Here is a 56,204-nt window from a genome sequence, read left to right on the forward strand (position 1 = left end):
CGAAGACAAGATGGTGCGTTTCGTGCGCGCCTCGATGAAGGGCTGGAAATATGCCATCGACAACAATGACGAGGCCGCAGGCATCGTCATGGACGGTGGCGGCCAGGACGAGAACCACCAGAAGCGGATGATGAGCGAAGTCGCCAAGCTGATCGACAATGCCGACGGCAAGCTCGATCCGGCGACCTACGAGCGCACCGCCAAGGCGCTGCTCGACCAGAAGATCATCACCAAGGAGCCGAAAGGCGCCTACACCACCGCCATCACCGACAAGGCGGTCAAGTAAGCCTAGCCGGCAATATCTTGATATTGACGAACGGCGCCTCTGTCAGAGGCGCCGTTCCTTTATGGTGTTCATGACGAAGCTGGTCTCGATCGAGGCGACGCATTTCAGCCGCGCGATCTTTTCCTTGATGAAGCGCTCGTACTGTTCGAGGCTGCCCGTCACCACCTTCAGCACATAGTCGCGCGAACCGGTGACGAGGTGGCATTCCAGCACCTCTTCCCAGCCGCGGATCGCGTCCTCGAACATGACGATCTCGTCCTCGTTCTGACGGCTGAGCCGGACGGTGGCGATGGCGACCATGCTCCAGCCGAAGGCGGCCGGATCGACCAGCGTGGTGTAGCCTCTGATGACGCCGGTCTCCTCCAGCCGCCGCACCCGCCTCAGACAGGGCGACGGCGACAAGCCTATCCGTTCGGCAAGCTCGTTGTTGGTAATGCGGCCGTCGGCCTGCAATTCTTGCAGAATCCTGCGGTCGAAATCATCGGCTATCTTTTGCTGCACTTTCGGCCTCTCCAGGCAATTTGTTGCGAGGATGCAGCCATGTGCGCCCAAAAATAGCAAGGACTGCGCGATAGGGATCGCATAAATTGCCGTGCGACACTCCTCGAAGAAGCAGGAAAAAGCCATGCCCGCGCCACGCCCGTCGAAAACCCATATCGGCAACCACAAGCTCCATCCGGAGACGCTGATGCTGAGCTATGGCTTCGATCCGCAGCTTTCGGAGGGCGCGGTCAAGCCACCGGTGTTCCTGACCTCCACATTCGTGTTCAAGTCGGCGGAAGAGGGACGCGACTTCTTCGACTACACGTCCGGCCGCAAGGAGCCGCCGAGCGGCACGGCGTCCGGTCTGGTCTATTCGCGCTTCAACCATCCCAACAGTGAGATCGTCGAGGACCGGCTCGCGATCTATGAGGGGACGGATGCCTGCATCCTGTTTTCGTCAGGCATGTCGGCGATCGCGACGACACTTCTCGCCTATGCTCGTCCGGGCGACGTCATCCTGCATTCGCAGCCGCTTTATGGCGGCACCGAGACGCTCTTGACGCGCACGCTTTCCGGCTTCGGTATCGGTGCTGTCGGCTTCGCGGACGGCGTCGACGTGACGGCGGTGCGCGCGGCTGCCGAAGCTGCAGTCAAAAAAGGCCGTGTCTCGGTCATCCTGATCGAGACGCCGTCAAATCCGACCAACAGCCTCGTCGACATCGCGCTGATGCGGAAAATCGCCGACGAGATCGGAGCAAGCCAGGGATCGGCGCCGATCATCGTCTGCGACAACACGCTGCTTGGTCCGGTCTTCCAGAGGCCCATCGAACACGGCGCCGATGTGTCTGTCTATTCGCTGACCAAATATGTCGGCGGCCATTCCGACCTGATCGCGGGCGCCGCCATGGGCAGCAAGGCCGTCACCAAACCGATCAAGGCGCTGCGCGGCGCGATCGGCACGCAGCTCGACCCGCATTCCTGCTGGATGCTTGGCCGTTCGCTGGAGACGCTGTCGATCCGCATGGAGCGGGCGAACGACAATGCGCGCATGGTCGCTGAATTCCTGCGCGATCATGCCAAGGTCGAGAAGGTGCATTACCTGCCTTTCCTGGGCGAGGATACGCCGGCCGGCCGCGCCTATAAGGCACAGTGCAGCGGCGCCGGCTCGACCTTCTCCTTCGACATACGCGGCGGACAGAAGGCGGCTTTCGCCTTTCTCAACGGCCTGCAGATTTTCAAGCTGGCTGTAAGCCTCGGCGGAACGGAATCGCTGGCCAGCCACCCAGCGGCCATGACCCATTCGGGGATACCCTTCGACGTGCGCCAACGTATCGGCGTGCTGGAGACCACGGTCAGGCTGTCGATCGGTGTAGAGCACCCGGACGATTTGATCGCCGACCTGACGCAGGCGCTGGCAGCGGTCTGACCGTCTCCGAGGCGCGCCTCGGCAACGAGGCTGAGGCGCCGTCGCGGCTTTGAGTTGGATAATCGCGGGAGGGGCGGGCAACCGCCTGTCTTTTCATCGGTCATCACATATGCGTGCGCCCAGGATACTTTTGGCCGGTAGATCGTTGTGTTGCTGTATCCATGCGCTGGGGGGCCGCAGGGTGTTGCATCCAACGGAGGTTTCTAAAATGCGCATGCAGTCCATTTCGCCGATCGTTTCGGCACTTGCCGTCTCTGTTTCTATCTTCCTTGTCTCGCCGGCCTTGGCCGACACGGAAAAGTTCACTGCGACGCTCGATGGCGGCCAGCAGAGCCCGCCCGTCACCACGAAGGGCAAAGGCACGGCCACTCTCACGTTCGACACGGCCAAGAAGAAACTCAGCTGGAACGTCAAATATTCCGGTCTCAGCGGCCCGGCGACGGCCGCGCACATTCACGGCCCGGCGGCGATGGGTGAAAACGCTGGACCCGTCATCCCGTTCAAAAAGCTCAAGAGCCCGATCAAGGGATCGGAGACGTTGACCGATGCGCAGGCCGCTGACCTCGAGGCCGGCAAATACTACGTCAACGTCCACACCGCCGCCAACAAGGACGGCGAGATCCGCGGCCAGATCGAAAAGGCGAAGTAGGATAACGTCGCCCCGGGGGACTGGGGACTGAAATACCTCGAAGTTAAGGAACAGCGTCCCCTCCGTCCGGTAGGATGGAGGGGACGTGACGCTTTTCGACCAACGTTGGTGCTCAGGCCTTGTCGCGGATCTGGGTCATCGTCCGGCTTGGCGTTATCGCCTCGGGGTCGAGCCTGATCTCGACGATCGCCGGCTTGCCGCTGGCGCGGGCACGCTCGAAGGCGGAAGCGAAATCCGCGGTCTTCTCGACAGTCTCGCCATGGCCGCCATAGGCGCGGGCCAAGGCCGCAAAGTCGGGGTTCTTGAGATCCGTGGCAACGACGCGGCCGGGATATTCGCGCTCCTGATGCATGCGGATGGTGCCGTAGATGCCATTGTTGACGACGACGACGATGATCGGCAGGTCATACTGGACGGCGGTGGCGAACTCCTGCCCGTTCATCAGGAAGCAGCCGTCGCCGGCAAAGGCAACCACCATGCGATCCGGGAACAGCCCTTTGGCGGCGACCGCGGCAGGGGTGCCATAGCCCATCGAGCCTGACGTCGGGGCTGCCTGCGTGGCGAAGCGGCGCGAGCGGTGGAAGCGATGCACCCAGGTGGCGTAATTGCCGGCGCCGTTGGTGAGGATGGCGTCATCGGGCAACACCTTTTCGAGGTAGTTCATGATCGGCCCCATCTGGACCGGGCCGGGACCGCTCTCCGGCGGCGTCGACCAGTCGAGATAGGCCGCATGCAGCTTTGGCGTCTCGGCTGCCCAGACGGGTACGGCGGCCGGCCTGCGCTTGGCGAAGGCTTGAACGAAGGCCGAAGGCGAGGCGTTGATTGCCAGTGTCGGCCGGTAGACGCGGCCGAGTTCGCCGGCATCGGCATGGACATGGACCAGCGTCTGGTCGGGGTAGGGGCTTTTCAGCAGCGTGTAGTCGGACGACGGCATTTCGCCCATGCGGCCGCCGATCAGCAGCACGAGATCGGCCTGCTTGATCGCGGTGGCCAGCTTCGGATTGATGCCGATGCCGACATCGCCGGCATAGTTCGGATGCAGATGGTCGAACAGCATCTGGCGGCGGAAGGAACAGCCGACCGGCAGCGACCACGCTTCGGCGATCGTGCGCATCTGCGCCACGGCCTCGGCATCCCAGCGGGTGCCGCCGAGGATGACGAATGGCCGCTTGGCCTTGGCCAGCAATGCCTCCAGCGCGTCGAGTTCGGCTTCGCCAGGCCGGGTTTCGACCGATGTGTGCGGCAAGGCGATGGGCGCTTCGACGACACTGGTCAGCATGTCTTCGGGAAGCGAGATGACCACCGGGCCGGGGCGGCCCGATGTCGCCACCGCGAAGGCGCGGGTGACGAATTCCGGGATGCGCGAAGCGTCATCGATCTCGACCACCCATTTGGCGATGTCGCCGAAGAAACTCTTGTAGTCGACTTCCTGGAAGGCCTCGCGCTCCTTGGCGTGGCTCGCGACCTGGCCGATGAACAGGATGACGGGAACCGAATCCTGCATGGCGATGTGGATGCCGGCGGACGCATTGGTAGCGCCGGGCCCGCGGGTGACGAAGCAGATACCGGGCTTGCCAGTCAGGCGGCCATGGCAATCGGCCATCATGGCGGCGCCGCCTTCCTGGCGGCAGACGATGGTGCGGATCGCTGAATCGTGCAGCGCGTCGAGCACCGCCAGGTACGATTCGCCAGGCACGCAATAGATGCGGTCGGTGCCGTTGGCTTCGAGTGCGTCGACGATCAGTTGTCCGCCAGTCTTCATTGTCCAGACTTCTCCAGTTCGGCAAGGATTTCTTGCGTGTGCTCGCCAAGGCGCGGCGAGGGACGCTCATAGACGAGCGCCGTGCCGGACATCACCATCGGCGCGCGCACCGATGGCAGAAGATTGCCATGGCCGTCGTCAAGGTCGAGCCGCATGCCGCGCGCGATCGTCTGCGGGTCGGCAAACATCTGGCCGATCGTGTTGATCGGGCTCGCCGGCACGCTGGCCGCCTCCAGCTTTGCCAGAAGCGGGTCGCGATCAAAGATCTTCAGCGCCTCGATCATGTGCTCGCGCAGCTTGACCCGGTTGGTGACGCGGGCAGGGTTGGTGGCGAAGTCGGGATTTGCGGGCAAATCGTCGAGCCCGACGGCGGCACAGAATTTAACGAACTGGCCGTCATTGCCGACCGCCAGGATGATGTGACCATCCCTGACCGGGACCACCTCGTAAGGCGCGATGTTCATATGCGCATTGCCCATCTGCACCGGCGACTTGCCGGAAACGAGATAGTTGAGGTTCTGGTTGCCGAGCGCCGAGATTTGGGTGTCGAAGAGCGCCATGTCGATGTGCTGGCCGTCGCCAGTCTGTTCGGCATGGCGAAGCGCCGCTTGAATGGCGATGACCGAATAAAGGCCGGTGAAGATATCGGAGATGGCGACGCCGGCCTTTTGCGGCTCGCGGCCGACCTCGCCGGTGATCGACATCATGCCGGCCATTGCCTGGATGATGAAATCATAGCCGGCGCGCGGCGCGTAGGGACCATCCTGGCCGAAGCCGGTGATCGAGCAGTAGACGAGGCGAGGGTTGATCGTCTTCAGGCTGTCGTAATCGAGGCCATATTTCTTGAGGCCGCCGAGCTTGAAGTTCTCGATCAGCACGTCCGACGTCGCGACCAGTCGGCGCACCGTCTCGGCACCCTCGGGCGTCGAGAAGTCGATGGCGATGGAGCGCTTGCCGCGATTGCAGGAGTGGTAATAGGCGGCCGACAGGTTCTCGCCGTCCTTGCCCATGACGAAGGGCGGGCCCCATTTGCGGGTATCGTCGCCGCCGTCGGGGCTCTCGACCTTAATGACATCGGCGCCGAGATCGGCAAGCAATTGCCCGGCCCAAGGTCCGGCAAGGATGCGGGCGAGTTCGACGACGCGGACGCCTTTCAGCGGGGGTTCGGCCATAAATCACCGTGGTTGCTGCAATCACTTTGATTGCTGCGAAAGCAGAGCCTCTATCAAGCCCGGCGGTGGCTGTCACGGCCCTTGCAATGGGCCAAGGTGCCAGTTCGACGCGGATTCGCACCGCTTTGGCCGCGTTATTGTTCTAGCAAGCCGTTGGCCCAGGTCGCGAAATCGTCCATGATGATGTCGCGGTTGACCTCGTTCAGGCTTTCGTGGCGGGTGTCGGCGTAAACCTTTGAAACTAGATTCGAAAACCCCATCATTCGCATGCGATTGGCAAGATGGGTGATCCCTTTGCCGTAGTCCGAGGCGGGATCCTTCTCGCCACCGACGACGCTGACTGGGAGATCGCGCCTGATGCCGGCAAAGCAGGCGTCCCTGCCACCATTCAGCGCCATGCCGACGACGTCGCGCCACATCGACACCGACGCGTCCCAACCGCAGAGCGGATCGGCGATGTACTTCGCCACCTCAGCCTCGTCGCGCGACAGCCAGTCGAACAGCGTGCGGTGATTGGGCACGGCCTTGCCCCAGGCCCGAAAGGTGAGTTTCGGCAGCAGGCGCGATGGGACATCTGAGCCCAGCCGCATGCGTTCCCAGCCAAGAATACCCAAGGCCAGCTGGCCGAGCAGGCGTTGCGAGAAGTTGCCGTTCCAGATCGCGGCCGCATGAACGCGTGGCGAGTGGTGCAACAGGAAGTTCAGCGCCACGGACGCACCCATCGAATGGCCAAAGAGGATGACCGGCAGGTTTGGCTGTTCGCGGGCGATGAGATCATGGACGGCGCCGACATCGGCGATCACCTTGGCGGGGCCATCCTGGTCGGCGAATTTGCCGAGTGGCGCATCGAGCGCCTTGGTCGCGCCATGGCCGCGATGGTCGTGGACATAGACGTGGTATCCGCGCGGGCCAAGAAAATCGGCGAAGCGGGCATAGCGCGCGGCGTGCTCTGCCAGCCCGTGATTGATCTGCACGACGGCACGTGGCCTGCCATCGGCCTGCCTGACGAAGAGATTGAGGTCGGCACCCGTCGGCGAGCGAACCACGCGCTGCTGGCTGAATGACATGCCGCTCGGTCTCCTGGTTCTGACCGCCATCGTGGCGCCGGCTTTGTTTGCGCCGGCACCGGTTTTGCGTCAATCCGCCCTGCCTGACTTTCCGCGACGATGTTTCTTGCGTTTGGCCAGCAAAATATCGCAATTCTGACATGGAGACAGCTTCAGTCTGTCGCCCACTTCTTCAGCCGGGGATTCCTATGCGCATTGGTGTTGTTTTCGGATTGGCCATGCTGGCGGCCTCGCTGGCCGGTGCGGCGCGTGCCGACGTCAAGATGAGGGGCACCTTCGTCGCCGATGCGGCCTGTCCGGCAACGCAAGCCATCAAGAATGGCAAGAATCCGGGCAACGTCTCGACCGATGCTGGACAGAGCTACCAGCTGCTTGCCGGTAACAAGGATGCGCCTACGCATTATCTCATCCTGGTGCCGGGCGCCGATCCGGAGCGCCGCTGGGTGAAGGTCAGCTGCGGCCACGTGTCCGGCAGTAGCGCCGCGACGGTGCCGGCAGCACCTGGCGGGCAAGGCAAGCCGGCGGCGTCGGGAAAGCCTGAATATGTCTTCGCGCTGAGCTGGCAGCCGGCTTTCTGCGAGACCAAGTCGAGCAAGACCGAATGCAAGGCGCAGAGCGCCGGCGATTTCGACGCCACGCATTTCACCTTGCACGGGCTGTGGCCGCAGCCGAACGGCAATTTCTATTGCCAGGCGACAGCGAGCGACAAGGCCAATGACAATCCGGCCCACTGGAAGGACCTGCCACCGGTCAATCTGGATGCCAGCACCCGCACGGAACTCGACCAGGTGATGCCGGGTACCGCTTCCCATCTCGAGCGGCATGAATGGATCAAGCACGGCACCTGCTACGGCAAGAGCCAGCAGGACTATTTCTCCGACGCGCTCAATTTGATGCGCGCGGTGAACAGCTCGCCGGTGCGCGATCTCTTTGCCAAGAACATCGGCGGCAAGCTGACGGCGGACCAGATCCGTGGCGCCTTCGACAGCGCCTTTGGCGCTGGGGCAGGGGACCGGGTGCGCGTCTCCTGCGTCATCGATCCGTCCAGCGGCAGGCGGCTGATCGGCGAACTGACGCTCGGCCTTGCCGGCCCGATCGGCCCAGACAGCTCGCTCAAGGATCTGCTGCTAGCTTCGGTGCCGACCAACAAGGCCGGGTGCCCGACCGGCACCGTGGACGCGATCGGGTTCCAGTAAGCACTGGCTGAACGCCGACGCCGGACTGTCGCCTTGCCTCGTCGTGGTGCTATGCTGCGCCGAGCATCATTCGGGCGGGGGTCTCAATGGATGGCATTACGAGCAGCGCGCTGGCGCGGCTGGCCTTCTGGGCCAAGGGCATGGTCGCGATAAACGATGCCCGCATGGAATGGCCTGGTTTTTCCTATACAGACTCGGAATGGGCGCGCATGCAGACGCTCTCCGAACCGATCAGCGCCGGCAGCTACCAGCTGTTCACGATCGTCAACGCGGTGATCTTCATCACCATTGCTGCGCTCGGCATTTTCGGCGTCTTCCTGCCGCTGGCGACAGTGCTGTTTCCCGTACCGGCCGAGACCAGCGCGCTGAAGTTTTCGCTGCTGCTGGCGGCCTGCGCTTTCCTCATCATCGGTCTTGGCCTGCCGATTTCGATGCGCCTCTCGGCAGTGCTGGCGGCCAGCAGGGCGGTGCGTGCGGCGCTTGTCGCTGCGCCCGGCGACGAGGCGCTAGCCTCAAGAGTGTCCTGGCAGATCAACCGCATCATGCTGATCATGTGCGGCCTGCTGGTGCCAGGCATACTGCTGTTCATAGCCTATGACATCGAAGCCGGACCGGTCATCACCGCACTGAAATGGCTGGCGATCGCCCTGATGGCGGTCTCCACTTTGGCCGGCGTTCGGCGGCAGAAAAAGTCGTCGTAAGCTTCACGGGACCGTGCTCTAGATCTGAGCGGATTTGGTCCATGCAACGGCGGCATCGGCCTCGTAGCCGTCCGGCTCGCCAACGACGCGATCGCGTCCGGTCGACTTGGCCTTGTAGAGACGCTGGTCGGCAAGCGCGAACAGATCGGCAAGGCAGCGCGTCGTTTCGCCGACGCTGGAGACGCCGGCGCTGACGGTCAGGTCGAAGCGGCTGGTGTTGGCGGAGGCCTTGACCGCATAGCGGATGCTCTCGCCGAACAGCCTGGCGACCGAGTGCGGACGCGAACTGAGGATGGCGAATTCCTCGCCGCCGATCCGGAACACCTGGTCTTCCGCGCTTGCCGCCTCGCCAAGCAGGGTCGCAACGGCTTTCAGCACCTTGTCACCTTCGGCATGGCCGAAACGGTCATTGATCGACTTGAAATGGTCGACATCGATGATCAGCAGGCTGAGCGGCTTCGCCGTGCGCAGGCTGACCTGGACGGCGGCTTCGCCATCTCTGTCGAAGCGGCCCCTATGCAGCAGGCCTGTCAGGCCGTCACGGCCGACATGTTCGACCAGCGCTTCGTAGCGCTCGCGATAGGTCAGCGTGTCGAAGATGTCGGTCAGTCCACGCGGTAGCGCGATCTGGCGTTCTTCGAACCATCTGAGATAGGCCACGAGCATGGTGCTATAGGTCAGCGCGGCGACCATCTTGGCAAACCAACCGCCGAAAAACACCGCGATCGGCGCGCCGGCGACGAAATGCAGCGCAGTGAAGAACCCCGCCTGGTCGAAAGTGAGCACGCAGGCGACCGAAATCAGGATGCGCGCGAACTGTGCCTTGCGCAGGTATCGCCCGAGCTTTTCATAAAGCAGGATGATCAGGATGGCGTCGACGAACAGCAGCGTCGTGCCCCACACCATCAGCCAGCCCATCTCGTCGATGAAACCGATGTCAGGGAGCCTGCCATCGGACAGCGGGGCGATGGCGTGCAGGCGCAACAGCAGCACCAGCCCGATCATCAGCGCATTGCCAAGCAGCAGACCATAGATCGGCTGACGGACGGTGGCGGCGTCCTCCTTCATGTAGAGCAGCAAAAGCATGACCAGCTTGCCGGAAAACAGCACCGCCGAGCCCGGCGAGACCATGCCGAACGGCAAGGCGACGTAAAAGACGCTGGCGAGGTAGGTCTCGAGGAAGTGCATGACGCCAAGCGCGCAGACGAAGACGCCGAGGCCGATGCGCTTCCTGAAGTGGAAAAGCGTCACCATGACGCTGAAGTAGACGACCGCTTCGGCAAGGAGCAGGAAACTGTTCAGCAATGCCGTCGATCCGATCTTTCTCCTGAATCGCGACAAGCCGGCGATTCCACTCGATCCTGTTTTGACGCCGAAGGGTTAACCGGAGCTTTCATCGCGCCCGGCCGCCGGCGGAAAACTTCAGGGTTGGCAGACACTTCCGCGTGTGACCGGCCAGAAGCGGCAAAAGCGATTGCCGTTCGCCGCCGCATCGCCTACATAGCGGCCAACCTCCATTCAATTTGACAAATCCAGTCAGTTTCTCTGGGCCAGTCAGTTTTTTCAGGGAAAGCGCGCGTGGCACGCCAGTTCATCTATCACATGGCCGGCCTCAACAAGGCCTATGGCACCAAGAAGGTGCTCGAGAACATCCATCTGTCCTTCTATCCAGATGCCAAGATCGGCATTCTCGGCCCTAACGGCGCCGGCAAGTCGACGATCCTCAAGATCATGGCCGGGCTCGACAAGGAGTGGAACGGCGAGGCGTGGCTCGCCGAAGGCGCCACCGTCGGCTATTTGGCGCAGGAGCCGGCGCTCGATCCGAAGAAGACCGTGTTCGAGAACATCATGGAAGGCGTCGCCGCCAAGACCGCCATCATCGAACGCTACAACGAACTGATGATGAACTATTCCGACGAGACGGCCGACGAGTCGGCCAAGCTCCAGGATGAGATGGACCGGCTGAACCTGTGGGACCTCGAACAGCAGGTCGAGATGGCGATGGAAGCGCTGGGCTGCCCTCCCAAGGACGCCGACGTCACCAAGCTGTCGGGCGGCGAACGCCGCCGCGTCGCGCTCTGCCAGCTCTTGCTGCGCCAGCCCGACCTGCTGCTGCTCGACGAACCGACCAACCATCTCGACGCCGAGACCACGGCGTGGCTGGAAAAGCACCTGCGCGCCTATCCGGGCGCGGTGATGATCATCACCCACGATCGCTACTTCCTCGACAATGTCACCGGCTGGATCCTCGAACTCGACCGTGGCCGCGGCATTCCCTATGAGGGCAATTACACCAAGTATCTCGAAGCCAAGGCCAAGCGCCTCAAGCAGGAAGGCCGCGAAGATGATGCCCGCCAGCGCGCCATCGGCCGCGAGCGCGAGTGGATCCAGTCGAGCCCGAAAGCTCGCCAGACCAAGTCCAAGGCGCGTATCCAGGCCTTCCAGGATCTCCTTGATGCAGCTGACAAGCGGCGGCCGACGGACACTCAGATCGTCATCCCGCATGGCGAGCGGCTCGGCAATGTGGTGATCGAGGTCGACAGCCTGTCGAAGGGCTTTGGCGACACGCTGCTGATCGACGGCCTGGAATTCAAGCTGCCGCCCGGCGGCATCGTCGGCGTCATCGGCCCGAACGGCGCCGGCAAAACGACGCTGTTCCGCATGATCACCGGCCAGGAAAAGCCGGATGCCGGCACCGTCCGCGTCGGCGAGACGGTCAAGCTCGGCTATGTCGACCAGAGCCGCGATGCGCTCGATCCGTCAAAGACGGTTTGGGAAGAGATTTCCGGCGGCGCCGAAGTGGTCAAGCTCGGCAAGTTCGAAGCCAATACGCGCGCCTATTGCGCGTCGTTCAACTTCCGTGGCGGCGACCAGCAGCAGAAGGTCGGCAATCTCTCCGGCGGCCAGCGCAACCGCGTGCATCTGGCCAAGATGCTGAAGACCGGCGGCAACGTGCTGCTGCTCGACGAACCGACCAACGACCTCGATACGGAAACGCTGGCGGCGCTTGAAGACGCGCTGGAGAATTTTGGCGGCTGCGCGGTCATCATCTCGCACGATCGTATGTTCCTCGACCGCCTGGCGACGCACATCCTCGCCTTCGAGGGCGACAGCCATGTCGAATGGTTCGAGGGTAATTTCGAGGATTACGAGCAGGACAAGATCCGCCGCCTCGGGCCGGATGCCGTCAACCCGCACCGCATGACCTACAAGAGGCTGACGCGATAAGGTTTTTTGGGCGGCGAATTCTCAAGCGACATGAGGAGCTCATATGGCTGATTGGTCCGCCGCCCAGTATCTGAAATTCGAGGACGAGCGCACGCGTCCGGCGCGCGATCTCGCAGCACAGGTGCCGGTGGATTTCCCGCGCCGGGTCGTCGACATCGGATGCGGTCCTGGCAACTCGACCGAGTTGCTTGTCGAGCGCTGGCCGGATGCGCAGGTGAGCGGCTTCGACACGTCGCCCGACATGATCGAGAAGGCGAGGGCGCGCCTGCCTGATGTCACCTTTGATCTGGCAGATGCCTCCAACTGGCAGCCGGGGGTGCCGGTCGATGTGATCTTCGCCAATGCGGTCTTCCAGTGGCTGCCGCAACATCCGGCTGTCTTCCAGCGGCTGATGGGTTTTTTGGCCCCGGGCGGCGCGCTGGCCATTCAGATGCCCGACAATATGGGCGAGGACTCGCACCGCTTGATGCGGGAGACCGCGGCCGAAATGCCGTTTGCTGACAAGATCAAGGGTGCGGCGCGCGCTCCGCTGCCGTCGGTTTCGTTCTATTATGATCTGTTGTCGCCGCTCAGCGATCGGCTGGACATCTGGCACACCATCTACAACCATCCGCTTGCCGACGCAGAGGCGATCGTTGAATGGGTGGAATCGACCGGGTTGAAACCGTTCCTCGATCCGCTCGAGGCGGACGAGCGCAAAATGTTCCTCGACAGCTACACGGCGAAGATCGCCGAGGCCTATCCGCAGACGGCGAACGGCAAGGTGCTTTTGCGCTTTCCGCGCATCTTCATCGTCGCCAAGCGGGCCTGATTGTCGCGCCAGTTGCGGCCGCTTGACCCGGTTTCGCCGCCGTGCGCATTTCATCGCGTTGGGGTCACGATGGGCCGTGGCAGGGGTGGGTGATGACACTGAAAAAGATGCTTTTTTTCGGCGGCGTGTGCGCGGCAGTGCTTCTGGCGTTCTCGATCTCGGCGGAGGCCAAGCGGGCGCGTTGCTATACCAGCGATGACGGCTATTTCTCATGCAGCTACAGGGCGATCGACGACGCGGGCAGCTTCCGCATCTCGGCGCCGGGCTACCCGACCTATGTCCTGGAGATCGACGGGCCGGGCTTTGCCTATGGCTATGTCAATCTCGGCCGCCGCAATGTTCCGCTGCCGGGACAGTTCGTGCGCAGTCGCGACGACGGCGCCTGCTGGAACAACCCGCAGACCAACACCAAGCTGTGCGCCTGGTGAAGTCAGATTTAAGCCGGCGTAAACCGCCTCGGTGAGAAAAGTGTTGCGCCCGAGCGTTTCGGCGCCCACATGAAGCCCGCAACGCCTGCGGATGGGACGGACTGGACACATGCATCGCGTCATCATCAGCGGCATTGGCGTTGAAATCCCCGAACCCAAGATCACCAATGAAGAACTGGTCGCCAGCTTCAATGCCTGGGTCGACATGGAGAACGCGCGCCGCCAGGGCACCGACGAGGCGCCGCTGGCGAAATCGGACAGCGACTTCATCGTCCACGCCTCGGGCGTACGCACACGCCACGTGATCGAGCGCGAAGGCATTCTCGACCCGACCCGCATGGCGCCGCGCATTCCGGCACGGGCCGATGACGCGCTGTCGCTTCAGGCCGAGTTCGGCATTGCCTCGGCGCGAAAGGCTCTCGACCATGCCGGGCTGAAGCCGTCCGATATCGACCTGGTGATCTGCTCGGCCTCGCATCACCAGCGGCCCTATCCGGCGATCGCCATCGAAATGCAGGCGGCGCTTGGCACCAAGGGCGCCGGATTCGACATGGGGCTCGGCTGCTCTTCAGCCGCAGCCGCTTTGCACATCGCCGTCAACCTGGTGCGGTCTGGCGCGCACAAGCGCATTCTGGTGACGACGCCCGAGATCATCACCGGCCATCTCAATTTTCGCGACCGGCAGACGCATTTCATCTTCGGTGACGCCTCGGTGTCGATGGTGGTCGAAGGGCTGGCGCAGGGCGAAAAGCGGCCGGGCCGCTTCGAGGTGCTGGAAACGCGCACCTGGACGCAGATGTCGAACAACATCCGCACCAATCTGGGCTACCACACCCGCACCGCTCAGGATGATCCCTACATGATCAATCTGGAGGGAAACCTGATCAAGCAGGTCGGCAACAAGGTGTTCAAGGAAGTCACCGTCGCCGGGCACAAGTTCATCGTCGAATTCCTCGCCGAGCATGGGCTGACGCCGCAGGCAGTCCGGCGCTTCTGGCTGCATCAGGCCAATGCGCGCATGAACGCCATGATCCTCAAACTGTCGTTCGGCCATGAGGTCGACCACGATCGCGCGCCGATGGTGCTGGAGCGGCTGGGCAACACGGCGGGCGCCGGCGCCATCGTGGCGCTGTCGGAGAACCATGCCGATATGAAGCCCGGCGATTTCGGCCTGATCTGCGCGTTTGGCGCAGGATATTCAATAGGTGGTGCGCTTCTCAGAATGCTCTAGACTCGGGCATTCGATATTCACCCGGCCTGCGCATTCGGTGCTCCCGCACCCCAAAGCGCGCGCCGTTGCGGTTCCCGGAATCCACCATTCCAGTAGCTTAGCGCCGATCTTCTATTCCCCTTAGCCTGACCTCGATCTCAACAGCTCCCGGCGTTCGGGAGTGTCTCGGTTTGAAATCAACGCTTCTGAAAAAGGAGGTTTTGCAATGAGTGATGCCCGCTGCAGTTGCGGTGCTCTGACGCTCATGCTTCCAGGACCATCAAAACTGGTCGTCGCCTGTCATTGTCTTGACTGCCAACGCAGGACTGGCGCGCCATTTGGCGTCGGCGCCTTTTATCCGGTCGACGCCGTTGCCATCTCCGGAACCGCGAAAGAGTTCACTCGCGACGCAGCAAGCGGCGGCAAAGTCCACACCTACTTCTGTCCAGACTGCGGATCGACGATCTATTGGAAGGCCGACAAGCTGCCGTCTTTCATCGGCGTTGCGGTCGGCGCGCTGGCAGACCCGAACTACCCGCCCCCCGTCAGGTCGGTTTTTGAGCAGTCGAAACATGATTGGGTTAAAATCGATGGCGCTGTCGAACACTTCCAGCAAAGCAGTGCGGCAAGAAAATCAGGCTGAGACGGCGCTCACCTGCCGTATCGGGCTGGCGCGAACGGCACCAGCATCGGCACCTGCCTGGCATAGTTGTCATAGGCGCTGCCCAGTTCGCCGCGCATGAAGTGTTCCTCGAGTTTTGCCTTCGTCACGATGCCGATGATGAGCAAAGCGGTTCCGACAATGCCCCAAACCGTACCTTTTGCCGCCATTGTGGCCAGGATCGCCACCAGCAGTCCGGTGTAGATCGGATGCCGGACCAGCCTATAGGGGCCGGTGTCGACGACGTGGTGCCCGGCCTTGGCGGTAATGGTGCCTGACCATAGCCTGCCGAGATGCAGGCGCGCCCACCAGGCAAAGGCGATGCCGATGGGTGCCCGGCCTTGGCGGTAATGGTGCCTGACCATAGCCTGCCGAGATGCAGGCGCGCCCACCAGGCAAAGGCGATGCCGATGGCGATCAGAACGACACAGATCCATGCCTCGGCGATGGTAGGCATCCACAACCTGAGGCGGCCTTCATAGCCATGCGCCGGAATGAACAGCAACGCCGCGCCGACCAGCCAGAGAACCCGATAGCGAACCTCCACCCTGAACCCGGCGCGTTTCTGGGTAGGGTCGGCCCAGAGCGCGGCGGCGGCCCAGGTCACCACCCAGATCAGCCAAAGCAGCGCGATTGCTGTCCCGGGACGCATGAGAACCTCCGCAGACTTGGTCTGGCGTCACCATGAAGCCGGCACGGCGCGGCAGCAATGCGGCGTTGCGTGGGCTGGTTCCAATTCAGGTAAGAAGATCGTGATCCGCGCCGGACCTCATTCATTGGGACAGCTGAACATCCATTGCACGCCAAAGGCGTCGACCAGCATGCCGAAGCTGGTTCCCCAATATTGCCGCGCCAGGGGGACGGTGATCCGGCCGCCCGCGGCCATGCGGGCGAAAAGCTCCCGCATCGCCGACAGGCTGTCGAATTCCAGGCAAAGGGCGGAGCCTTTCATCGGCTCGGCATCGTCATTGTCCGAGGCATGAAACAGCACGCCCGGACCTTCGAATCGCGCATGCAACACCTTTCCGCGCATAGCTTCGGTCCGCACCGGCATGGTGTTGTTGCCCCAGCGCAGCAGGATCGTCGCGCGGCCAAGACCGCACTGTTCGTAGAAGGCCAGTGCCGGGTCGCAATTGGTGGTGAAGAACAGCGAAGGGGAGAGCCGCATCGGTTCGCTCCTGTTCGTCGCGGCCGAAATCACTGCGCGGCGGCCGTTGCGGCAGCGACAAGTGCTTCGCCTGAGTATTGCCGGCTGCCGATACCCCAGCCGCCGTCGGGCGCATTGACGATGTTGATCCAGGTGTTTTCAGGCCGGTGGCCGGGCACGCAGAGCTCGGCGACAATCCCGGCGGCCGCATTGATAAACGCATTTCGGGCTTCGATCGAACCAAGGCCGATGTTCGGCAGCTTCAGTTCGACCATGACCACCGGTCGATTGGCGCCACCGGCATAAATGCGATGCAGGGGCAGGATATTGACTGTGCCTCCGACAATCGCGGTGAAGAACGCATTGCCGGTAGCGCCGGAGGCTTCGATGAGGGCAGCGCTGAGGCGCGGCAGGATCTCGCGCTCTCCCGCCGGGGTCAGTACGCCTTCGGGCGCGGTCACGGTGATTGGCATTTGGCTCTCCTTTTTCGCTGGTTTCCATGGCAAGCCGGCAGACATGTCTTCCCGGCTTGCCATGTTTCGTATCAATTGTTACGTTATACGAAGAACGTGAGTCAACAGGTTTCGTATCGATCACTATGGATGATTTGGAAAAGCCTCGAGGTGGCCGGCCACGCGCGTTCGACCTCGACCGGGCGCTAGATGCGGCGATGCATCTGTTTTGGGAGCATGGCTATGAGGCGACGTCGCTGGCCATGCTGCGCGAGGCGATGGGGCTGACGCCGCCGCAGATCTACAACGCCTTCACCGACAAGGAGACTTTGTTCCGCAAGGCGCTGACGCGCTACCACCAGACCGAGATCGGCTTTGCGTTGGAGGCGCTCAGCGCGCCGGTGCCGACGGGGGAGGCGATCCGGCGGTTGCTGCTCGGCGCGGCGGAGGCCTATTCCAGGCCCGGCAAGCCGGGTGGCTGCCTGTTCGTCAGTGGTGCGCTCGCCGCCTCGCCGCAGGCGCAAGCTATTGCCGATGAACTCAAGGCCTATCGCAAGGCAAGTGAAGCGGGGATCGCCGAGCGGCTGGCCCAGGGCCGGGCAATCGGTGACCTGCCGGAAGGCCTCGCCGTCGAGGGCTTCGCCAAATTCCTGGCCGGCGTCATGAACGGCATGTCGATCCAGGCGCGCGACGGCGCTTCGGTCGAAGAGTTGCGCACTTTGGCCCAAACCGCTCTTGCGGCGTTCGCAATCGAAGGGCAAAAACAGGCGCATCATCCAAGGAATGAAGCCGATGCTGGATCTCTTCCCCGAGGCTGAAAAGCCGGTCGAAATCGTCCCGGCGCGTAAGCTGGTCGCCAAGGTGGCAGCGCTTTACATGGCGCCATCGGATCATTTCGAGACGCGCCCGGTCGACGCGTTGCGGCTGGGCTTCGATGGCATATCAGGTGATTTCCACGCCGGCGCGACACGGCGCTCCGGCGGGCGCGAGCCCTGGTATCCGCGCGGCACCGAAATGCGCAACGAGCGGCAATTGTCCGTCGTAGCGGCGGACGAACTGGCCATCGTTGCCGAACGGATGGGCCTGGCCGAGATCAAGCCGGAGTGGATCGGCGCCAATCTTTTGATCGTCGGTGTGCCGCATCTGTCGATGCTGCCGGCCGGCACGCTGCTGTTCTTCAAGGACGGCGTGACCATCAAGGTCGACGCGCAGAACGGACCTTGCCGCATCGCCGGCCGATCGATCGCCGAACATGCCGGGATGGCCGACATCGAGGCCGGCGCGCTGCTGTTCCCGAAATCGGCGAAGCGGCTGCGCGGCCTCGTCGCCTGGGTCGAGAAGCCGGGAACGATCAAGGCCGGCGAAGAGATATCGGTGCGGGTGCCCGAGCAGTGGATCTATCTGAGCTAGACTCTCGCCTGCATTGGAATGCCGCATTGGGTAGGGGCTACGCCGCCGAGGCGGCGTAGCGGTATCTCCGAACTGGCCTCAGGCTTTGCGGTTCTTCTTCGCCCCCTGCGCCATGATGGAAACGTCGTCCCATTTTTCCCAGGTGGCGATGCGGTTGGCGTATTCCTGCTTGATCATCGGCAGGCCGCCATCGCCGAAGAACACGCGCAGTGGCGGTTCGGCGGCATCGACAATGGCCAGCATCGCCGGTCCGGTGGCCTCGGGATCGCCGGCGACCGAATTGGCGCGGCGCTCGGCCATCTTGGCGCGGGCGGGCGCATAGGCCTCGATCGGCTTGGAGACCTTGGCCGACGGACCGGCCCAGTCGGTTGAGAATCCGCCCGGTTCGACCAGCGTCACATGGATGCCGAATTCCGCGACCTCGATGCCGAGCGACTGGCTGAAGGCCTCGAGCGCCCATTTCGAGGCATGATAAAGGCCGAGCGAGGCAAAGGCATTGACGCCGCCGATCGACGAGATCTGGATGATGTGGCCGGAGCGCTGCGCCCGCATGATCGGCAGCGCGGCCTGGGTGACCCACAGGGCGCCGAACACATTGGTTTCGATCTGGTCGCGGGCTTCCTGTTCGCTGACTTCCTCGATGGCGCCGAAATGGCCATAGCCGGCATTGTTGATGACGATATCGAGCCGGCCAAAGCGCTTGTGCGCCTCGGCTATCGCGGCGTCGACGGCTTTCTTGTCGGTGACGTCAAGCTTTATCGCGGCAATATTGTCGCCGTACTTCTCGACGAGATCGGCGAGCGTGCCGGCATCGCGGGCGGTCGCCGCGACGCGATCGCCACGGGCGAGTGCGGCCTCGGCCCAGACGCGGCCAAAGCCCTTCGACGATCCGGTGATGAACCAAACCTTGTTTGTCATGATGTGGAGTCCTTGCCCCTGCGGGCGTGATTTCGGGTGAAAGCGGAGGCTTCTCCGCTTTTGGGCATATACGGACAATCCGGCGCTTTTCCAGAGGCGAAGGAAATCTTTTTGAACAGACCGCCTTGTTGATCAGGGGTATTGCACCGGGCTCGACCATGCCGGGTCGTCGTGCTTTTGCCAATAGAGCGCCATCAGGCGGTTGGTGATCGGCCCGACCTTGCCGCCCGCGATCCGGTCGCCGTCGATCTCCGTCACCGGCATGATGCCGCCGGCGGTCGAGGTGATGAAGACCTCGTCAGCTTCGCGCAAAGCGGCGACACTGACATCGGTGGCAACGGCGGCGAGACCTTGTTCGGCGCAGAGATCGAAGACGGTGCGACGGGTGATGCCGGGCAGCACGCCAATGGCCGGCGTCGACAGTTTGCCGTCCTTGACGCAGAAGACGTTGAAGCCCGGGCCTTCCGCGACATTGCCGTTGAAATCGAGAATCAGCGCGGTCTCGGCACCGCGGTCATAGGCGTCGTAGAGGCCGCGCACCAGATCGAGCCAGTGGTAGTTCTTGATCGCGGGGTCGATCGAGGCCGGCGGGATGCGCACCTTGTCGCTGATGGCGACACGGAGGCCGCGCTGCAACTGCTCGGCATTGGCGACCGAGCCGAACGGCACCGCGAACGCCATGAAGCGGTTGACCGCCTGGCGCGGGTCGCGGCTGAAGGTCGGCGAGGCGCCGCGCGTGCACAGCATTTCGACATAGGCGCTGCGATGTCCCGACAACGCCACGCAATTGTGCAGGATCTCGGTCACGCCTTCACGGTCGAAGGGGATCGTCATGCGCAGCTTTTCCAGCCCGCTGAAGAAACGGTCGAGATGCAGGTCGAGGCGGAAGAAGCGGCCGTTCCAGACATGCACAGTATCGTAGGTAGCGTCGGAATGCAGAAAACCCCAGTCCAGCACCGAGACCTTGGCTTGCGACATCGGCAGGTACTGGCCGTCGAGGAAGGCGATGCCGTCGGGATAGGAATGCGGGTCTACGTGGCGGTCGCTGACCGTTGGCAGTGGCTTTGCATCCTGTCTTGCCATCGTCTGGCTCATCTGGGCGTCCTCTCGCGCAAGGCGGGATCAGCAGGCTATCGGCGCCACGCGGAAGGCATAGAGCCAGCCGACAGGCGCCGTTCGTCCTCGATGGCTATCCGGCCGATACATTGGACTGGAATTGCCCTATGTTGCGGGCTCTGACCGGGAGGGGACATGCGCAGGTTCGGGACCGTCATCGCAGCCATGATGATTTTCGCCGCCACGGGCCGAGCCAGTGCCCAATGCGCGCGCGAGGGCGAGGAACTGTGCCAGAGCGGTCAGATCTATCGCTGCGAGAAAACCGGCAGCGAATTGACGCCGATCTTCCAGAACGTGCCTTGCGCGACGAATGCGCCGACGTTGAGCGGCATTTGGGTCGGCAGCGGCCACCAGAGCCCGGCCGGGGCCACCGGCGCGGACTGGTCGATCGCCATGACGATCAATGATGGCGGTGCATCGATCGACTATCCGTCACTTGGCTGCGGCGGATCCCTGTCCCAGACGTCCAGGGACGAGACATCAGCGCAATACCATGAGAGCATCACTTACGGTCAGGACAAGTGCATCGACGGCGGCAACATCACCGTCAGGTTTTTCAAGGGAAATCTGTCCTGGACATGGACAGGCCAGGCGGAGGGCCAGCCTTACAATGCGGTCGCCGTGCTGACGCGGCAATAACAGGCCTCTGCCTCATTCCTCCTCGTCGTCGGCGTCAAGCAGGCGCGTGGCGCGCCAGCGGGTGAGCATCATGTTGGTCTGCTCGATGACGAAGAAACGCGCCGAGTCACGGTCATAGCCTTCGCCCATCAATTTTTCGTAGTCGGTGTGCACGTGGCGGATGTGGGCAATGGTCGCCAGCCACACGGCGATGGTCGGCGGCAACGTCTTCATGTGAACCGAACCGGCATCCGCACGGATCTTCTCCATGTCGGCATAGGGCGCCAGCGGCAGCAGTGCTGTCAGCGCCTTGGCGATGGCGCGGCGGCGTCCCGTCGGCGCTGCTTTCATCGCCGAATCCGATTGGGCTCGTCGCGCCCTTCGATTGTCGCCTCGACGAAGGCATCGGTCGAGGCGAAGTAGGGTTTTATGTCGATGACCGGCGTGCCGTCGAGCACGTCGATGGCGTCGAGATCGAGGCGGCCCGTGCTGATGTCGAGCCCGACCAGCCTGGCCACATGCAGGCCGACCGGGTTCGGCCGGGCAGGGGAGCGCAGGCCGAATACGCCTTTTGCTTCAGCCGCATGGCGAGGTTTCTGCACAATCAGAGTCCGCGGCGCATGGTGGAGCCAGGACAGGATGATGATGTGGCTGGCGCGCTCCAGCCCCTGCAGGCCGCTGCGATAGGGCGCGTCGATGGTCACCACGGCCGGCTGCCCGGTCTCGCGCGCGGCGCGCATGTTCTTAGGGCAGGTCTCCCGTGTCGTCCATGGCGAGGTGATGCGGCCGATGAAGACGATGCCGCCGTCGGCCGGCATCAGTGCCGGATCGTTTTCCAGCTTCTGCTCGCCGTCGCGCGCCTCGAACATCTCACGTGGTCCGGTCATTGCGCCCTCATCTTTGGACGTGCATGTCGTTGCCCCAAAACCGCTACACACTTTTGGGCGACATGCACCAAGGGATCACGCAAGCGGCATTTTCTTGTCCGGAAGCGACATAGCGCTTGCAAGGATGCGAAAATCGACATAAACATATGTTTATATCTTTTTCAAAGAGAATACTCTGATGCATGTCTCGCTCGACACCATGGTGGACACATTGAAGGCGGCGGCCGAATCCAGCCGCCTGCGCATATTGGCACTGTTGTCGCGCGGCGACCTCACCGTTTCCGATCTTACCGAAATTCTCGGTCAATCGCAGCCGCGCGTTTCGCGGCACCTCAAGCTGCTGCTGGAGGCCGGGCTAATCGGCCGCTACCAGGAAGGGTCGTGGGCCTTCTTTCGCCTGTCTGATGCGGATTCCGCGCGCGGCTTCGTCATGGGGCTGGTTTCCAGCATTCGCGGCGCCGACCCGCAGGTCGAGCGCGATCTCGAGCGGCTAGGCTCGGTCAAACGCAAGCGGCAGGACCGGGCAGCCGAGTATTTTTCGGTGAATGCGGCAAGCTGGGACCATATCCGCTCGCTACATGTGCCGGACCGCGCCGTCGAAGCCGCGATGCTGAAGCTGGTCGGCAAGCGGCCGTTCCAGTCCATGCTCGACCTCGGCACCGGCACCGGGCGCCTGCTCGAAATCTTCTCGCCCCTGTACCGGCGCGGTGTCGGCATCGACATGTCGCGCGAGATGCTGACTGTTGCGCGTGCCAATCTCGATAAGGCAGGTGTTTCGAATGCTCAGGTGCGGCAGGGTGACATCTTCGCGCCGCCGGTCGAGCGCGACGCCTTCGATCTCGTAACCATCCACCAGGTGCTGCACTATCTCGACGATCCCGCGCGCGCCATCCACGAGGCGGCGCGGCTTTTGCGGCCCGCCGGACGGCTGGTCATCGTCGACTTCGCGCCGCACACGCTGGAATTCCTGCGCGACGAACACGCGCATATGCGGCTCGGCTTTTCCGACCGGCAGATCGCCGACTGGTTTGCGGAAGCCGGCCTCGATCTCGAGGACAGCCAGGAGTTCGAGCCACGCGGCGGCAACGAAGCCAGGCTCACTGTAAAACTCTGGCTTGGGCGCGACCGTCGCCTGCTGATCGCCGACCCTTCCAACGACACAAGGCAGATAAGGGAAATTGCCTGATGAACCAGTTCCGCTTTTCCCGCCGCCCCGACATTGGCGACAAGGTCAGGGTTTCCTTCGAGTTCTTCCCGCCAAAGACCGACGAGATGGAGGCGAGGCTGTGGGACACGGTCACCCGGCTGGAGCCGCTGAAGCCGAAATTCGTCTCGGTTACCTATGGCGCCGGTGGTTCGACGCGTGAGCGTACCGCCCGCACGGTAAAGCGCATCCTGACGGAAACCGGTATTCCGGCCGCGGCGCATCTGACCTGCGTCGGTGCAACGCGCGACGAGGTCGACGCGGTCATCCAGGACTATAAGTCGATCGGCATCAACCGGTTCGTGGCGCTGCGCGGCGATCCGGCCTCAGGTGTCGGCGAACCCTATCGCCCGCATCCCGGTGGCTACGAGAATGGTGCGGAACTGGTCGCCGGACTCAAGAAGATCGCGGATTTCGACATCTCGGTCGCGGCCTATCCGGAAAAGCATCCGCAAAGCCCCGATTTCGCCACCGACATCGAGATGCTGAAACGCAAGGTCGACAATGGTGCGACGCGCGCCATCACCCAGTTCTTCTTCGACAATGATCTCTACGAGCGCTATGTCGAGCGCGTCCGCCGCGCCGGCATCTACATCCCCATCGTGCCGGGCATCCAGCCGGTTCACAGTTTCAAGCAGGTCGCAAACTTTTCCGCCAGGGCGGGCGCGCATGTGCCCGGCTGGCTGGCGGAGCGGTTCGAGGGCCTTGACAGGGACCCGCAGACGCACGCGCTGGTGGCGTCGGCGGTGGCGGCCGAACAGGTCATGGACCTGGTCGAGCGCGGGGTCGGGGATTTCCATTTCTACACGATGAACCGAGCCGATCTGGTATTTGCCATCTGCCACATGATCGGCATCCGCTCACACGAAGCCGAGGCGACGGGTTCGGCTGCGGCTTAGAGCGTTTCCTGTTCTGAGCTTCCGAAATGCAAAAAGGCCGGGTAAAAACCCGGCCTTTTTCGATGGTTTTGACTATGTGGTGCTGGTCTTCCCCGTCTTGGCGGGTCAGGGAAGAAAGCCCATAATGAGGGCTCCGATGAAGGCGAACGCAGCACAGATCATCAATGCGTTGATAGGCCTCGTAAGTCCCATGACATAGCCTCCTCTTAAAGAGCTATGTCCGAGAGTCTAGGTTCATTTGTGCCACAGGCAAGCGAAAAATGTGCTGCATTGCGACGTGATTGCCAGATTTGCGACCCGCCTTTTGCCGTTAGGCATTGAAACTCTTCGGCAAAAACCCGCTTCAGACCTGTGAACAAAATGTGGCAGCGATGTGTCACTATCGTGTCATGGCAGCGCTACCGCGGCGCTCTAACGCCTTCCGAACAGCCGCCCGTCGATGGTGACGAGGCCAAGTGCGATCAGCACCACGCCGCCGATTTCGAACAGTTCGAGCCGTTCGCCGAGGAACAGGAAGCCGAGCAGCATGGCGCTTGCCGGCACGATGAGCGTGACCAGCGAGGCATTGGTGGCGCCGGCCGAGGCGACGAGGTTGAAATAGAGGATGTAGGCGAAGGCGGTGGACAAAAGCGCCAGCGCCAGCACCGCCGCCCAGACCGGAGGCGAGGCGGAGAACAGACCGGCCGGGCCATAAGTAAAGAGCACGATCGGGATCATGATGATGGTCGAGGCGGTCAATTGTCCGGTGGCGATGACCGGCGATGGCACGCCTTTGAAGCGGCGGGCGACCATCAGCGCCACGCCATAGGACAGCGAAGCGCCGATCAGCGCGAACTTGGCCCAGACCGGGCCGCCGAGCCCGGCAAGCAGGCCGGGGCCGATCATCACCGCCGTGCCGGCGACGCCGAGCGCAATGCCGGCTAGCTTGTTCCAGGAGAGCTTTTCGTCTGATGTCAGCGCGTTTGCGAGTATCAACGTCCAGAACGGCGTCGTTGCGTTGAGCACCGCGGCGACGCCGGCGCCAAGCTGGGTCTGGCCGGCGAAGATCAGCGAGAAGGGGATGACATTGTTGGTGAATGCCAGCAGGAAGAACAGGCCGGCATGGGGAAGCGCGAGGCGGAAGGACGGTCCGCGAATGGCGAGATAGAGCTGCAGCGCGATCGCCGCGATGGCGACGCGAAACAGCACCAGCACCAGCGGATGAAGTTCCGCCACCGCGATGCGGGCAAAGAAGAACGAGCCGCCCCAGATCGCACCGAGCAGCAGGAGCTGTCCCCACTCCTTGAGCACCATCGGCCCGCGTGGCGCTGATGTCGCGGCCATTGCCATGTCAATCGTCCTCCCCAGACGGCCTGAATGCCAGCCGGTCAGCCAGAACGCATATCGGGTCTGGCGAAAAGGGCCACCCGAAACCTGACTGATGGCAAACACTGCCACTTGGAACTAGCGCAGCTGCGTCAGTGCCACGAGACACAGAATTGTTTTCATTAGCCGCTAGCTTGGATTAATTGTGCGCAGCCGACATGAGGATTCGTCCATGCAGCGATTCGAGAATGCCCGCGAGGCGGCACTGGCGCTTCGCCCGGACGATCCAGTCTATTGCTTCCGCCCGCAGGTGCTGATGGCGGATGCCAGGCAGTTCATGGGCATGTTCCCCGGCAAGACCGCCTATGCGGTCAAGACCAATGGCGAGCCGATCGTACTCAAGGCGCTGGTCGAGGCCGGCGTCACTGCTTTCGACGTTGCCTCGCCAGGCGAGTTCGCCGCCGTGCGCGCGGTCTCACCCGATGCCGAGATGCTCTACATGCACCCGGTCAAGGCTCAGTCTGATATCAAGCTGGCACTGGAGAAGTACGCCATCCGTGTCATTTCGCTCGACCATGAGGACGAGATCACCAAGCTGACACGAGTGGTGCGGGCGCTCGATATCGATCCGGGCGCGATAGCCGTGTTCGTGCGGGTGCAGACCAAGGGGCTTGCCGCCTACGAACTGTCGAAGAAGTTCGGCGCCGGGCCGGCCTATGCGGTCGAGCTGGCGGAGCGGCTGAACCGCACTGGCTACAAGGTCGGCCTGTGTTTCCATGTCGGCAGCCAGATCGAGGATCCCGATACCTATGAGCGGGCGCTGGCCTCGGCCGACTGGGTGCGCAACCGCCTGACCTTCGACATTGCCGGGCTCGATGTCGGCGGCGGCTTTCCGGCCGAGTATGGCCACGACCCGAACCGCAAGCACATCGAGATGCCGTCGCTCGGCCAGATCATGTCGCGGCTTTCCGGCGACCTCAAGGAGTACCAGTTCGACCAGATACCGCTGGTGGCCGAGCCCGGCAGGGTGATCGTGGCGCGCTGCCTGTCGCTGATCGTGCGGGTGCTCTTGCGCAAGGGCAAGCGGCTCTACATCAATGACGGCATCTGGGCATCGCTGTCGGACTCATGGACCGGCAAGATCACGCTGCCGGCGCGTTTCATCCCCGATCCGGCGATCCGCTCGCGCAATGGGGAGGAAAAGAACATCGTGCCGTTCAAGGTCTGCGGCGCGACCTGCGATTCCGTCGACATCCTGTCGCGGCCATTCTGGCTGCCTGAAACGGTCGACACCGGCGACTGGATCGAGATCGGCCATATCGGCGCCTATTCGCTGTCGCTTAGGACCCGCTTCAACGGCTTTTACCCCGACACCTTCGTCGAGGTAACGACGCCGTTCGACGAAGGCGACGCGCCGCAAGGCTTTGCGAGTTTGGAGACGATGGCGAATTAGTGAGGTGGTGAGTAGAAGCGGCCCTTCTATTCACTACTTACTATTTGCACTCACTAGAGCCTCGCCAAAAGCTCCGGCGTCGGCCAGCCATCCACCGGCAGGCCGAGGCGGATCTGCTCCTTGCGGATGGCTTCGCGGGTGTTGGTGCCGAGGATGCCGTCGACCGTGCCGACATCGTAGCCCCTGGCTTCCAGCCTGGTCTGCAGCGCCTTCAGTTGCTCGTTGTTGAGGCCGGTCTCGGGATTGCGCGGATCGAACTGTGGCGCGCCCGCCAGCCTGGCGGCGAGGTTGGCAGCGGTCAGCGCGTAGGTGAAGGACTGGTTCCATTCAAGATAGACGTCGAAATTGTCGTAGGTGAGGAAGGCTGGCCCTCTACGGCCCATCGGCAGCGCGAGGCCCGCCTTCAGGCTATTGTCGACCAACGGCGCGCCGCTGGGGTAGGTGACGCCCCATTGTGCCCATTGCGTCAGCGGCAGCTTGTTTGTGCGCCCGGTCTGGTCCCACGGCATGTCGTCGGGCACGCGGACTTCCTGGATCCAGGGCTCGTCACGTTTCCAGCCACGCGACAGAACCTTGTTGGCGGTGGTCATGATCACATCCGGTACGCTGCCGCGCAGGTCGACCTTGCCGTCGCCATCGCCGTCGACGCCGCGCGCCAGATAGTCGGAAGGCAGGATCTGGGTTTGGCCGATCTCACCGGCCCAGGCGCCCCTGACATCGGCCGGCACGACGCCGCGATCGATCAATTCCAGAAGTGGCACGAGCTGAGGCCGGAACAGTTGCGGGCGACGGCAATCATGGGAAAGCGTCACCAGGGCGCTCAGCGTGTGGAAATCGCCCTGCACGGCACCGAAATCGGTCTCCAGCGCCCAGAAGGCGGCGATGATCGGTGCCTGGACGCCGAATTGCTGGTCGGCACGGGCGAAGACATCGGCGTATTTCTTCATGTTCGCCGCGCCCTGCTTCAGCCGGTAGGCCGAGATCATGCGATTGGAAAATTCGGTGAAGGTCTGGGTGAAGACGCCCTGGGCGCGGTCGCGCGCCAGGACCTTGTCGTCGATGGTGGCATCCTCCAGCGCGTCCAGACCCACTGCACCGACACCAGCCGCCTTGGCTTCCGCCGCTACGCCCTGCTTCCAGGCTTCGAAGTCGCCGCCACATTCCTGCGCCATCGCCGGCAAGGCCGTGGCGCACAAGAAGAGCGCCGCGAGGGCTTGGGAATGCAGTCGCATCAGCTTCCTTTCGTACGAATGAGGGCATTTGTCGTGCCCCCCTCGGAAGCCCCAACGCCCTTGATTACCGCCGGTTGCACTCTTTGCCGCCGGCTGTGTCGAAAAGCAAGCGGCAGGCCCGGTGTCAACGGTGTTCTGCCGAAGCCCCTTATTCCGCTCTGCTTCGCTGCGGTTAAACCTAGGTCAACGGGTGTTCTGCCACAGCCCCCTTTTTCCAGGCGACTTCGTTGCCGTTGAACCGGGGTCAACGGGTGTTCTGCCGCAACCACTTGTTCCACGCAGCTTCGCTGCCGTTGAAGACGTTGATGTCGGACTTGCCGGTCATGCCCGGAACGATGCCGGTTCCGGTGTATTGCCAGAAGGTGAAGGGGTGACTGCCGTATTTTTCGCGCGGATGGCCGGCGACGGATCGCAGCCAGTATTGATAGCCGCGGAAGGTCGATAGCTGGTTGTCGTCGAAGAAGTCGACCGAGGTGTAGATGATCGGCTTCTTGCCGTAGTGCCGTTCGACGATTTCGAGGAAGGTGGTCATCTCCGCGCGCACCGTGGCGGCATCGGGACGCAACCTGCAGGTTGGCGACTTCGGGTTCCACTCCATGTCGAGGACCGGCGGCATCGCCGAGCGATCGACCGGGACGTTCTGGATGAACCAGCGCGCCTGCTGGGCGGCGGGCGTGCAGAAGTAGTAGAAGTGGTAGGCCGCGCGCGGAACGCCGGCGGCTTTCGTGCGGGCCCAGTGTTCGTTGAAATATTCATCGAAGCGGTCACCGCCCTCGGTCGCCTTGATGAAGGCGAAGGAGATGCCGCTGGCCTTGGCAGCCGGCCAGTCGACCGATGTCTGGTATTTGGACACATCGGTGCCGTGGACGGCATAGTTCCACGGCGCGCCGCTGTCCCATTCATGCGGCTTGGAATCGGCGAAGCGCGGCGCGCGCACGGCAACCGTCGTCGGGCTGCTGGACGCAGACGGCGACAGCGGCGAGAGATCGTCCACCGTCGAGCAGGCGCTAAGCAGTGTAAGCATGATGAGGCCCGCAAGACGGCGCATCGCAACTCCCGAGCCGGATTCAGCCGGTCGCTGATGGGTCTGTGCACTGATGGCCGGCGCTTGGTCTGGCCCCCGACGAGCGATGGCCCCACAGCATCGCCCGGTATCTTCGCTTTCGTGCATGTCGTTGTCCCAAAACCGCTGCGCAGTTTTGGGCGACATGCATTGATCGCCGAACATGGTTGATATCAGGTTGACGGCGCTCGACAAGCACTGCGATTTGCGGAAGCAATGGCGGCAAATCGATGACATAAGCGTCAGGCAGGGGCCTGGGAGGAAACAAATGCGGACCGTCGCCAAGATCGTCAGATGGCTGCTTGGCCTGGTCGTGCTGGCGATCGCCGCGCTCTTCGCCTGGCTCTACATCGCACCGCCGGAATTGATCCGTGTCGGTTCGGGCTATTCGGCCAAGATTGTCTGCTCGAACGTCTTCATCGCCGGTCGCGACGCCAATGAGGTGCTCGCGGTCGACGTGCAGGCGCCTGGGCACCCGCTGCTGCGGCTGATGCGGGTCTCGGTGGACAAGAACAGGGGAACGGTCTCGGCGGGCCTGCTTGGCTTCCTTGGCAAGAGCCTCGCTGTCGCCCGTGATGGGCTGGGCTGCGCCTCGGTTCCCGATGGCGATGTCGGCAAGGCGCGACGGACGGCGGTCTATGCCGAACCGTCGGCGGTCAGCCAGGACGCGCTGTGGCCGGAGGGCGAGCGGGTCGAGCCATCACAGGACCCGGTGATTGCCAAGCTGCTCGACGATGCGGCGCTGACCGGCACCGGCATGCGTGCGGTGGTGGTGGTCAAGAATGGCCGCGTCGTCGCCGAGCGCTATGGCGCGGGATTCTCGGCAAAGACGCCGATGCTCGGCTGGTCGATGACCAAGACGGTGAACGCCGCGATCGTCGGCGCGCTGGTCAAGGACGGCAAGATGGCGGTCGACAACAAAGGCCTGTTCGCGCCATGGAAGGCGGACGGCCGCGCCGCGATCAGCCTTGCCGACATGATGGCGATGTCGAGCGGACTGGAGTTCAACGAGGACTATGGCGACGTTGCCGACGTCACGCGCATGCTCTACCTCGAACCCGACATGGCAGGCTTCGCCGAAGCCAAGCCGCTGGTGGCCGAGGTCGGCAAAGTGTTTACCTATTCGAGCGGCACGGCGGTGATGCTGTCGCGCCTCTGGCAGGACGCGATCGGCGACAAGGGCAAGGCGCTGACGTGGCCACGAACGGCGCTGTTCGAGCCGCTCGGCATGCACAGCGCGGTGCTCGAGACCGATGAACAGGGCACCTTCGTCGGCTCGTCCTATCTCTATGCGACTGCGCATGACTGGGCCCGCTTCGGCCAGTTCCTGCTGCAAGGGGGCGTGTGGAACGGCAACCAGGTGCTGCCGGCCGGCTTCGTCGACTGGATGCGGGAGCCGGCGCCGGCCTCGAAAGTCTACGGCAAGGGCCAGTTGTGGATCGAGGCACCGGGCGACGAGAAAAAGCCCGGCGCTGGCGTGGCGGCGGGCCTGCCCAAGGACACCTACTGGATGGAAGGCCATGACGGGCAGACGGTGACCATCATTCCCTCGGAGCAACTGGTGGTGGTGCGGCTCGGGCTGACGCCGGCCAAGCTCGGCTACCGCCCTCAGGCGATGGTCGGGGCTCTGGTGGCCGCGCTACATTAGCTTCTACGGACGCGGCCCGATCACGGCCAGCCACGCATAGCCGCGATAAAGCGTGCGGAAACGGAAGCTTGCGCCGGTTCGACGAGATTTCGATTCCAGAACCTCGCGCAGGGTCGAGCGCGGCGCGACATGGAACTTCTTGAGCCAGCCGCGCAGCAATGCCCGGAACCAGCCCGGCAGGCCTTCTTGCTGGCCGAAATCGACGACGTGCAGCGAACCATTCGGTGACAGCGCTGCAAGTGCCGCCGACACCGTCTTTTCCCAGCCAGGGATCATCGACAGCGAATAGGAGACGAAGATGCGGTCGAACCGTTCGACACCATAAAGCGCGCCCGCATCGAAATCGGTGGCGTCGCCCCTCGCCAGCGTGACGCGGCCCGACAAGCCTTCGCGGGCAATGGCAGTGCCGGCCGTCTCCAGCATTTCGGCCGAAATGTCGAGGCCGAAGAAGCGGGCGTCGGGATAGCGGCGGGCGGCGAGGATGATGTTGCGGCCGGTGCCGCAGCCGAGTTCAAGCACGGTGCCGCCGGCCGGTACGTCGAGCCCAGAGATCATCAGGTCGCGGCCGAGCAAATAGTATTTGCGGGTCAGGTCGTAGATGTGGCGCTGCCAGCGATAGACGCCGTCCATCAGTTCGGCATGGCTGGCCGGCAGCTCGGTGGTGCTCATGCTGCGTGCTTCTCATAGAGATGGAAGCCGCCATAGATGGCCGAACGGTCACGGGCCGAGAATTCGCGCGACGCCTCGTCCTGATAATTCCACTGGTCGAGCAGCGAGCTGGAAACCCGGCCGGGCAACAGGCTGGGCTCGGCGGCGGTACGGAAGATGACGCGGGCGCCGGCCGACGCGGTGCGGGTGATTTCGGACCATAGCGCATTGAGCTGGTCGTCGGTCATCCAGTCCTGAGCATCGAGCAGGATGAAGCGGTCGACCGCGCCTGCATCCTTGCCGGCAAGGAACTCGATCAGATTGGCATGGTGGATGGCGACGCGGTCGACATTGCCGCGGATGGCTTCGTAATTCTGCTTTTCGAGATAGGCGGGCAGGGCGGCCTCGCCGGGATTCGGATAGCGGCGGGCGAAGGCCTGCCAGGCGAAGTAGTTGTTCTCCAGCGGAAAATCGCAAGCGAGCTTTTCCAGCCGGCCCTTGAGCACGCTGGCCATGGTGCCGTCGCCCGAAGTGATCAGCGAATCATACTGCGCTGGCGGAATGCCGAGACCGAACAGCGAGGCCTTGCGGGATGTCGCCCATTTCAGCAGCGGCTTGTCGAAGACCGGCGCCAGTTCCTCGTTGAAGAAGCGGCGCTGCTCGCCGAGATTGCGGGCCTGCATGATGCCGGCAGGATCGACGCCGAAGAACTTTGCCGTGCGGTGGCCCATGGCGATGAACAGGCCGAGCAGGCCGGTCTGGTAGAAATTGCGGTCGAAGACGGCGATGCGCCGGCGGCCGCGCCAGTTGCGGCGCTCCCAGTAGTGACGGCTGACCGGGTCGAGATGCGGCGCGATGAAACGGTCGTAGGCTTGCGAATTGTGGCTGGTGTCGGCGGCGCCGAAGAAGCGGAACAGATCGCCCTGCGCAGGCAGGTGGCGCACGGCCTCCAGCTTCATGCGGTTCAACGCGATATGCGCTGCATTGAGGTCGACGGCGTCAATTTGTGCCGGCGAACGGGTCAGGTAGGCAAGGATGTTGCAGCCGCCCGAGGCGATGGTGACGACGCGATGGCCCTGGCCAAGCTGCATCGCCTCCATGTCGACATCGGGGTCCTCCCAGATCTGCGGGTAGACGAGGCCGGAAAACAGGAAGGCGAACAGCCGCTCTGAGATGCCGGCTTTCGACAGCGGGCGGTTCTGGTAGACGGCCTTTCCAACTTCCTTGCCGCGGCGAAAAACCAGATCTGCGGAAACGTCCGTCATGGCAAGGTGATTCCCCATTTGCTTTGGCGCAAGCGGGTAGCGCAGGGTCATGACAGGCCAGTGACAGCCTGTTAACGTAGCTTCAGGCCTTGCCAAACCCGCCCGGCGTCGGCGTCGTCAGGATGACGGCGTCGCCGGCCTGAAGCACGGTCTGGTCGCAGGCTTTCAACAGGTCGATCGCACCGTCCTTCCGACGGACCTTGGTCGAGCCGACTTCGCCGTCGCCGCCACCGTCCAAGCCTTGCGGCGGGCGGTTGCGATGCGAGGACAGGATCGCGCATTCCATCTTCTCGAGGAAACGGATGGTGCGCTTGGTGCCGTCGCCGGCGCTCCATCTGCCCTTGCCGCCGGAACCTTCCCGAATGTGGAAATCCTCGAGCAGCACGGGAAAGCGCAGTTCCAGCACTTCCGGGTCGGTGAGGCGCGAATTGGTCATGTGGGTGTGGACGCCGGAAGTGCCGGCAAAGCCGCGGCCGGAGTTCATTTGGCCGGCGGGCGAGCCGGAACAAATCGTCTCGTAATATTGGTACTGCTTGTTGCCGAAGGTCAGGTTGTTCATGGTGCCTTGCGCGTTGGCCATGGCGCCCATGGCGCCGAACAGCGCATTGGTGACGTGCTGCGAGGTCTCGACATTGCCGGCCACGACGGCGGCAGGGTAGGCGGGTTTGAGCATGCAGCCGTCGGGAATGATGATGTTGATTGGCCGCAAACAACCGGCATTCATCGGGATCATGTCTTCGACCATGACGCGGAAGGCATAAAGGACCGCCGCGCGGGCAACCGGCTCGGGCGCATTGAAATTGTTCTTCATGACCGGCGACGTGCCGGTGAAGTCGACAGTCGCCTCGCGCCGTTGCCGATCCACCGTGATCTTCACCTTGATGAGCTGGCCGGTATCGGTCGGATATTCATAGTCGGAAGCGTCCGGCAGCCGCTCCAGCACACGACGCACGCTCTCGGCGGCATTGTCCTGGACATGGCTCATATAGGCTTCGACGACATCGAGGCCGAAATGCGCGACCATCTTGCGCAGTTCCGCGACGCCTTTCTCGTTGGCGGCGATTTGCGCCTTGAGGTCGGCGATGTTCTGATGCGGATTTCGGGCCGGCCAGCGGTGGTCGGTAAGCAGCGTTTCCAGTTCCTTCTCGCGGAAGCGGCCGCGATCGACAATGCGGAAATTGTCGAACAGCACGCCTTCCTCGTCGACCGTGGTAGCGAGGGGGGTCATCGAGCCGGGCGCCGTGCCGCCGATGTCGGCGTGGTGGCCACGCGAGGCGGCCCAAAACAGGATTTTCTGCTGAGCGTCGTCGAAAACCGGCGTCACCACGGTGATATCGGGCAGATGGGTGCCGCCATTGTAGGGGGCGTTGAGGGCAAAGACGTCGCCGGGGTGGATGTCGCCGGAATTCAGCCGGATGATGGTTTCGACCGAACGATCCATGGAGCCCAGATGCACCGGCATGTGCGGCGCATTGGCGACCAGCGCGCCGTTGTGGTCGAAGACGGCGCAGGAGAAATCCAGCCGCTCCTTGATGTTGACGGAATAGGCGGTGTTCTGCAGCGTCACGCCCATCTGCTCGGCGATCGACATGAACAGATTGTTGAAGACTTCCAGCATCACCGGATCGGCCTCGGTGCCGAGCGCTGCCTGCCGCTGCTTCTCCTCGACGCGGCGTAACAGCACATGGTTCTTGGCGGTGATCTCGGCCTGCCAGCCCGGCTCGACGACGATGGTCTGGTTCGGCTCGATGATCAGCGCAGGGCCGGCAATTCTATGCCCGGGCTTGAGCCCTTCGCGGCGAATGATGCCGGCGTCGCGCCAGATGCCGTCGGAGAAGATTTTTCGTACTTCCAAAGGACTTGCGGCGATGTCTTCGAGTGCGGAATCGCTTTCGTCGCGTCCCGTGCCACCGGTATCGGTCCCCTCGACGCCGACGGTCTCGACGATCATCGGCTTGTTGTCATAGACGAAACCGAACTGCGCCTTGTGGGCAATTTCGAAATCGCGCTTGGCCTTGAAGATCGAGTCTTCCTCGAAATTCACCGGCAGTGTCGTGTCGGTGCCGTCATATCGAATGTGAAGCACCGGCTTAGCGGCAACCATGTCTTCGGCGATGCCCTGCACTGCGAATTCGGCGAAGACGGCTTTTCTCAAGGCGGCAATCAGGTTGCCGATCTCGGTTCTGGACTCTTCCGCCAGCGGCTTCAGCAGCGCCTGCTGGCGCGAGGCAAAAACCGAGGACAGGCCAATGCCATAGGCCGACAGCAGGCCGGAAAAGGGATGGATCAGCACTGCTTCCATGCCGAGCGCGTCGGCAACCAGGCAAGCATGCTGGCCGCCGGCGCCGCCGAAGCAATTGAGCAGATATTCGGTGACGTCGTAGCCGCGCTGGACGGAAATCTTCTTGATGGCATTGGCCATGTTTTCCACGGCGATGGTGACGAACCCTTCGGCGACAGCCTCGGGCGTGCGGCCGTCGCCGATTTCGGCGGCCAGTGCGGTGAATTTTTCGCGCACCGTTTCGACGTCGAGCGGCTGGTCCTGGGCGGGACCAAAGATCTTCGGAAAGAAATCGGGCTGCAGCTTTCCCAGCATGACATTGGCATCGGTGACGGCCAGAGGCCCGCCGCGGCGATAGGCGGCCGGGCCGGGATTGGCGCCGGCGGAATCGGGTCCGGCGCGGAAACGGCCGGCCTCGTAGTGGAGGACCGAGCCGCCGCCGGCGGCGACGGTGTGGATGCGCATCATCGGCGCGCGGATCCGCACGCCGGCGACCTCGGTGTCGAAGGCACGCTCATACTCGCCGTCATAGTGGGCGACATCGGTGGAGGTGCCGCCCATGTCGAAACCGATGACCTTGCCGAAGCCGGCAAGCTTCGCCGTCTCGACCATGCCGACAACGCCGCCCGCTGGCCCGGATAGCAACGCGTCCTTGCCCTGGAACATGTCGGCGGCGGTCAGGCCGCCAGAGGACATCATGAACATGAGGTGAGGAGATTGGCCGGGCGCCGCGCCCAATTCCCCAGCCACCTTCTGCACATATCTCGACAGGATCGGCGACAGATAGGCGTCGACCACGGCGGTGTCGCCCCGGCCGACCAGCTTGATCAGCGGCGACACCTCATGGCTGACGGAAACCTGGCCGAAGCCGAGCTTTCGGCAGACCTTTGCCACCGCCTTCTCGTGGTCGGGGTATTTCCAGGCATGCATGAAGACGATGGCCACGGCGTCAATGCCATCGGCTTTCGCCTGCTCGATCGCCGGCCGGCAAGCGGCGATGTCGAGCAGCCGTTCGATGCTGCCATCGGCGCGCACGCGCTCATCGATCTCGATGACGCGCTCATAGAGCTGTTCGGGAAGGATGATCTCCTTGGCGAAGATGTCCGGCCGCGCCTGATAGGCGATCTTCAGCGCGTCGCGAAACCCCTTGGTGATGAGCAGAAGCACCCGGTCGCCCTTGCGCTCCAGAAGGGCGTTGGTGGCGACGGTGGTGCCCATCTTGATGTCGCCGATCAGGCCCGGCGGGATTGCGCCGCCGGAGGACAGGCCGAGAAGGTCGCGAATGCCCTGGATAGCGGCATCGGCATAGGCTTCGGGATTTTCGGAGAGAAGCTTGCGCGGATGCAGCCCGCCTTGCGGGTCGCGGCCGATGACGTCGGTGAAGGTGCCGCCGCGATCGATCCAGAAATCCCACGTCGCGGTCATGGCAGCTCCCGGCAGTTTCAGTTCGATTTGTTCAACACATCCTGTTAGTTCGCCGTTGTCTGACGGGCAATCGCAAACGGGCCAGATGATATTACATACGGAAACGCAACGTTACGAAACTCATGGCCATCTGATGCATTTCCCCTTCGACCGTTCACCGCAACGTGAACGTGTAGTGAAGGAGAGATGTTATGAAAAAGCTCATTCTTGCGTCCGTTTCCGCTTTGGCGTTGCTCGGCGTTGCTGCCTGCAGCGACAGCGGCACGGACAACACCACCACCCAGAGCACCAATCCGCCAGCTGCCGAGCAGCCGATGAAGCCGGCGACGCCGGAAGCCACGCCGCCGGCGACCGATAACTCGACCACGAAGAGCATCACACCCGAGAAGCCTGCCGAGCCGGCTCCGGCAACACCAGCTCCTGCGCCCGCGCAGTAGTCAACAAAGCAGTACTCGTGTGATGATTGAGGAAGGCCGGCTTGTGCGCCGGCCTTTCTCATATTGTCCGCGCCCCGTGGCTACATCCCCCTTCGGCGCCACAGCGACCGGTTGCGCCAAGGCTGCGGCACTGTCCCGGCTTGATAGCAAGGGGCCGTGGCCCTAAGAAGCAGGCCATGTCGATTTGGGATCGCCTTGGCGAGTTCATCACGCGCGTTTCATCCTCAACCTCGTCCGGCGTCGCCGACGTCGTGGAGGCCGTGCGCACGATTTTCTCCGGCGACGCTGATCTGCGCCGGCGTGTCGCTTTCTCGGTGGCGATGATCGCGCTGTCGGCCAAGATGGCCAAGGCCGATGGCATCGTGACCCAGGACGAGGTGCGGGCGTTCCAGGAAATATTCGAGGTACCGCCGAAGGAGACGCGCAATGTGGCGCGGCTCTTCGATCTCGCCCAGCGCGACGTTGCCGGTTTCGAAACCTATGCCGAGCGGATGGCGCAACTGTGCGGCTCGGGTCATTCCAACTGCGTGATGCTGGAAGACATACTCGACGGTCTGTTCCACATCGCCAAGGCCGATGGGCTGGTGCATGAGCGCGAAGGCCACTTCCTGCATCGTATCGCCGAGATTTTCCGCATCGACGAGGCCCATTACGAGAGCATCATGGCGCGGCACGTCAATCTCGGAGCAGGTGATCCCTATGTCGTGCTCGGCATCGAACGCGGCAAGCCGTTCGAAGAAGTCAGGAAGCGTTATCGCAAGCTGGTCTCCGACAATCATCCGGACCGGCTGATCGCGCGCGGCCTGCCGCAGGAGTTCATCAAGATCGCAACGACCAGGGTGGCGGCGATCAACGCCGCCTATGAGATGATCGAGCGGGGCCTGCGGCACGCATGAGCGGCTTCCTGCCCGACGAGCCCAGCGCCGAGGTCAGGGTATCGCCGAATTTCGGTCCGCGGCGCGACACGCTTAGGCCCGACATGATCGTGCTGCATTACACTGGAATGGCGACCGGTGCCGGCGCCGAAGCATGGCTGTGCGATCCGGCCAGCGAGGTCTCGTCGCACTATCTCGTGCATGAGAGTGGCCACATCGTGCAGATGGTCAGGGAAAGCGATCGCGCCTGGCACGCCGGCCAGAGCTCGTGGTTCGGACGCGCCGACATCAATTCCTGCTCGATAGGCATCGAGATCGTCAATCCGGGACATTCGCTGGGCTATCCCGGTTTTCCCAGGCGACAGATCGATGCGGTGATCGGCCTGTGCGCCGGGATCGCAGGTCGGCACTCGATTGCCGCCGAGCGAGTGCTGGCGCATTCCGACGTGGCGCCGGGGCGCAAGATCGATCCGGGCGAGAAGTTCCCATGGCGGGCGCTGTTTGCGGCCGGCGTCGGCCATCTCGTGGCGGCCGCACCCGTCAGGCGAGGGGCCGTGCTCAAGACCGGAGACACCGGCGCCGATGTCGAGGCGTTGCAGTCGATGCTGGCGCTCTATGGCTATGGCGTCGAGATATCAGGCATTTTCGACCGGCAGACGGAGATTGTCGTCGAAGCGTTTCAGCGACATTTCCGGCCGCGCAAAGTGGATGGTGTTGCTGATGGCTCGACACAGCGGACGCTAGAAAGGCTGCTTGCTTCCGTAAGGTCTTGATCTCGGGGGAAGCTGTTCCCAAGGTACTCATTCCAGTCCTTAAGTTACAAGCTGTCACTCAAAGTGACTTGCCTGGCCTTGTTTGGCACCAATTCGAGCTTCAAACGGCTGGCGTGCAAGTTGTCGGACCCCCAGCCCCCCGGATGTTCCGATATTGATTAAGCGTTGCTGCGTGAACACCTTCACGCGGTTCAGACAGAACAGGATCACATGCAGAAATTGACCGTTTTAACGGCAGCTGTTGCTGCCGGCGTAATGACTTTTGCCTTCGGTGCCGCGAATGCCAGCCCTCGGGCTGATCAAGGGCTCGTCGCGGTATCCGCAAAACCCAGCAAGGCAGGCCAAGACGCCAAGGCCACGAAGCGGTCTCCCGTGAAAATGGAAAAGGCAAGTTTTGCCAAGCCGAAGAAATCCGCCAAGAGGCAGACGAAGCGCGGCCGCAAGACCTTGGACATGGCGACAACGGCGTCGATCGGCCTCACGAACGCGGCTGCGTCGACGGCAGCAGTGGCCGGCGGCGGTCAGTATTCGGCGATCGTCGCGCGCTATGCCGCGAGCTACGGCGTACCGGTTTCGCTCGCTCACGCAGTCATCAGCATCGAGAGCAACTACCGGCCGAACATGGTCGGCAGCGCCGGCGAGATCGGCCTGATGCAGATCAAGCCGGCGACGGCGCGGATGATGGGCTACAACGGTTCGGCAAAGGGCCTCTTCGACCCCGACACCAACATCAAATACGGCATGAAGTACCTCGCCATGGCGCAGGACCTCGGCGGCGGCACCACCTGCGGCACGATCCTGAAATATAACGCCGGCCACGCCGCGACGCGGATGAACCCGGTGTCGGCCGCCTATTGCAGCAAGGTCAAGGTGCAGATGGCGGCGCTTTAGCCGACTGGTTGTGTGGAGCCGGCCGGAGCGGCCGGCTTTTTCGTTTGCGTTTTCGAGCGTGAACCCCTTTATACGCCTTGCCAGCTGGCCGGGCGGCCGCACCCGCAACAGCCGAAAGGCCGCGGGTGAGGAAAGTCCGGGCTCCATGGAGACACGGTGCCGGTTAATGGCCGGCGGGGGCGACCCCAGGGAAAGTGCCACAGAAAGCAAACCGCCACGATCTAATCGTGGCAAGGGTGAAAGGGTGGGGTAAGAGCCCACCGCGCGACTGGCAACAGGAGCGGCACGGTAAACCCCACCGGGAGCAAGACCGAATAGGGGCGGTGCGAGGGGAAACCCTCGAGGGCTGTTTCCGGCTCACCGTCCGGGTAGGTTGCGTGAGGCGTATGGCAACATGCGCCCAAGATGAATGGCCGCCACGTTCTCGCCTCGCAAGGGGCGAGGGCCATACAGAACCCGGCTTACAGGCCAGCTGGCAATTCTCTCCACGACATCGAAAAGAAGTCTTTGAGATCAGCAGGTTGCGCCCTCGGGCGCGCCTGCCGATTCAAGCTATTCAGCTACTTATCGTCGAAGCGGGAGCTACCGGTTGCTTGAAGTTGGTGCGATTAAATCGTAACTGGCGCAGGCGGTGGATGACGTGGTCGCAGCCGGCGAATACGCATCGGCGAGCGAGGTGATCCGAGATGCGCTCCGGCAATGGAAGGACCGGCGCGATCTGCATGGCTACACGGTCGAGGAGTTGCGCAAGCTCGTGCAGGAGGGGATCGACAGCGGGCCGGCACTGGAAGGGCCGCCACTCATGGAACGATTGCGCGCCAAATATCTGAAACTGGCAGAGACCAAGGGCTTTCAGGAGTGAAATACCGCTTGCTACCCCAAGCAGTGGTCGACCTCGAAAATATCGGTGACTACATTGCCGGCCACGATCCATCGGCAGCTGTCCGCCTCGTGGATGCGTTGCAAAGACGGTGGGATTTGCTGACTTTGCATCCCTTCTCAGGCGCGCCACGCGACGATATCGCCCCGGCCATCCGGTCATCTGGTCGTTGGCGATTACCTCACTCTGTACCGGGTCGGCGACGACGCGATCGAAATCATCCGCGCGCTGCACGGCAAACGCAAGATCGAAGCCGACGACCTCGGTTCATGATCGACGCCCCGGTCAGCCGCTGATCTTGTCCAGCGACGCCTCGACCGCCTTCCAGAGCTCTTCCACCGGCTCACAACCGACCGAGAGGCGAACGAAACCGGCGGCAACCGCATCGCCTCTCTTAGATCGGCGTTCGGCGGAGCTATGGACGCCGCCAAAGGATGTTGCGGCCTGCATCAGATCGCAGTTGTTGATGAAATCCTCGGCCTTGTCTTCAGAGGCAAGCTCGAAAGAGATGAGAAAGCCGAAGCGCTCCATCTGGGCTCGGGCAAGGTTGTGCGACGGGTCGCTCTCCAGTCCGGGAAAACGCAGGCCGCTGATTGCCGGGTGGCCCTTCAGCCGCCGTGCGATCACTTCCGCCGAAGAGCACATGCGGTCGAAGCGCACATCCAGCGTTTCGAGGCCGCGATGCACCAGCCATGCCTCGAACGGTCCGGGAATGCTGCCGGAGATTTCTCGCCAGCCGGTCACGGCGGCGATGATATCGGCATTGCGGCTGGCGACATGGCCGAACAGAACGTCGGAATGGCCATTGGGCGCCTTGGTGTCGGCGGCAACGACTATATCAGCGCCATGGTCGAGCGGGCGCTGTCCGAAGGGCGTCATTGTCGTGTTGTCGACGGCAAGGAGCGCACCGGCCATTTGAGCGGCTTTTGCAACGGCCGCGATATCGCAGATATCCAGTCCCGGGTTGGCTGGGGTTTCGACGAAGGCAAGGCGGTAACCTTCGAAGCCACCGTCGAGGAAGGTCGATGTCGGCCTCATATCGTACGTGACGCCAAACGGCTTCAGGAAGCGGTCGGCCAGGGCCCTTGTCGTGTGGTAGCCGTCCGCAGGCAGCAGGATACGGTCGCCGGCCTTAAGCAGGCCGAAAAACACCGAACAGATTGCAGCCATCCCGGACGGAAAGGCGACGCAGGGTGCACCTTCCAGATGCGCCAGCATATGCTCGACCGCGTCCCAGGTCGGGTTGCTGAAGCGACCGTACTGATCGAAACCGGTGGCGTCGCCGGGCGTGTGATAGATCGCGGCCATGGTCAGCGGCAGGGGGATCGGATCGCCCTTGGCGAGCCCACTGTCGCGCAGGTGGGGAAGTGCCGCAGCGCGTGCGTTCGCTGTTTCAGACATCGATTCTCAGAACCCTCTGGTGACCACTGGATGCGGCGAGACGCTATGCCGGGCGGTGGCTCGCGGCAAGGCGCGTCCGGTTGGGCCAGGCGGGTCTAAACGCTTCGTTAGGCTTAATGGACCATAAAGACGAGACGTGCCGTCAAGGCTGCTCTCATTGGTCGCGGCGCGCGTGTTTGTGAAGCCATTCCCGTTGACGCCCATAGTGCCCCATGATATCCCATTTCGATACTCAAGCCTTCGTTCCGCGTCACGGTAAAGCGTACGCCAATCGGGCAGCCGCGGCGGCTGCGCGTTTGCCGGTTTTTGCCCTTATGGACGAGGCTGACACGGGGCAGGGAGCGCGTTGCGGCGGCGCGTGCGGCAAGATGGAGAGGGGTGCGGCGGCGCAAGCGGCTGTGACGTTCAATGGACCGGTTTCTGTCAAACACGGTGAGCAGGATCGATGCGAAGGGGCGGGTTTCCGTTCCGGCGCATTTCCGTGCCGTCGTGCAGAAGCGCGGCTACTCGGAACTCTATGGGTTGCGCTGTCTCGACCAGCCGGCGATGGATGTCGGGGGGCTCGACCTGCTCGACCGCTACGAGGAGCGCATCGCACTCGAAGATCCCTTCCTGCAGACGGCGGACGACATGTCGTTCTTCTGCCATGGCGATGGCGCCTTCCTGAAGCTCGACCAGGACGGCCGCATCACGATGAGCGATTTCATTCGCGAGCATACCGGCATTTCGGCGGAGGTGGCCTTTGTCGGGCGCGGCAATTTCTTTCAGATCTGGGAGCCGGGACGGCTAGCTGCCTATGGGGCGCAGGCGCGTGCCCGGCTTTTGCAGCTTCGGCAGGGGACGAAGCCTGGGGAGCGACCGGAATGACGGTGGGCCACGGCGATGACCTTCACGCCGTTGGCGGATCGGCCCGCCACATTCCGGTCCTCCTTGGCGAAGTGCTCGAAGCGCTGGCGCCAGCGGAGGGCGACATCATCATCGACGGCACGTTCGGCGCCGGCGGCTACACCAAGGCCATTCTGGCGACGGGCGCTTCCGTCGTGGCGATCGACCGCGATCCGGATGCCATCGCCGCCGGGCGCGATCTCGAGGCGCAATCCGGCGGCCGATTGAGGTTGGTGCAGGCGCCATTCTCGACGCTGGACGAGCACGTCGAGAGCGCTGACGGCGTCGTGCTCGACATCGGCGTGTCGTCGATGCAGCTCGACCAGGCCGAACGCGGGTTCTCGTTCCGCGCCGACGGACCGCTCGACATGCGCATGGCGCAAGCGGGCCTGAGCGCCGCCGATGTCGTCAATTCCTTCAAGCCGGGCGATCTCGCCCGCATCTTCGGCTTCCTCGGCGAGGAGCGTCACGCTGGCCGTATTGCCCGCATGATCGAGGCTCGCCGCGAAAAGCGGCCGTTCGAGCGCACGCTGGAACTGGCTGACGCCATCGAGACACATGTCGGCCGCGGACCAAAGGACAAGATCCATCCGGCCACGCGCGTCTTCCAGGCGTTGCGCATCTTCGTCAATGACGAGCTTGGCGAACTGGCGAAGGCCTTGTTGGCCGCCGAACGCGCGCTGAAGCCGGGCGGGCGGCTCGCCGTGGTAACGTTCCATTCGCTGGAAGACCGCATCGTCAAGCGCTTCATCGCCGATCGCGCCGACGCCGTGACAGGCTCACGCCATATGCCCGAGGCACAGGCGCGCACCGCGACCTTCCGCAAGTCAGGCGGCGGCGTGACTGCCGGCGATGCCGAGGTCGCGGCCAACCCGCGCGCCCGTTCGGCCAGGCTGCGCGCGGCCATCCGCACCGAGGCACCCGCCCGCAACAGCGACTTTTCGATCTTCGGCCTTCCAAAACTTCCCGGCATCGACCGGCCGGGGGAGAGGTAAGCACGTGTTTCGTACCAGCGACATCGTCCTGATCGCCGTCATGGTTTCGGCGGCGGCCCTTACCTACAAGACCAAGCGCGAGGCCGAGGAACAATTGGCAGCGGTGCAGAAGATCCATGAGCAGATCCGCTATGAGGAGGACACGATCGACCTGCTCAAGGCCGACTGGAGCCTGCTCACCCAGCCGTCGCGGCTGCAGAAGCTGGCCGACCTCTACAAGTCGCAGCTCGAACTCCAGCCGGTCAGCGCCCGCCAGATCGTCGGTATCGGCGACCTGCCGGCCAAAGCCCTGGATATTCAGGACATCCTTAAAGGACGCGAGGGCGGCATGGCCGACAATTCCGACAAGGCGTCCCCGGACGGCAAGGATCCCGTTGTGACCGGAGGCATCGCCCAATGATCGGCAAACTGCTGAAGCGCAGCACCAAGGCCGGTGAAGGCGGATCGATCGTTGTCGAGGGCGCCCGCAAGGCGACCGGCGGCAAGGGCAGAACGCGCATCGTGATGACGATGGCGGTGTTCTTCGGCATCTTCGCGACTATTTCCGGGCGGCTGGTCTATCTCGGCTTCCAGACCCCCGACATGTCGGGCGGCCCGCAGAGCCGGGTGACGGCATCGCGGCCCGACATTGTCGATCGCAACGGCGAAGTGCTGGCGACGGATATCAAGACGGCCTCGCTGTTCGCCGAACCGCGGCGCATCGTCGACGCCGACGAGGCGATCGAGAAGCTGTCGACGGTTCTGCCCGAGATCGACTACGAGCAGACCTACCACAAGCTCAAAAGCGGCGCCGGCTTCGTCTGGCTGCAGCGGCAGCTGACGCCCAAGCAGCAGTCCGACATCATGCAGCTCGGCATTCCGGGCTTCGGCTTCCGCACCGAGAAGCGCCGTTTCTATCCGAGCGGCGAGACCTCTTCCTACGTTGTCGGGCTCACCAACATCGACAACCAGGGCATCTCCGGCATGGAGAAATATGTCGATGAGCAGGGTTTGAGCGACTTGCAGGCATCGGGCCTGGCGGTGGCCAAGGATCTGAAGCCGGTGAGGCTTTCGATCGATCTGCGCGTCCAGCATGTGGTGCGCGACGAGATCGCCGCCGGCCTGGAGCGCTATCGCGCCATGGGCGCTGGCGCCGTTGTGCTCAACGTCAAGACCGGCGAAGTGGTGGCAATGGCCTCGGTGCCGGATTTCGATCCGAACAATCCCTACAATGCACAGGAGAAGGACCGGCTGAATCGGATGTCGGCGGGGCTCTATGAGATGGGCTCGACCTTCAAGAGTTTCACCTCGGCCATGGCGCTCGATTCCGGCAAGGCAACGATGGCGAGCCGCTTCGACGCTTCGCATCCAATCCGGGTCGGCCATCAGGCCATTCACGATTTCCACGGCAAGAACCGTGTGCTGTCATTGCCGGAGGTGTTCCTCTATTCGTCCAATATCGGGTCGGCGAGAGAGGCCGAGATGGTCGGCATCGAGGGGCACCGCGAATTCCTGCATCGCCTTGGAATTTTGGACAAGATGCAGACCGAACTGCCGGAAGTCGCTCGGCCGACTGAACCGAAGATCTGGAAACAGGTCAATTCGTTCACCATCGCTTTCGGCCATGGCGTATCGACGACGCCGCTGCAAGCGGCTGTCGGCTGCGCGGCGCTGATGAATGGCGGCTATCTGATGAACCCTACCTTCCTGGTCCGCACGCAGGCAGAAGCGATGGCTATGGCCAAGAAAGTGGTCAGCGAAAAGACGGTCGATGGCATGCGCTATCTCTATACGCTCAACGCCGAGAAGGGCTCGGCCAGAAACGCCCGGGTCCCCGGCTACCGCGTTGGCGGCAAGACTGGAACGGCCGAGAAGGTCATCAATGGCCGCTACTCGAAGGAATTGAATTTCAATACCTTCGTCGCCGCCTTCCCGATGGACGATCCGCAATACCTCGTGTTCACGATCGCCGACGCCCCGCACCCGGAAAAGCCCGGCATGACAGACGTCGCGGCCGCAAATGCAGGGGTTATCGCCGGCAATATCATCAAGCGATCCGCGGCCATGCTTGGCGTGAAGCCAGATTTCAGCCATGAAAATGGTGCAACGCTGGTTTCCTATCAGTGATTCTCAGGGCGCGCCGGCAACTGCGCGCTATTTTGTTGTGGTGAACGGGACTCGATGAAGCTCAGAGATCTAGCCGGTATCCTGCCAGTCGAAGGAACAGCTTCCGCCGATCTGGAGGTTACCGGGATTTCGTCGGATTCCCGCCAGGTAAAGCCCGGCGTCGTCTTCTTCGCGCTCGCCGGTACCAAGGCGGACGGCGCGACCTATGCCGCCGACGCTGCCCAGCGTGGCGCCGCTGCAATCGTAGCAGGCAGCGCCATCGCCGGGTTGCCGGTTCCATTGCTGGCGGTCGATGATCCGCGCCTGGCGCTGGCGCTAAGCGCGGCCCGCTATTTCGGCAAGCAGCCTGAGACCATGGTCGCGGTGACCGGCACCAGCGGCAAGACATCGGTCGCCGCCTTCACCAGGCAGATCTGGGAGCAGGCCGGCTATGCCGCCGCTTCGATCGGCACCACCGGCGTGGTGGCGCCGGGTCGCAACGACTATGGCTCGTTGACGACACCCGATCCGGTCGCCTTGCACCAACTGCTCAAGGAATTGGCGGATGCCGGCGTCACCCACGCCTCGATGGAAGCCTCCAGCCATGGGCTCGACCAGCGCCGCCTCGACGGCGTCAAGCTGGCGGCAGGCGGCTTCACCAATCTCGGCCGCGACCATATGGACTATCATCCGACCGTCGAGGATTACCATCGCGCCAAATTGCGCCTGTTCGACAGTTTGCTGCCGAAAGGCGCACCGGCCGTCATTTTCGCCGACGATCCGTGGTCGGCGCCGACGATCCAGGCGGCGCAGGCTGCCGGGCTCGACGTGCTGACGGTGGGCCGCCATGGCGATTTCCTCAAGCTGAAGCGGGTCGAGCACGAGCGCCATCGCCAGCGCGCCGAGGTCGAGGCCGGCGGCGTGCTCTACGAGGTCGACCTGCCGCTCGCTGGCGATTTCCAGATATCGAACGCGCTGGTTTCGGCGGGGCTTGCCATTTCCACTGGAACACCTGTCGCCAAAGCCTTGATGGCATTGGAGAAACTGAAGGGCGCGCCGGGCCGGCTCGACCTTGTTGGCACCACCACCAACGGCGCGCCGGTCTATGTCGACTACGCTCACAAGCCCGATGCGCTGGAAAACGTTCTGGCCTCGGTGCGCCCCTTCACCACCGGTCGCGTCATCGTCGTGTTCGGCTGCGGCGGGGACCGCGACCGCGGCAAGCGGCCGATCATGGGCGAGATCGCGACGCGGCTGGCCGATGTCGTCATCGTCACCGACGACAATCCGCGCTCGGAAGTGCCGGAAACGATCCGCGCCGCTATTCTTGCCGCCGCGCCAGACGCCATCGAAATCGGCGACCGGCGCCAGGCGATCCACGAGGCGGTCGCCATGCTGCATGCCGGCGACACGCTGATCGTGGCCGGCAAGGGCCACGAGGAAGGCCAGACGATCGGCACCGAAACGCTGCATTTCTCAGATCATGAGGAAGTCCGCGCGGCGCTGCGGGAGCGTGCCGCATGAGCTTGCTGTGGACCTCCGAGGCGCTGGTTGCCGGCATGGACGGGCGGCCGCTCGGGCCGATGCCGGAAGGCATATCCGGTATTTCGATCGACAGCCGCAGCCTGCAACCGGGCGACGCCTTCTTCGCCATCAAGGGCGAGGTGATGGACGGTCATGACTTCGCCACTGCCGCCATCAAGGCCGGCGCCGGCGTGCTGGTGGTGGCGGAAGGCAAGCTGCCGTCGCTCGGTCGGCTGACGGCACCGATCATCGTCGTCGAAGACGTGCTGGTGGCACTTGAGAAGCTTGGTGTCGCTGCGCGCGCCCGCTCCGAGGCCAAGATCATTGCGGTGACCGGTTCGGCCGGCAAGACCACCACAAAGGAAGCGCTGCGCCACGTCCTGTCGGCGGTCGGCAAGGTGCATGCCTCGGCGCAGTCCTTCAACAATCACTGGGGGGTGCCGCTGACGCTGGCGCGGATGCCGGTCGATTGCGACTATGCCGTGTTCGAAATCGGCATGAACCATCCCGACGAAATCCGGCCACTGGTCAAGATGGTGAGGCCGCATGTCGCCATCGTCACCATGATCGCGGCGGCGCATCTTGGCTTCTTCCGCAATCTCGATGAGATCGCCAGGGCCAAGGCCGAGATATTCGAAGGCCTGGAGCCTGACGGCGCAGCCGTCCTCAATCGCGACGATGGGCGCTGGAAGCTTCTGGACAAGATGGCGCATGCCGCCGGAGTCGAGCACGTGTACGGCTTCGGCGAGAATGCGCGCTCGACCTTCAGGCTGGTCAAATGCGAGCTCCATGCCGACCATTCCGACATCACCGCCAGGATCGGCGGCCACGAGGTGACGGCCCGGGTCGGTGCGCCCGGCCGCCACATGGTGCAGAACGTGCTGGCGGTGCTGGGTGCGGCGCATCTGGTCGGCGCCGATCTCGACAGAGCGGCGCTGGCGCTGGCCGATCTTTCGGCCGAGCGCGGCCGTGGCAAGCGCCATGTGCTACGCCACCCCGGCGGGCCGATCACGCTGATCGACGAGAGTTACAACGCCAACCCGGCGTCGATGGGCGCCGCCATGGCGCTGCTCAATGCGACGCCGGTGACAGGCGAGGGCCGGCGCATCGCCGTGCTAGGCGATATGCTGGAACTCGGCGACCATTCGGCCAAGCTGCATGCCGCCCTTGCCGATCTCATCGTCGGCACCGGGACGCAGACAGTCTTTCTCGGCGGGCCGGAAATGCGGGCGCTGGCCGAGAGGCTGCCAGGCGAAATCAAGACGGAATACCGCGCCGGCGTCGAGGAACTGAAGCCGGTGCTGCTTGCCGCGCTGAAGCCGGGCGACGTGGTCATGATCAAATCGTCGAAGGGCATCGGTTTTGCAAAACTGGTCGATGCGCTGCTGGGCAAGTTCCCGGCTCAAACGACAAGCAAACAGACCTAGGTCGGGGGACGATAAGCGCATGTTCACACTGCTCGTCGATTTTGCGGACAAGATCTCGGTCTTCAATGTCTTCCGCTACATCACCTTCCGCACCGGTGGAGCGCTGATCACCTCGGCACTCATCGTCTTCATCTTCGGACCGACCATCATCAATTCGCTGCGGTTGCGGCAAGGCAAGGGCCAGCCGATCCGCGCCGACGGGCCGCAGACGCATTTCAAGAAGGCCGGTACCCCGACCATGGGTGGGCTGATGATCCTGTCGGGCATCATCGGGTCGTCGCTGCTATGGGCGAACCTGTCGAGCATCTATGTCTGGGTGGTGCTGCTGGTGACGCTGGGCTTCGGCTCGATCGGCTTCTATGACGACTATCTGAAGGTGACCAAACAGTCGCATCTCGGCTTTTCCGGCAAGGCACGGCTGGCGCTTGAATTCGTCATTGCCGGCATCGCCGCCTGGGTGATCATGCACAACGGCCAGGCGCCGTTCTCGTCGTCGCTGACATTCCCCTTCGCCAAGGAATTCATCATCAATCTCGGCTGGTTCTTCATCCCGTCCTCCTGCTTCGTCATCGTCGGCGCCGGTAATGCGGTGAACCTGACCGACGGCCTCGACGGGCTGGCGATCGTGCCGATCATGATCGCGGCGGCGTCCTTCGGCGTCATCGCCTATCTGTCCGGCAACGCCGTGTTTGCAGAATACTTGCAGATCCATTTCGTGCCCGGCACCGGCGAACTGGCGGTCGTGCTCGGCGCGGTCATCGGCGCCGGCCTCGGCTTCCTCTGGTTCAACGCGCCGCCGGCGGCGATCTTCATGGGCGACACCGGCTCGCTGGCCATGGGCGGCCTGATCGGCACTGTTGCCGTCGCCACCAAGCATGAGATCGTGCTGGTCATCGTCGGCGGGTTGTTCGTCGTCGAAATCCTGTCGGTCATCATCCAGGTCGGCTACTTCAAGATGACCGGCAAGCGGGTGTTCCTGATGGCGCCGATCCACCATCATTTCGAAAAGCTCGGCTGGACCGAAAGCCAGGTTGTGATCCGCTTCTGGATCATCGCCGTCATCCTGGCGCTGGTCGGCCTGTCCACCCTGAAGCTGAGATAGGAGCCCACTTGATCCCCGCCGCATCCTTCGCAGGCAAGCATGTTTCGCTCTTCGGGCTCGGTGGCTCGGGGATCGCGACGGCGCGCGCGCTGATCGCCGGCGGGGCGGACGTGCTGGCCTGGGACGACAACCCCGACAGCGTTGCCAAGGCGGCGGCGGACGGCATCGCAACCAGCGATTTGCGCGGCGCCGACTGGGCGAAGTTCTCGGCTTTCGTGCTGTCGCCGGGCGTGCCGCTGACGCATCCCAAGCCGCATTGGACTGTGGAACTGGCGCGTGGTTCCGGCGTCGAGATCATCGGCGACATCGAGCTTTTCTGCCGTGAGCGGATGCTCGCCGCGCCGGCAGCGCCGTTCATCGCCATCACCGGCACCAACGGCAAGTCGACGACGACCGCGCTGACCGCGCATATCCTCAAAGCGGCGGGACGCGACACCCAGATGGGCGGCAATATCGGCCGCGCGGTGATGACGCTCGATCCGCCCGAGCCCAATCGGCATTATGTCGTCGAATGCTCGTCGTACCAGATCGATCTCGCGCCCTCGATCAACCCGACGGCCGGCATCCTGCTCAATTTGACGCCGGACCATCTCGATCGGCACGGCACCATGCAGCACTACGCCTCGATCAAGGAACGGCTGGTCGCCGGCAGCGAGACTGCGATCATCGGCATCGACGATTCCTGGTGCGCTCAGATCGCCGAGCGGCTGGAGCGGGCGGGGCGGCATGTCATCCGCATTTCCAAGCGGCTGCCGCTGACCGACGGCTATTTCGCCGAGGGCGGCAACCTGATGGAGGCGGTGAACGGCCGCTACAGCCGCGTCGCTTTCCTCGAAGGCATCGGCTCGCTGCGCGGCCAGCACAATGCGCAAAACGCGTTGGCGGCGGTCGCTGCTTGCCTCAAGGTCGGGCTGGACCTCGGCGAAATCCAATCCGGACTGGAAAGTTTTCCCGGCCTTGCTCACCGCATGGAGCAGGTCGGCCGCAAGGATCATGTGCTGTTCGTCAACGATTCCAAGGCGACCAATGCCGACGCGGCGGCACCGGCTTTGTCGAGCTTTCCGCGCATCTACTGGATCGCCGGCGGCCTGCCCAAGGAGGGCGGTATTGAGCCGCTGCGCGGCTTCTTCCCGCGCATCGCCAAGGCCTATCTGATCGGCGAGGCGGCGCCCGCCTTTTCGGCGACACTGGGCGAGGCCGTGCCCTACGAAATATCGGGCACGCTGGCTGCTGCGGTCGAACATGCCGCGCATGATGCGGCTCAAGACGATGCGAGCGAAGTGGTGGTGCTGTTGTCGCCGGCCTGCGCCAGTTTCGACCAGTTCAAGAATTTCGAAGTCCGCGGCGAAGCCTTCAGGCAAGCTGCGAATGCTATCGAGGGTGTGAAACCCATCGGAGGGGCACGATAATGCAGAGCCGTCTCGATAAAAGTCCGGTTGCGACCTGGTGGTGGACGATCGATCGCTGGTTCCTGGCGGCGTTCCTGTCGCTGATGGGGCTCGGCATCGTGCTGTCCTTCGCCGCCAGCCCGGCGGTGGCCGAACGCATCGGCCTCGACAGCTTCCACTTTGCCACCAGGCAGATCATCTTCACCGTGCCGGCGCTTGGCGTGATGTTGGCGGTATCCTTCCTCGAATCCCGGCAGATCCGGCGCATGGCGCTGATCATGCTGTGCCTGATGCTGGTGCTGATGGTGGCGGTGCTCTACATCGGCGTCGAGGTGAAGGGCGCGCGCCGCTGGGTGTCGCTAGCCGGCCTGTCGATCCAGCCGTCGGAATTCCTCAAGCCCGCCTTCGTCATCATGTGCGCCTGGCTGTTTGCCGAGCACAAGCGCCAGCCCGACATCCCGGGCAATCTGTTTGCCATGCTGCTGCTGGCGCTGGTCGTCTCGCTGCTGGTGGCGCAGCCGGATCTCGGCCAAACGATGCTGGTGACCGGTACCTGGGGTGTGATGTTCTTCATGGCCGGGCTGCCATGGCTGTGGATCATCGCGCTAGGCGGTGCGGGCGTCGGCGGCGTGTTCGCTGCCTATTCGGTGTTTCCGCACGTCGCCTTGCGCATTGACAAGTTCCTCACCGGCGAAGGCGACACGTTCCAGGTCGACATGGGCCGCGAGGCGCTGATCAATGGCGGCTGGTTCGGCGTCGGGCCGGGCGAGGGCACCGTCAAGCGGGTCATCCCGGACAGCCATGCCGACTTTGTCTTTTCGGTCGCCGGCGAGGAATTCGGGTTGATCATGTGCTTCTTCATCATGTCGATCTTCGCCTTCATCGTGCTGCGCGGACTCAACACGGCGCTGAAGGAACATGACGACTTCACCCGCTATGCGGTCGGCGGGTTGGTTACGGTGTTCGGCCTGCAGGCCGTCATCAACATGTGCGTCAACCTGCAGCTGGTGCCGGCCAAGGGCATGACGCTGCCATTCATCTCCTATGGTGGCTCCTCGCAGATCGCCATCGCCATCTCGATGGGCATGGTGCTGGCGCTGACGCGCAAGCGGCCCGAAAAGCGCAAGCAAATGGGCTTTGCCCTACCGCAACGCGCCTTGCCGGCGGAGTGATATGGCGAGAGGCGTCATCCTTCTCGCGGCAGGTGGAACCGGAGGGCATCTGTTTCCGGCCGAGGCGCTGGCGCATGAACTGAACGAGCGCGGCTGGACGGTGCATCTGGCCACCGACGACCGCGCCGAGCGGTTCGCCGCCCATTTCCCGGCGGCCGCCATCCATCCGATCCAGTCGGCGACAATGGGCTCGAAGAATCCCATCGCCTTGCTTGGTGCCTTCTGGAAAATCTGGCGCGGCGTGCGCCAGGCCTCCGCGGTCATCGCCAGGATCAAGCCGGATGCGGTCGTCGGCTTTGGCGGCTACCCGACCTTGCCGCCGCTCTATGCGGCGACACGGCGCAAGGTGCCGACGCTGATCCATGAGCAGAACGCAGTGATGGGGCGCGCCAACCGGGCGCTGGCCGGGCGTGTCGACGCCATCGCCGGCGGCTTCCTGCCACAGGACGCCAGTGCCACCGGCGCCAAGACGGTGACGACAGGCAATCCCGTCCGGCCTCCAGTGCTTGAAGCGGCCAAGACGCCTTATGCGGCATCGACCGGGGAGCAGCCGTTCAGGCTGCTGGTGTTCGGCGGCAGCCAGGGTGCGCAGTTCTTTTCGGACGCGGTGCCGACGGCCGTCGCGCTGCTTTCCGATGCGCAGCGCAAGCGGTTGATGATCACACAGCAGGCGCGCGCCGATGACGTGGCGCGGGTGAAGGCGGCCTATGCCGCACTTGGCGTCGCCGCCGAAGTCTCGCCGTTCTTCACCGACATGGCGCAACGCATAGCGGCGGCGCATCTGGTGGTCTCGCGCTCCGGCGCCTCGACCGTTTCGGAAATCGCCGTCATCGGCCGGCCGGCGCTGCTGGTGCCATATCCCTATGCGCTCGACCACGACCAGGCGGCGAACGCGGCGGCCCTTGCCGCCGCCGGCGGTGGCGAAGTGCATCCGCAATCCTCGCTTTCGCCCGAGCGCATCGCGGCCCTCATCGGCGGGCTGATGGACAGCCCCGAGCGGCTGGCGGCCATGGCGGCGGGAGCGAAATCGGCCGGCCGGCCCGACGCGGCACGGTTGCTCGCCGATCTCACAGAGGCTATTGCGTCCCAAAAAACCGTTTCGGACTTCAGGAAGGGGACGCACGCATGAAGATGCCGCAAACCATCGGCCTTGTGCATTTCATCGGTATTGGCGGCATCGGCATGAGCGGCATCGCCGAAGTGCTGCACAATCTCGGCTACAAGGTGCAGGGGTCCGACCAGGCCGACAGCGCCAATGTGCAGCGGCTGCGCGACAAGGGCATCGAATGCTTCGTCGGCCACCAGGCCGAAAATCTCGGCGATGCCGAGGTTGTCGTCGTCTCGACGGCGATCAAGAAAACAAACCCCGAACTGAAGGCCGCGCGCGAGAAGCTGCTGCCGATCGTGCGCCGCGCCGAGATGCTGGCCGAGCTGATGCGTTTTCGCCAGGCGGTGGCGATCGGCGGCACGCATGGCAAGACGACGACGACCTCGATGGTGGCGACCTTGCTCGAAGCCGGCGGGCTCGATCCGACGGTCATCAATGGCGGCATCATCAACGCCTATGGCACCAATGCGCGCATGGGCGATGGCGAATGGATGGTGGTCGAGGCCGATGAGAGCGACGGCACCTTCCTCAAGCTGCCGGCCGAGATTGCCGTCGTCACCAACATCGATCCCGAGCATCTCGACCACTATGGCAGCTTCGACAAGGTGCGCGAGGCGTTCCGCCAGTTCGTCGAGAACGTGCCATTCTACGGCTTCGGCGTGATGTGCACCGATCACCCGGAAGTGCAGGCCCTGGTCGGCCGCATCGAGGACCGCCGCGTCATCACCTATGGCGAGAACGCGCAGGCCGATGTGCGCTTCACCAACCACCGCATGGCGGGTGCCATTTCGGAATTCGACGTGGTGATCCGCAACCGCAAGAGCGGTGGCCAGACGACGATCGCCGGCCTGCGCCTACCGATGCCCGGTCGCCACAACGTCTCCAACGCGACGGCGGCGATCGCTGTCGCGCATGAACTTGGCCTGTCCGCCGAGGCGATCAAGAAGGGCCTGTCGTCCTTCGCCGGCGTCAAACGCCGCTTCACCCATACCGGTTCATGGAACGGCGTCGATGTGTTCGACGACTACGGCCATCATCCGGTTGAGATCTCGGCTGTGCTGAAGGCGGCGCGCAGCGCCACCAATGGCCGCGTCATCGCCATTGCCCAACCGCATCGCTTCACCCGGCTGCACGATCTGTTCAACGAGTTCTCCACCTGCTTCAACGACGCCGACACGGTGATGGTGGCGCCGGTCTACGCGGCCGGTGAAGAACCGATCGAAGGCGTGACCTCGGATGCGCTGGTGTCGCGCATCCGCGCCGGCGGCCATCGCGACGCACGCTACATCGAAGGTCCGGCAGCAATCGCGCCGATCGTCCGCGATATGGCCAAACCCGGGGACTTCGTCGTCTTCCTTGGCGCCGGCAACATCACCCAATGGGCTTATGCGTTGCCCAAGGAGCTTGGCGGGACGGTCTCATGATGTATGGCCAGGCCCTGATCGACAGACTTGGTGATCGGCTTACCGGCCTGCGTGGCCGCCTCACGCCGAATGCCGAGATGGACAAGATCACCTGGTTTCGCGCCGGGGGGCTGGCCGAAGTGCTGTTCCAGCCGGCCGACGAGGAGGACCTGGCCGCGTTCCTCAAAGCCGTTCCCGAGGAAATCCCGCTGACCGTCGTCGGCGTCGGCTCGAACCTTCTGGTTCGTGACGGCGGCATTCCGGGTTTTGTCATCCGGCTTTCGGCTAAAGGGTTTGGTGAGGCAGAAACTGTTTCGCCGACCACGATCAAGGCGGGCGCGGCCACACCCGACAAGCGCGTTGCCGCTGTGGCGCTGGATGCCGGCATTGGCGGCTTTCATTTCTATCACGGCATTCCGGGCGCCATCGGCGGCGCGCTGCGGATGAACGCCGGCGCCAACGGCGTCGAGACGCGCGAACGCGTCGTCGAGGTGCGTGCGCTCGACCGCAAGGGCAATGTGCAAATGCTGAGCAATGCCGACATGGGCTACGCCTACCGCCATTCGGCGGCACCATCCGGGCTGATCTTCACCTCGGCTTTGTTCGAGGGGTTTGCCGAGGACAAGGCAGCGATCAAGGCGGCGATGGACGCGGTGCAGAACCATCGCGAGACCGTGCAGCCGATCCGCGAAAAGACCGGCGGTTCGACCTTCAAAAATCCCGAGGGCACGTCAGCCTGGAAGGAGATCGACAAGGCGGGCTGCCGCGGCCTCATGATCGGCGGTGCGCAGATGTCGCCGCTGCATTGCAACTTCATGATCAATACGGGAACCGCGACCGGCTATGACCTCGAATATCTCGGCGAGACGGTGCGAACGCGGGTGCTGGAAAATTCGGGCATCCGGCTGCAATGGGAAATCAAGCGCATCGGCAATTTCCGGCCGGGGCATGCCGTGCAGGAGTTTCTCGGGCAACTTCTATAGTGGGTGTTGAAGTTCACGTGACGCATGAACTTCAATGGGGCCGAAAATGGCCCGCGACCGTTGCCGCAAAGACTCAACCGGGCGGTTTTCGCATCCATTTTCTCAGAAAGTGAATCTCTCGGAATCGTAAGTACTTGCCAGTGAATCAACTCTCTGATTCTCTGCTCCAAAGCGTTTCCTGATTTGAGTCGTTCGACGCGTTCAGCGTTTTCCGTCTGGGGGGCAACCTGCCGGGAGACTCGGACTCAATGTTGCGGAAATCTTGGTTTTTTGGTCCGCGGTGAGAGGGGATGACGGGGGAATGAAAAGCAAGCATGTGGCCGTCCTGCTGGGAGGTTTCTCGTCCGAGCGGCCCGTGTCCCTGTCCTCGGGAAAGGCTTGTGCCGATGAGCTCGAGAAGGAAGGCTACCAGGTCACGCGCGTCGATGTCGGGCGCGATGTCGGCTCGGTGCTTGCCGAACTCCGGCCGGATGTCGCGTTCAATGCGCTGCATGGTCCGTTTGGCGAGGATGGTACCATCCAGGGTATCCTCGAATATCTCGGTGTCCCCTATACGCATTCCGGCGTGCTCGCTTCGGCGCTGGCCATGAACAAGGAGCAGGCCAAGCGGGTTGCCAGATCGGTCGGTGTCCCTGTCGCCGAATCGAAGGTCGCCAGCCGCTTCGCCATCCAGAACAAGCACCCGATGAAGCCGCCCTACGTGGTCAAGCCCGTCAATGAGGGGTCGAGCTTCGGCGTCGTCATCGTGCATGAGGGGCAGTCGCATCCGCCGCAGGTCATAGGCTCGTCCGAATGGAAGTATGGCGATACCGTCATGGTCGAAC

Annotated in this window: 54 protein-coding genes, 1 other RNA gene and 1 pseudogene (1 of these 56 running past the window's edge); 37 read left to right on the top strand and 19 right to left on the bottom strand. The window is 63.3% G+C overall.

The genetic code is table 11. From position 1 onward, the window contains the following. Positions 1–286 (top strand): annotated as a pseudogene (locus CGZ66_RS19230) (ABC transporter substrate-binding protein); the annotation flags it as partial. Positions 287–328: 42 nt separating this feature from the next. Here CGZ66_RS19230 and CGZ66_RS19235 read toward each other — a convergent pair. Further along, on the bottom strand, positions 329–787 hold the full coding sequence (locus tag CGZ66_RS19235) for an Lrp/AsnC family transcriptional regulator (protein WP_095087937.1): 459 nt from the start codon (positions 785–787) through the stop codon (positions 329–331). A gap of 124 nt (positions 788–911) precedes the next feature. Here CGZ66_RS19235 and CGZ66_RS19240 point away from each other — a divergent pair, with 124 nt between their 5' ends. Both CGZ66_RS19240 and CGZ66_RS19245 read left to right on the top strand, forming a co-directional pair. Next, the gene (locus CGZ66_RS19240; protein ID WP_095086806.1) at positions 912–2,195 is read left to right on the top strand and encodes a cystathionine gamma-synthase family protein; all 1,284 of its coding nucleotides are present in this window, start codon (positions 912–914) and stop codon (positions 2,193–2,195) included. 208 nt (positions 2,196–2,403) lie between these two features. Then, entirely contained in the window at positions 2,404–2,844 is a 441-nt protein-coding gene (locus CGZ66_RS19245) for a CHRD domain-containing protein (protein ID WP_095086809.1), read from the top strand. A gap of 112 nt (positions 2,845–2,956) precedes the next feature. On the opposite strand, the gene CGZ66_RS19250 is transcribed toward CGZ66_RS19245, so the two are convergent. The 3 genes from CGZ66_RS19250 to CGZ66_RS19260 form a co-directional block, all read right to left on the bottom strand. Continuing rightward, positions 2,957–4,606, bottom strand: coding sequence for a thiamine pyrophosphate-binding protein (locus tag CGZ66_RS19250; protein WP_095086812.1), 1,650 nt, complete (start codon positions 4,604–4,606; stop codon positions 2,957–2,959). Beyond that, positions 4,603–5,778, bottom strand: coding sequence for a CaiB/BaiF CoA transferase family protein (locus CGZ66_RS19255; protein WP_095086815.1), 1,176 nt, complete (start codon positions 5,776–5,778; stop codon positions 4,603–4,605). Before CGZ66_RS19255 ends, CGZ66_RS19250 begins: the two co-directional genes overlap by 4 nt. Before the next feature lie 134 nt (positions 5,779–5,912). Then, positions 5,913–6,845: an alpha/beta fold hydrolase gene (locus tag CGZ66_RS19260; protein WP_095086818.1), complete on the bottom strand. Its 933-nt coding sequence runs from the start codon at positions 6,843–6,845 to the stop codon at positions 5,913–5,915. Between the two features lie 188 nt (positions 6,846–7,033). Here CGZ66_RS19260 and CGZ66_RS19265 point away from each other — a divergent pair, with 188 nt between their 5' ends. Further along, positions 7,034–8,041, top strand: a complete 1,008-nt coding sequence (locus CGZ66_RS19265) for a ribonuclease T2 family protein (RefSeq protein ID WP_095086821.1) — start codon at positions 7,034–7,036, stop codon at positions 8,039–8,041. Positions 8,042–8,127: 86 nt separating this feature from the next. Beyond that, entirely contained in the window at positions 8,128–8,742 is a 615-nt protein-coding gene (locus CGZ66_RS19270; RefSeq protein ID WP_095086825.1) for a hypothetical protein, read from the top strand. 18 nt (positions 8,743–8,760) lie between these two features. Here the strand turns inward: CGZ66_RS19270 and CGZ66_RS19275 are convergent, their stop codons facing one another. Further along, the gene (locus CGZ66_RS19275) at positions 8,761–10,047 is read right to left on the bottom strand and encodes a GGDEF domain-containing protein (RefSeq protein ID WP_095086828.1); all 1,287 of its coding nucleotides are present in this window, start codon (positions 10,045–10,047) and stop codon (positions 8,761–8,763) included. Positions 10,048–10,320: 273 nt separating this feature from the next. Here CGZ66_RS19275 and ettA point away from each other — a divergent pair, with 273 nt between their 5' ends. From ettA to CGZ66_RS19300, 5 genes are all read left to right on the top strand, one after another. Beyond that, positions 10,321–11,970: an energy-dependent translational throttle protein EttA gene (ettA, locus tag CGZ66_RS19280; RefSeq protein WP_095086831.1), complete on the top strand. Its 1,650-nt coding sequence runs from the start codon at positions 10,321–10,323 to the stop codon at positions 11,968–11,970. Positions 11,971–12,013: 43 nt separating this feature from the next. Next, positions 12,014–12,781, top strand: a complete 768-nt coding sequence (gene tam / locus CGZ66_RS19285) for a trans-aconitate 2-methyltransferase (protein ID WP_095086835.1) — start codon at positions 12,014–12,016, stop codon at positions 12,779–12,781. A 92-nt stretch (positions 12,782–12,873) separates the two neighbouring features. Beyond that, complete coding sequence (locus tag CGZ66_RS19290) at positions 12,874–13,209, top strand: hypothetical protein (RefSeq protein ID WP_095086838.1); 336 nt, start codon at positions 12,874–12,876, stop codon at positions 13,207–13,209. A gap of 109 nt (positions 13,210–13,318) precedes the next feature. Next, on the top strand, positions 13,319–14,440 hold the full coding sequence (locus CGZ66_RS19295; protein ID WP_095086841.1) for a beta-ketoacyl-ACP synthase III: 1,122 nt from the start codon (positions 13,319–13,321) through the stop codon (positions 14,438–14,440). Positions 14,441–14,645: 205 nt separating this feature from the next. Next, the gene (locus CGZ66_RS19300; protein WP_095086844.1) at positions 14,646–15,062 is read left to right on the top strand and encodes a GFA family protein; all 417 of its coding nucleotides are present in this window, start codon (positions 14,646–14,648) and stop codon (positions 15,060–15,062) included. Between the two features lie 8 nt (positions 15,063–15,070). On the opposite strand, the gene CGZ66_RS40820 is transcribed toward CGZ66_RS19300, so the two are convergent. The 3 genes from CGZ66_RS40820 to CGZ66_RS19315 form a co-directional block, all read right to left on the bottom strand. Beyond that, positions 15,071–15,445, bottom strand: a complete 375-nt coding sequence (locus CGZ66_RS40820; protein WP_245331144.1) for a methyltransferase family protein — start codon at positions 15,443–15,445, stop codon at positions 15,071–15,073. A gap of 404 nt (positions 15,446–15,849) precedes the next feature. Continuing rightward, positions 15,850–16,248 carry a VOC family protein gene (locus tag CGZ66_RS19310; protein WP_095086847.1) on the bottom strand — a complete coding sequence of 133 codons (399 nt, stop codon included), beginning with the start codon at positions 16,246–16,248 and terminating at the stop codon, positions 15,850–15,852. A 29-nt stretch (positions 16,249–16,277) separates the two neighbouring features. Continuing rightward, a complete protein-coding gene (locus CGZ66_RS19315; RefSeq protein ID WP_095086850.1) occupies positions 16,278–16,700 on the bottom strand; it encodes a tautomerase family protein in 423 nt (140 codons plus the stop codon). Between CGZ66_RS19315 and CGZ66_RS19320 the strand changes: the two genes are divergently transcribed. Together CGZ66_RS19320 and CGZ66_RS19325 are read left to right on the top strand one after the other, a co-directional pair. Next, on the top strand, positions 16,694–17,497 hold the full coding sequence (locus CGZ66_RS19320; RefSeq protein ID WP_245331145.1) for a TetR/AcrR family transcriptional regulator: 804 nt from the start codon (positions 16,694–16,696) through the stop codon (positions 17,495–17,497). The two genes, CGZ66_RS19315 and CGZ66_RS19320, sit on opposite strands and share 7 nt — an antisense overlap. Then, positions 17,472–18,089 carry an MOSC domain-containing protein gene (locus CGZ66_RS19325; RefSeq protein WP_095087939.1) on the top strand — a complete coding sequence of 206 codons (618 nt, stop codon included), beginning with the start codon at positions 17,472–17,474 and terminating at the stop codon, positions 18,087–18,089. Before CGZ66_RS19320 ends, CGZ66_RS19325 begins: the two co-directional genes overlap by 26 nt. Before the next feature lie 78 nt (positions 18,090–18,167). Here CGZ66_RS19325 and CGZ66_RS19330 read toward each other — a convergent pair whose 3' ends face one another. After that, positions 18,168–19,007: an SDR family oxidoreductase gene (locus CGZ66_RS19330; RefSeq protein WP_095086855.1), complete on the bottom strand. Its 840-nt coding sequence runs from the start codon at positions 19,005–19,007 to the stop codon at positions 18,168–18,170. 132 nt (positions 19,008–19,139) lie between these two features. Then, on the bottom strand, positions 19,140–20,102 hold the full coding sequence (locus CGZ66_RS19335; protein WP_095086858.1) for a D-amino acid aminotransferase: 963 nt from the start codon (positions 20,100–20,102) through the stop codon (positions 19,140–19,142). 156 nt (positions 20,103–20,258) lie between these two features. Between CGZ66_RS19335 and CGZ66_RS19340 the strand changes: the two genes are divergently transcribed. Further along, positions 20,259–20,762, top strand: coding sequence for a hypothetical protein (locus tag CGZ66_RS19340; RefSeq protein WP_095086861.1), 504 nt, complete (start codon positions 20,259–20,261; stop codon positions 20,760–20,762). A 12-nt stretch (positions 20,763–20,774) separates the two neighbouring features. On the opposite strand, the gene CGZ66_RS19345 is transcribed toward CGZ66_RS19340, so the two are convergent. Continuing rightward, the gene (locus tag CGZ66_RS19345; RefSeq protein ID WP_095086864.1) at positions 20,775–21,092 is read right to left on the bottom strand and encodes a DUF2293 domain-containing protein; all 318 of its coding nucleotides are present in this window, start codon (positions 21,090–21,092) and stop codon (positions 20,775–20,777) included. Next, entirely contained in the window at positions 21,089–21,628 is a 540-nt protein-coding gene (tsaA, locus tag CGZ66_RS19350; protein WP_095086865.1) for a tRNA (N6-threonylcarbamoyladenosine(37)-N6)-methyltransferase TrmO, read from the bottom strand. Before tsaA ends, CGZ66_RS19345 begins: the two co-directional genes overlap by 4 nt. A gap of 178 nt (positions 21,629–21,806) precedes the next feature. Here tsaA and CGZ66_RS19355 point away from each other — a divergent pair, with 178 nt between their 5' ends. Together CGZ66_RS19355 and metF are read left to right on the top strand one after the other, a co-directional pair. After that, complete coding sequence (locus CGZ66_RS19355) at positions 21,807–22,814, top strand: ArsR/SmtB family transcription factor (RefSeq protein WP_095086868.1); 1,008 nt, start codon at positions 21,807–21,809, stop codon at positions 22,812–22,814. After that, positions 22,814–23,731, top strand: coding sequence for a methylenetetrahydrofolate reductase [NAD(P)H] (metF, locus tag CGZ66_RS19360; RefSeq protein ID WP_095086870.1), 918 nt, complete (start codon positions 22,814–22,816; stop codon positions 23,729–23,731). Before CGZ66_RS19355 ends, metF begins: the two co-directional genes overlap by 1 nt. A 411-nt stretch (positions 23,732–24,142) precedes the next feature. On the opposite strand, the gene CGZ66_RS19365 is transcribed toward metF, so the two are convergent. After that, entirely contained in the window at positions 24,143–25,060 is a 918-nt protein-coding gene (locus CGZ66_RS19365; protein WP_095086872.1) for a DMT family transporter, read from the bottom strand. A 208-nt stretch (positions 25,061–25,268) separates the two neighbouring features. Between CGZ66_RS19365 and CGZ66_RS19370 the strand changes: the two genes are divergently transcribed. Further along, positions 25,269–26,489: an alanine racemase gene (locus CGZ66_RS19370; RefSeq protein ID WP_095086875.1), complete on the top strand. Its 1,221-nt coding sequence runs from the start codon at positions 25,269–25,271 to the stop codon at positions 26,487–26,489. Positions 26,490–26,542: 53 nt separating this feature from the next. Here the strand turns inward: CGZ66_RS19370 and CGZ66_RS19375 are convergent, their stop codons facing one another. Next, positions 26,543–27,721 carry a lytic murein transglycosylase gene (locus tag CGZ66_RS19375; protein WP_095086878.1) on the bottom strand — a complete coding sequence of 393 codons (1,179 nt, stop codon included), beginning with the start codon at positions 27,719–27,721 and terminating at the stop codon, positions 26,543–26,545. Between the two features lie 244 nt (positions 27,722–27,965). Beyond that, positions 27,966–28,769: a glycoside hydrolase family 25 protein gene (locus tag CGZ66_RS19380; protein ID WP_095086881.1), complete on the bottom strand. Its 804-nt coding sequence runs from the start codon at positions 28,767–28,769 to the stop codon at positions 27,966–27,968. A 283-nt stretch (positions 28,770–29,052) separates the two neighbouring features. Here CGZ66_RS19380 and CGZ66_RS19385 point away from each other — a divergent pair, with 283 nt between their 5' ends. Next, positions 29,053–30,432, top strand: a complete 1,380-nt coding sequence (locus CGZ66_RS19385; protein WP_095087941.1) for a serine hydrolase domain-containing protein — start codon at positions 29,053–29,055, stop codon at positions 30,430–30,432. 3 nt (positions 30,433–30,435) lie between these two features. Here CGZ66_RS19385 and CGZ66_RS19390 read toward each other — a convergent pair whose 3' ends face one another. The 3 genes from CGZ66_RS19390 to CGZ66_RS19400 are packed head-to-tail and all read right to left on the bottom strand — an operon-like array spanning position 30,436 to position 36,051. Next, on the bottom strand, positions 30,436–31,101 hold the full coding sequence (locus CGZ66_RS19390) for a class I SAM-dependent methyltransferase (RefSeq protein WP_095086884.1): 666 nt from the start codon (positions 31,099–31,101) through the stop codon (positions 30,436–30,438). Then, positions 31,098–32,396 carry a BtaA family protein gene (locus CGZ66_RS19395; RefSeq protein ID WP_095086887.1) on the bottom strand — a complete coding sequence of 433 codons (1,299 nt, stop codon included), beginning with the start codon at positions 32,394–32,396 and terminating at the stop codon, positions 31,098–31,100. The genes CGZ66_RS19390 and CGZ66_RS19395 overlap by 4 nt, the downstream gene beginning before the upstream one ends. A gap of 31 nt (positions 32,397–32,427) precedes the next feature. Beyond that, positions 32,428–36,051 carry a hydantoinase B/oxoprolinase family protein gene (locus CGZ66_RS19400; RefSeq protein ID WP_095086890.1) on the bottom strand — a complete coding sequence of 1,208 codons (3,624 nt, stop codon included), beginning with the start codon at positions 36,049–36,051 and terminating at the stop codon, positions 32,428–32,430. Between the two features lie 191 nt (positions 36,052–36,242). On the opposite strand from CGZ66_RS19400, the gene CGZ66_RS19405 reads away from it, so the two are divergent. From CGZ66_RS19405 to CGZ66_RS40830, 7 genes are all read left to right on the top strand, one after another. Then, positions 36,243–36,488 (top strand): hypothetical protein, encoded by a 246-nt coding sequence (locus CGZ66_RS19405; protein ID WP_095086893.1) that lies wholly within the window; start codon positions 36,243–36,245, stop codon positions 36,486–36,488. A gap of 176 nt (positions 36,489–36,664) precedes the next feature. Next, a complete protein-coding gene (locus tag CGZ66_RS19410; RefSeq protein ID WP_095086896.1) occupies positions 36,665–37,384 on the top strand; it encodes a J domain-containing protein in 720 nt (239 codons plus the stop codon). Next, positions 37,381–38,136 (top strand): N-acetylmuramoyl-L-alanine amidase, encoded by a 756-nt coding sequence (locus tag CGZ66_RS19415; protein WP_095086900.1) that lies wholly within the window; start codon positions 37,381–37,383, stop codon positions 38,134–38,136. Before CGZ66_RS19410 ends, CGZ66_RS19415 begins: the two co-directional genes overlap by 4 nt. A gap of 210 nt (positions 38,137–38,346) precedes the next feature. Then, positions 38,347–39,027 carry a lytic transglycosylase domain-containing protein gene (locus CGZ66_RS19420; protein ID WP_095086903.1) on the top strand — a complete coding sequence of 227 codons (681 nt, stop codon included), beginning with the start codon at positions 38,347–38,349 and terminating at the stop codon, positions 39,025–39,027. 80 nt (positions 39,028–39,107) lie between these two features. Then, an RNA gene (rnpB, locus tag CGZ66_RS19425) (RNase P RNA component class A) lies at positions 39,108–39,507 on the top strand. A gap of 151 nt (positions 39,508–39,658) precedes the next feature. Next, positions 39,659–39,889 carry a ribbon-helix-helix domain-containing protein gene (locus tag CGZ66_RS40825; RefSeq protein WP_245331146.1) on the top strand — a complete coding sequence of 77 codons (231 nt, stop codon included), beginning with the start codon at positions 39,659–39,661 and terminating at the stop codon, positions 39,887–39,889. A gap of 23 nt (positions 39,890–39,912) precedes the next feature. Beyond that, positions 39,913–40,203, top strand: a complete 291-nt coding sequence (locus CGZ66_RS40830) for a type II toxin-antitoxin system RelE/ParE family toxin (RefSeq protein ID WP_245331173.1) — start codon at positions 39,913–39,915, stop codon at positions 40,201–40,203. Here the strand turns inward: CGZ66_RS40830 and CGZ66_RS19440 are convergent. Beyond that, positions 40,193–41,308: a cystathionine gamma-lyase gene (locus tag CGZ66_RS19440; RefSeq protein WP_095086909.1), complete on the bottom strand. Its 1,116-nt coding sequence runs from the start codon at positions 41,306–41,308 to the stop codon at positions 40,193–40,195. The two genes, CGZ66_RS40830 and CGZ66_RS19440, sit on opposite strands and share 11 nt — an antisense overlap. Positions 41,309–41,716: 408 nt before the next feature. Between CGZ66_RS19440 and mraZ the strand changes: the two genes are divergently transcribed. The 13 genes from mraZ to CGZ66_RS19505 form a co-directional block, all read left to right on the top strand. Next, positions 41,717–42,175: a division/cell wall cluster transcriptional repressor MraZ gene (mraZ, locus tag CGZ66_RS19445; RefSeq protein WP_095086912.1), complete on the top strand. Its 459-nt coding sequence runs from the start codon at positions 41,717–41,719 to the stop codon at positions 42,173–42,175. Further along, positions 42,172–43,188: a 16S rRNA (cytosine(1402)-N(4))-methyltransferase RsmH gene (gene rsmH / locus CGZ66_RS19450; RefSeq protein WP_095086915.1), complete on the top strand. Its 1,017-nt coding sequence runs from the start codon at positions 42,172–42,174 to the stop codon at positions 43,186–43,188. Before mraZ ends, rsmH begins: the two co-directional genes overlap by 4 nt. Before the next feature lie 4 nt (positions 43,189–43,192). Further along, complete coding sequence (gene ftsL / locus CGZ66_RS19455; RefSeq protein WP_095086918.1) at positions 43,193–43,588, top strand: cell division protein FtsL; 396 nt, start codon at positions 43,193–43,195, stop codon at positions 43,586–43,588. Then, a complete protein-coding gene (locus CGZ66_RS19460) occupies positions 43,585–45,294 on the top strand; it encodes a peptidoglycan D,D-transpeptidase FtsI family protein (protein ID WP_095086920.1) in 1,710 nt (569 codons plus the stop codon). The genes ftsL and CGZ66_RS19460 overlap by 4 nt, the downstream gene beginning before the upstream one ends. A gap of 54 nt (positions 45,295–45,348) precedes the next feature. Then, the gene (locus CGZ66_RS19465) at positions 45,349–46,797 is read left to right on the top strand and encodes a UDP-N-acetylmuramoyl-L-alanyl-D-glutamate--2,6-diaminopimelate ligase (protein WP_095086923.1); all 1,449 of its coding nucleotides are present in this window, start codon (positions 45,349–45,351) and stop codon (positions 46,795–46,797) included. Beyond that, a complete protein-coding gene (locus CGZ66_RS19470) occupies positions 46,794–48,224 on the top strand; it encodes a UDP-N-acetylmuramoylalanyl-D-glutamyl-2,6-diaminopimelate--D-alanyl-D-alanine ligase (protein WP_095086926.1) in 1,431 nt (476 codons plus the stop codon). The genes CGZ66_RS19465 and CGZ66_RS19470 overlap by 4 nt, the downstream gene beginning before the upstream one ends. A gap of 19 nt (positions 48,225–48,243) precedes the next feature. Continuing rightward, positions 48,244–49,326, top strand: a complete 1,083-nt coding sequence (gene mraY, locus CGZ66_RS19475) for a phospho-N-acetylmuramoyl-pentapeptide-transferase (protein ID WP_095086930.1) — start codon at positions 48,244–48,246, stop codon at positions 49,324–49,326. Between the two features lie 8 nt (positions 49,327–49,334). Continuing rightward, a complete protein-coding gene (gene murD, locus CGZ66_RS19480) occupies positions 49,335–50,735 on the top strand; it encodes a UDP-N-acetylmuramoyl-L-alanine--D-glutamate ligase (RefSeq protein ID WP_095086932.1) in 1,401 nt (466 codons plus the stop codon). Then, the gene (gene ftsW, locus CGZ66_RS19485) at positions 50,735–51,886 is read left to right on the top strand and encodes a putative lipid II flippase FtsW (RefSeq protein ID WP_095086935.1); all 1,152 of its coding nucleotides are present in this window, start codon (positions 50,735–50,737) and stop codon (positions 51,884–51,886) included. Before murD ends, ftsW begins: the two co-directional genes overlap by 1 nt. 1 nt (position 51,887) lies before the next feature. Beyond that, positions 51,888–53,015, top strand: coding sequence for an undecaprenyldiphospho-muramoylpentapeptide beta-N-acetylglucosaminyltransferase (gene murG, locus CGZ66_RS19490; RefSeq protein ID WP_095086938.1), 1,128 nt, complete (start codon positions 51,888–51,890; stop codon positions 53,013–53,015). Further along, positions 53,012–54,418 (top strand): UDP-N-acetylmuramate--L-alanine ligase, encoded by a 1,407-nt coding sequence (gene murC / locus CGZ66_RS19495; RefSeq protein WP_095086941.1) that lies wholly within the window; start codon positions 53,012–53,014, stop codon positions 54,416–54,418. The genes murG and murC overlap by 4 nt, the downstream gene beginning before the upstream one ends. Beyond that, entirely contained in the window at positions 54,415–55,380 is a 966-nt protein-coding gene (gene murB, locus CGZ66_RS19500; protein WP_095086944.1) for a UDP-N-acetylmuramate dehydrogenase, read from the top strand. Before murC ends, murB begins: the two co-directional genes overlap by 4 nt. A gap of 301 nt (positions 55,381–55,681) precedes the next feature. Next, on the top strand, positions 55,682–56,204 hold the 5' portion of the coding sequence (locus tag CGZ66_RS19505) for a D-alanine--D-alanine ligase (protein WP_095086947.1). The gene runs 404 nt beyond the window's last position; the window shows 523 of its 927 coding nt (coding positions 1–523); it begins with the start codon at positions 55,682–55,684; its stop codon lies beyond the right edge, outside the window.

The organism is Mesorhizobium sophorae (assembly GCF_002270415.1).
In the GTDB taxonomy this organism is placed as follows: domain Bacteria; phylum Pseudomonadota; class Alphaproteobacteria; order Rhizobiales; family Rhizobiaceae; genus Mesorhizobium; species Mesorhizobium sophorae.

Coding starts and splice junctions, on each gene's coding strand:
- CGZ66_RS19400 (WP_095086890.1), bottom strand. CDS start 36,051: ATGACCGCGACGTGGGATTTCTGGATCGATCGCGGCGGCACCTTCACC.
- CGZ66_RS19240 (WP_095086806.1), top strand. CDS start 912: ATGCCCGCGCCACGCCCGTCGAAAACCCATATCGGCAACCACAAGCTC.
- murC (WP_095086941.1), top strand. CDS start 53,012: ATGAAGATGCCGCAAACCATCGGCCTTGTGCATTTCATCGGTATTGGC.
- ftsW (WP_095086935.1), top strand. CDS start 50,735: ATGCAGAGCCGTCTCGATAAAAGTCCGGTTGCGACCTGGTGGTGGACG.
- mraZ (WP_095086912.1), top strand. CDS start 41,717: ATGGACCGGTTTCTGTCAAACACGGTGAGCAGGATCGATGCGAAGGGG.
- CGZ66_RS19250 (WP_095086812.1), bottom strand. CDS start 4,606: ATGAAGACTGGCGGACAACTGATCGTCGACGCACTCGAAGCCAACGGC.
- CGZ66_RS19325 (WP_095087939.1), top strand. CDS start 17,472: ATGCTGGATCTCTTCCCCGAGGCTGAAAAGCCGGTCGAAATCGTCCCG.
- metF (WP_095086870.1), top strand. CDS start 22,814: ATGAACCAGTTCCGCTTTTCCCGCCGCCCCGACATTGGCGACAAGGTC.
- CGZ66_RS40820 (WP_245331144.1), bottom strand. CDS start 15,445: ATGGTCAGGCACCATTACCGCCAAGGCCGGGCACCCATCGGCATCGCC.
- CGZ66_RS19465 (WP_095086923.1), top strand. CDS start 45,349: ATGAAGCTCAGAGATCTAGCCGGTATCCTGCCAGTCGAAGGAACAGCT.
- CGZ66_RS19255 (WP_095086815.1), bottom strand. CDS start 5,778: ATGGCCGAACCCCCGCTGAAAGGCGTCCGCGTCGTCGAACTCGCCCGC.
- CGZ66_RS19390 (WP_095086884.1), bottom strand. CDS start 31,101: ATGAGCACCACCGAGCTGCCGGCCAGCCATGCCGAACTGATGGACGGC.
- CGZ66_RS19395 (WP_095086887.1), bottom strand. CDS start 32,396: ATGACCCTGCGCTACCCGCTTGCGCCAAAGCAAATGGGGAATCACCTT.
- mraY (WP_095086930.1), top strand. CDS start 48,244: ATGTTCACACTGCTCGTCGATTTTGCGGACAAGATCTCGGTCTTCAAT.
- tam (WP_095086835.1), top strand. CDS start 12,014: ATGGCTGATTGGTCCGCCGCCCAGTATCTGAAATTCGAGGACGAGCGC.
- CGZ66_RS19385 (WP_095087941.1), top strand. CDS start 29,053: ATGCGGACCGTCGCCAAGATCGTCAGATGGCTGCTTGGCCTGGTCGTG.
- CGZ66_RS19380 (WP_095086881.1), bottom strand. CDS start 28,769: ATGCGCCGTCTTGCGGGCCTCATCATGCTTACACTGCTTAGCGCCTGC.
- CGZ66_RS19300 (WP_095086844.1), top strand. CDS start 14,646: ATGAGTGATGCCCGCTGCAGTTGCGGTGCTCTGACGCTCATGCTTCCA.
- murB (WP_095086944.1), top strand. CDS start 54,415: ATGATGTATGGCCAGGCCCTGATCGACAGACTTGGTGATCGGCTTACC.
- tsaA (WP_095086865.1), bottom strand. CDS start 21,628: ATGACCGGACCACGTGAGATGTTCGAGGCGCGCGACGGCGAGCAGAAG.
- CGZ66_RS19265 (WP_095086821.1), top strand. CDS start 7,034: ATGCGCATTGGTGTTGTTTTCGGATTGGCCATGCTGGCGGCCTCGCTG.
- CGZ66_RS19440 (WP_095086909.1), bottom strand. CDS start 41,308: ATGTCTGAAACAGCGAACGCACGCGCTGCGGCACTTCCCCACCTGCGC.
- CGZ66_RS19270 (WP_095086825.1), top strand. CDS start 8,128: ATGGATGGCATTACGAGCAGCGCGCTGGCGCGGCTGGCCTTCTGGGCC.
- rsmH (WP_095086915.1), top strand. CDS start 42,172: ATGACGGTGGGCCACGGCGATGACCTTCACGCCGTTGGCGGATCGGCC.
- CGZ66_RS19290 (WP_095086838.1), top strand. CDS start 12,874: ATGACACTGAAAAAGATGCTTTTTTTCGGCGGCGTGTGCGCGGCAGTG.
- CGZ66_RS19335 (WP_095086858.1), bottom strand. CDS start 20,102: ATGAGCCAGACGATGGCAAGACAGGATGCAAAGCCACTGCCAACGGTC.
- CGZ66_RS19365 (WP_095086872.1), bottom strand. CDS start 25,060: ATGGCAATGGCCGCGACATCAGCGCCACGCGGGCCGATGGTGCTCAAG.
- CGZ66_RS19340 (WP_095086861.1), top strand. CDS start 20,259: ATGCGCAGGTTCGGGACCGTCATCGCAGCCATGATGATTTTCGCCGCC.
- CGZ66_RS19310 (WP_095086847.1), bottom strand. CDS start 16,248: ATGCGGCTCTCCCCTTCGCTGTTCTTCACCACCAATTGCGACCCGGCA.
- CGZ66_RS19410 (WP_095086896.1), top strand. CDS start 36,665: ATGTCGATTTGGGATCGCCTTGGCGAGTTCATCACGCGCGTTTCATCC.
- CGZ66_RS19345 (WP_095086864.1), bottom strand. CDS start 21,092: ATGAAAGCAGCGCCGACGGGACGCCGCCGCGCCATCGCCAAGGCGCTG.
- CGZ66_RS19405 (WP_095086893.1), top strand. CDS start 36,243: ATGAAAAAGCTCATTCTTGCGTCCGTTTCCGCTTTGGCGTTGCTCGGC.
- CGZ66_RS19470 (WP_095086926.1), top strand. CDS start 46,794: ATGAGCTTGCTGTGGACCTCCGAGGCGCTGGTTGCCGGCATGGACGGG.
- CGZ66_RS19295 (WP_095086841.1), top strand. CDS start 13,319: ATGCATCGCGTCATCATCAGCGGCATTGGCGTTGAAATCCCCGAACCC.
- CGZ66_RS19420 (WP_095086903.1), top strand. CDS start 38,347: ATGCAGAAATTGACCGTTTTAACGGCAGCTGTTGCTGCCGGCGTAATG.
- CGZ66_RS19245 (WP_095086809.1), top strand. CDS start 2,404: ATGCGCATGCAGTCCATTTCGCCGATCGTTTCGGCACTTGCCGTCTCT.
- CGZ66_RS19330 (WP_095086855.1), bottom strand. CDS start 19,007: ATGACAAACAAGGTTTGGTTCATCACCGGATCGTCGAAGGGCTTTGGC.
- CGZ66_RS19370 (WP_095086875.1), top strand. CDS start 25,269: ATGCAGCGATTCGAGAATGCCCGCGAGGCGGCACTGGCGCTTCGCCCG.
- CGZ66_RS19355 (WP_095086868.1), top strand. CDS start 21,807: ATGCATGTCTCGCTCGACACCATGGTGGACACATTGAAGGCGGCGGCC.
- CGZ66_RS19315 (WP_095086850.1), bottom strand. CDS start 16,700: ATGCCAATCACCGTGACCGCGCCCGAAGGCGTACTGACCCCGGCGGGA.
- CGZ66_RS19260 (WP_095086818.1), bottom strand. CDS start 6,845: ATGTCATTCAGCCAGCAGCGCGTGGTTCGCTCGCCGACGGGTGCCGAC.
- murG (WP_095086938.1), top strand. CDS start 51,888: ATGGCGAGAGGCGTCATCCTTCTCGCGGCAGGTGGAACCGGAGGGCAT.
- CGZ66_RS19415 (WP_095086900.1), top strand. CDS start 37,381: ATGAGCGGCTTCCTGCCCGACGAGCCCAGCGCCGAGGTCAGGGTATCG.
- CGZ66_RS19460 (WP_095086920.1), top strand. CDS start 43,585: ATGATCGGCAAACTGCTGAAGCGCAGCACCAAGGCCGGTGAAGGCGGA.
- CGZ66_RS19375 (WP_095086878.1), bottom strand. CDS start 27,721: ATGCGACTGCATTCCCAAGCCCTCGCGGCGCTCTTCTTGTGCGCCACG.